This window comes from Bradyrhizobium sp. AUGA SZCCT0431, from assembly GCF_018131065.1.
In the GTDB taxonomy this organism is placed as follows: Bacteria; Pseudomonadota; Alphaproteobacteria; order Rhizobiales; family Xanthobacteraceae; genus Bradyrhizobium.
The window spans coordinates 55,874-107,931 of record NZ_JAFCLR010000026.1 but is presented as its reverse complement, the minus strand read 5'-3'; the positions used below and the strand labels follow the sequence as shown (position 1 = coordinate 107,931).

The following is a 52,058-nucleotide window of genomic DNA, read 5'->3' as shown; positions in this document are numbered from 1 at the left end:
AAGTGTCACAATATGAATCACACAAAATGCCGATTCGGGAATCCCCAATAAACTAGATGTGTGCATGCCCTAGGGCGAAGGCCGGGACCCATACGCCGCGGCCAAAATTTGCCGAAAAAGGAAGACAACGACCAGCGTGTACAACCAATGCCCGCTGGTGGTTATGGGTCCCGGCCTTCGCCGGGACGACATAAATAGCGCGCGCGAATTACCGTCCCAGCGCCAGCGCGATCAGGCCGATCGTGCCGGCGATCACGCGCCACCACGCGAAAAACGTAAAACCGTGGCGCGTGACATAGGTCAGGAAGGTCTTCACCACGATCATCGCGGTGATGAAGGAGACCACGAAGCCGATTGCGACGACGCCGAGGTGGTCAGTCGTCATCTCGCCGCGGTTCTTGTAGAAATCATAGGCGAACGCGCCGATCATGGTCGGGATCGCCAGGAAGAACGAAAATTCCGCTGCCGAGCGCTTGTCCGAGCCGAGCAGCATCGAAGCCACAATGCTGGCGCCGGAGCGCGACACGCCGGGAATCATCGCCACGCACTGCGCGATGCCGATCCACAGATACATCATCAGCGGGAACCGCGTGGCGTCGAACTCGCGCGGTTTGAGCTCGAGCTGATCGACCCAGATCAGGATTGCGCCACCGACGATCAGCGAGAAACACACCACCCACGGATTGAACAAAAGTTCCTTGATGTATTTGCCGGCAACCAGGCCGACGATCACCGCCGGCAGGAACGCCACCAGCACGCCGATGACGAAGCGCCGGTCGTCGGGATTGGAGAACATTCCGAGTGCGACCCGCCACAATTTGGCGAAATAGAGGACGACGATTGCGAGGATCGCGCCGAGCTGGATCAGCACGATGAAACTCTCCCAAAACGGCCCCTCACCGAGGTCGAAAAATTTCTGCGCCAGCAACAGATGGCCGGTCGAGGAAACCGGCAGGAATTCCGTGACACCCTCGATGATGCCGAGAATCACCGCCTTAACTGCATTTGACATCATGATTGGGTCCGTTCCGATCGAAATCAGCCGAAAAAGCCGCGCCCTTCTCGCCTATTCGAACCCGTCTCGCAATCGCAAAAAACCAGCAAACACCGGTTGCCTCGTATGCAGGCTCGGCTATAGCGTTTCGAGCGAACCGACACCGGATCGCATAGCAATCTGCCTTACGCAGATTGCGGAAAACGCGTCGAAACCAGTGATTGCGGCCTCCCTTCCGATTTCAATCGGGACCCGAATAGGGTCTAGTGGCTCCGTTCGATCGACGCGGCCTTGAACAGATTGAGGGTTTTTTAAGCGCCGCGAACTAACCCCAAGGATCTAATTCAAGGATTCCTGATCCAAGGACTTCCAATTCCAAGGACTTCCGATTCAAGGACTTCATGTACACGCTGCACCATCATCCGTTCTGCCCGCATTCGCGTTTCATTCGCCTGATCCTCGGCGAACACGGCCTCGATTTGCGCCTGGTGGAAGAGCGGGTCTGGGAACGTCGCGAGGCGTTTCTCGCGCTCAACCCCGCGGGCACCACGCCGGTCCTGATCGCCGAGGGTTATCCCGCGATACCCGGCGTCGGCATCATCGCCGAATATCTCGATGAGGTGCATGGCCCTGGTGCCGACGAGCGGCGGATGCTGCCGGTCTCGATGGGCGAGCGCATCGAGGTGCGCCGGCTGATGGCATGGTTCAACGAGAAATTCTTCGAGGAGGCCTCCAATCCGCTGGTGACCGAGCGCATCTACAAGCGCTTCATGAGCGAGGAGAATGGCGGCGGCGCCCCGGCGGCCGACGTGATCCGCGCGGCCAAGGTCAATGTGCGCTATCATCTGGCCTATATCGGCTGGCTGGCGCAGACGCGGAACTTCCTTGCCGGCGACCGGCTGACCTACGCGGACCTCGCCGCCGCGGCGCATCTTTCGGCGATCGATTATCTGGGCGACGTGCCATGGAGCGAGGACGACGCGGCAAAGGCGTGGTACGCGCGGGTGAAATCCCGCCCGTCGTTCCGCCCGTTGCTGAGCGAATGGCTGGCCGGCGTGCCGGCGTCGCAGAGCTACGTGGACCTCGACTTCTGAACAAGGCCAAACTCTCCGGCGAAGACCTCAAGGCCGCGCTGGCGCATGAAGCGCGCGCGCTCGGCTTCGATGGCATCGGCGTCACCGGTCCCGAAGCGATCGCGCAGGCCGGCATGCATTTTCGCGAATTCCTTCAGACCGGCGCCCATGGCGACATGGACTGGCTCGCCGCCAGCCCCGAGCGCCGCACCGATCCGCGCGTGCTGTGGCCCGGCGTGCGCTCGGTGATCATGCTCGGCGTCAACTACGGGCCGGATGAAAATCCGCTGCACATTCTCGAAAAGCGCACGCGCGGTGCGATCTCGGTCTATGCCCAAGGTGACGACTATCACGATCTGATCAAGAAGCGCCTCAAGGCGCTCGCGCGATGGCTGGTCGCGATGTCGGGCGACGAAGTCAAAGTGTTCGTCGATACCGCGGCCGTGATGGAAAAGCCGCTGGCGCAGGCGGCTGGATTGGGCTGGCAGGGCAAGCACACCAATCTGGTGTCGCGCGAGTTTGGATCATGGCTGTTTCTCGGCGCGATCTACACCGCCTCCGACCTGCCGCGCGACGAGGCGGACGCCGATCGTTGCGGCTCCTGCCGCGCGTGCCAGGACATCTGCCCGACCGCGGCATTCCCGGCGCCCTACAAGCTCGACGCGCGCCGCTGCATTTCCTATCTCACGATCGAAAACAAGGGCCCGATCCCGCGCGAATTCCGCAAGGCGATCGGCAACCGCATCTATGGCTGCGACGATTGCCTCGCCATATGCCCGTGGAACAAGTTCGCGCAGCAAGGGCGCGAAACAAAACTCGCCGCCCGCGCGGAATTGCGTGCGCCAGCACTTTCGGAATTGGCCCGGCTCGACGATGGCGCGTTTCGCGCGCTGTTTGCAAAATCGCCGGTCAAGCGTATCGGCCGCGACCGCTTCATTCGCAATGTGCTGATTGCGGTCGGCAACTCCGGCGATGCATCACTGGCGCATGAGGCCGAGCGCTTGCTTGACGACGAAAGCGCGCTGGTGCGGGGCGCAGCAGTCTGGGCGCTGTCGCAGCTGATGCCACCGGAGGCCTTTGCTGAACTGGCGAGCCGCGCCGCGGCCGGCGAGACCGACGCGACTGTTCGCGCGGAATGGATGGATTGCGCCCTGCCCGCTTGATTTTGTCGCGCGGTTTCCGTCATGTTCGCCGGCCATGACAAACCAGCCCTTCTTCGCCAAAAACGGCGACGCCTTCATCCCCAATCCGGTTTCGAACGGTCCGTGGGACCCGAGTTCGATGCATGGTCGCGTCGTGGTCGGCCTTCTGGCCCACGTGATCGAGGAGCGTCACGGCTCCGACGAATTCGTGCCGGCACGGCTGACGGTCGACATGTTCCGGCTGCCGGACATCCACACACCGGTGGAAGTCACCACGCGGCTGATCCGCGAGGGCCTGCGGATCAAGGTGGTGGAAGCCGAGTTTTTCTCCGGCACCACCCGCATGGCGCGCGCCTCCTGCCAGTTGTTGCGCCGGACGGAAAATGCGCCGGGCAATGTCTGGTCGCCGTCGAACTGGGACGCGCCGCTGCCCGAAACGATCCCGGCGCCGACCGACCCCAAGCTCGGCATGAACGGCAAATGGACGACCAGGCCGATCACAGGCCACATGGGCTCGCTCGGCCCCCGGCGTTTATGGATGAGCGAGGTCCGTGAGCTGGTCGAGGGCGTGCCGATGTCGCCCTTCGTCCATGTCGCAACCGGTGCGGATTTTGCGAGCCCGTTTGCCAACGCGGGCGATAAGGGCCTCGGCTACATCAACAGCGACGTCACGCTCTATCTGCACCGCCTGCCGGTGACGCGCTGGATCGGCTTCGATGTCGTCAACCATCACGCCAGCGACGGCGTCGCGATCGGCGAGTGCTGGCTCTATGACGAGAAGGGCCCGATCGGCACGTCGACGGTCGCCGCACTGGCGCAGAAGAAGCCGATGACGAACGTGCCGCCGCCGTAGCATCCTTCCGTCATTGCGAGCGAAGCGAAGCAATCCATATCTCCACTCGGGGACAGATGGATTGCTTCGTCGCTATCGCTCCTCGCAATGACGGCTGCGCCGTCACTCCGCCAAATGCCGCGCCATCTCGGGCCGCGCCTTCAGCGCGGCGCCCTGCTTGGCGACGATCTTGGCGATCCGCTCGGGCGCAAAATTCAGTTGGACAAAAGCCGGCGCGGTGTTGGCGACCTCGTGATATTCGAGAATCTTGCCGTCGCGCAGCCGCATGATGGAAACGCCCTCGAACATCGCCCGCGCGCCCTTGGCTTCCGGCAGCGTCGAGCGGTAGCTGAACGTATAGCGCGCATAGAGCGTCTGGCCGTCGCTGACGGGGCTGTGCATGTCCCAGCGAAAATCGGTGGCCGTGCGATAGAACCAGTCGTCGATCAACTCGGCGATTTTGGCGCGGCCGGCGAACGCGCCATAGAACACGTCGTGATAGACGCCGTCTTCGGTGAACAATTCGGCGAACGCCTTGCCGTTGTGCTGTTCGACGCCGTCGCAGAACGCGCGCAGCAGCTCCGATGTGTTCATGGGGTTTCCTTTCCCTTGCGTTTTTCTTCCCCTCTCCCCTTGTGGGAGAGGGTGGATCGAATGAGCGTTAGCTCATTCGAGACGGGTGAGGGGTTGTCTCCGCAAATGCAGTGCCCGCGGAGAGAACCCCTCATCCGGCGCTTCGCGCCACCTTCTCCCACAAGGGGAGAAGGGAAGAAGAACCTACCCGATCTCCGCCACAGCGGCGATGATCCGGGCGATGTCCTGCGGCCGCGACAGGCGGTGATCGCCGTCCTGGATCATGGTCAACACCACGTCCTCGCTCGGCAGCCGGTGCGCCAGCGCGAACGCGTGCTGCCACGGCACATCAGGGTCCTGCGCGCCCTGCAGGATGCGGACGGGGCAACCGACCTCGATGGCGCTGCCGAGCAGAAGGTGATTGCGGCCGTCCTCGATCAGCGCGCGCGTGATCGGATAGGGGTCGCCATCGCCATATTGCGACGGCCGCATCCAGACACCCTTGGCTTGAATCTCCTGCTGGATTTCAGGCGTGAATTGGTTCCACATCAACTGTTCGGTAAAGTCAGGCGCCGGCGCGATCAACACCAGCCCCGCCAAGCTCGCTTGCGCGCTCGCTTCCCGCTTTGCAATCTCGCGCGCCAGCAGCAGCGCCATCCAGCCCCCCATCGACGAGCCGATCACGACCTGGGGGCCGCGACAAAACCGCGCGAACACGGCAACGCTCTCCTCCAGCCAGCGCCCGATGGTGCCGTCGATGAAGGCGCCGCCGGATTCGCCATGGCCGGAATAGTCGAACCGGACGCAGGCGCGGCCCTGTTCGGCGGCCCACGCATCCAGCGCCAGCGCCTTGGTGCCCTTCATGTCGGAGTTGAAACCACCCAGCCAGATCAGGCCGGGAGTACCTCCGGCCCGGGCTCGCACCGCGATTTTGCGCTTGTCCTCGCCGCTACCCACCTCGATGAAGGCCGGTTCCTGATCGTTTACCGCTGAATTGGTCATGGATTCGCTACTCTTGCCCGCTGCTTTGTCGGCGAGCCCACCTCTTGGGTCAACCACCGGTCAACGCCGGCAAACGCACAGGCAATAGCGGGGCTGTCCTTGCGGAACGTGCCGTTGCGCTATATTTGCCGGGCGTGACCAAAATGCCTCGCATTTGACGGTTTTCGAGCGCAGATGGCGAGTTCGCTTGCTCAGCGCCGCGTATTGCTTCAAAATATAGCCTTCCTTCACAGCATTGGAGAATTACCCATTCGCCGTCCCAACAGAGCCCCGCCCGCTGCAGCCAAAGACGGGCCGCGCACCAATGATGAAATCCGCAACGCGCAGATCCAGCTGATCGATCAGAACGGCACCAACCACGGAACAGTCGAGACCGTGGTAGCCGTCAAGATGGCCCTTGAAGCGGGCATGGATCTTGTCGAGATTTCGCCGAACAATAATCCTCCCGTTTGCAAAATCATGGACTACGGGAAGTTCAAATATTCCGCGCAGAAAAAAGCCGCTGAAGCCCGCAAGAAGCAGAAGGTCGTCGAGATCAAGGAGATCAAGCTGCGGCCTATGATCGACGATCACGATTACGACGTGAAGATGCGCGCGATGCAGCGGTTCTTCGAGGAAGGCGACAAGGTCAAGATCACCCTGCGCTATCGCGGCCGCGAAATGGCCCACCAGGAGATCGGCACCAAGCTGCTGGACAAGGTCAAGGCCGACGTCGCCGAAATCGCCAAGGTCGAGCAGGACGCGCGATTCGAAGGCCGCCAGGTCGTGATGGTACTGGCGCCGCGCTAACCAGCGATCCGCGCCGTTCGTGTTTGTAGATCAATAGTGGAACACGCCCTCGGAGTTGCTCCGGGGGCGTTTTCAATTGCGAGAGGCCACGTTGGAGATGCCTCCCTGGCGTCACGCCGACACCTCGACGTCCCGGCGTTCGCGGCTCGAAATCATGGCGGCATCGATGCACGCAATGATGTGCCGGCCGTAGTCGCCGGTAACCGGCACATCCATGTCATGAACGATCGCCGCCGCCATTGCCTGCCATTCTCTGACGACGGCGTTCTGCATCCACGCTGGATCATGGGAGCTCGGAACGTCGGTCCACTTTCCATTCTGTCCGATGGCAACCCCGCGATCGAAGTCGATCCGGAGCGTGCCGCGCTCGCAGACGAGGTCGAGATCGAAGGTTCCGCCGCCGTCCCGGAAGCCGATGCTGGCCACCTGGGCGAACCGGCCGTCGGTAAAGCGCAGCAGCATCATGGCGCTGTCATCGGCTTTTTGATCGTGAAACGACGTGCTGACCGCGGCCGAAATCGACCCGACCCGGCCATTCATCAGCCAGACCAGCTGGTCCAGCGCATGGATCCCGGCGGTCAGCAGCATGCCGCCGCCGGTGGCGGGATCAAGGTGCCAGCCACGGCGGTTCTGCTCCATCCAGATTTTCTGCAGCGAACTCGACCCCGTCACGGGCTTGCCGAGTTCACCGCGATCCAGGATCTGGCGCGCGACGAGGCAGGGCCACACGAAATGCATGATCTGCCCGACCATCAATTTGCGACGGCCGGTTTCGGCGGCCGCAATGATGCGGCTGCATTCGGCGACCGACAGCGCCATCGGCTTTTCCAGCAATACGTGCTTGCCGGCTTGCAGCGCCGCCACCGCCAATTCGCAATGCAAATGATGCGGGGCCGTGATCGCGACGGCGTCGACCGACTTGTCACCCAGCATCGCGCGCCAATCGCCATATGGCTTGCCGCCATGTTCGGCGGCGAAAACTTCGGCGAGCGCCAATTCCTCCGCGCACACGGCGACGATGCTGATATCCGGAACGGTCGCAATCGCGCGTGCATGAAAGGCGCCGAAGAATCCGGCGCCCAGAATGCCAACTCCCAGCATTGAGTATCCCTTGTCCAGCGCGCGGCCCGCGCGCGTGTCCTCAAGCTACGTCAATGCGGCTTCGGCGACCAAATCAGCTGCGTGTGGCCTGCCAGGTACCGCTGCAACGGTCACCCGTGATGATGCCGCTCCATGAGCCGGCGCCGCTGGTGCGGGCAAGCCGGCCGCCGCCGCTGGCCTTGGATGCGCCAACCGACACGTTGACGGCAACCGCGCCGCCACGGCTGACCGAGCCGGAGACCCTGCCCCCGCCTGCCGATGACACCCGGGTTCCCATCACCTGGAACGGGACGCTGTAGCCGGAACTGCAATTGCCCCGGGTGGTGGCGAACACCACGTTCCAGGTGCCGTTGTAGGCGCCTGAGGCTCTGGCAGCATCGGCGGAGGAGGGCACCGCGGTCACGGCAAGCGCCGCGAACACGGGGAGCCAGCGCAGGGTCGAAAAGTGGGAAAAGGTGGGGAAGCGGGAAATGGAACGATGAAATCTGGTCATTTTGGTCCTGTTTCGGGCTGGGACTGGGATCACATCAACGACTACGTCACAGCACAGGGTTTACCGGTTCAACGTTGCAAACATGCGTCTGGTCTGCCATAAGCCCAGCCTTCATCGCCCGGCTGATTAAGGGCTGCCGTGTCGATGACCCCGTGCGGGTGGTTTCGTTTTCGAAAAAACCTGAGCACTTTCAACGCTCTAACGAGCATTTTAAGCCGCAAAAGCGCGCCTCGGGGCGCGTTTTCCTGTGGCCATAGGAGAGCCAAATGCCCAAGCTGAAGACCAAGTCAGGCGCTAAAAAGCGCTTCAAGGTGACTGCCACCGGCAAAGTGATGCACGCCCAGCGCGGCAAGCGCCACGGCATGATCAAGCGGACGAAGAAGCAGATTCGTCAGCTCCGCGGCACGCGCGTGCTGTTCAAGACCGACGGCGACAACGTCAAGAAGTACTTCTTGCCGAACGCCTGATCGCGCTCGCGTTTCCGATTTAGCCGGCCGCGTGCGCGCGGCAATCCGTCACCTGATTTCAGATTTTAAGGATAGCAGTCATGTCTCGCGTCAAACGCGGTGTGACCTCTCACGCCAAGCACAAGAAAGTCTACAAGGCCGCCAAGGGCTTTTCCGGCCGCCGCAAGAACACCATCCGCGCCGCCAAGGCCGCGGTCGAAAAGGCCGGGCAATATGCCTTCCGTGACCGCAAGCGCAAGAAGCGCACGTTCCGCGCGCTCTGGATCCAGCGCATCAATGCCGCGGTCCGTCCGTTCGGCATGACCTACAGCGTCTTTATCAACGGCCTCTCGAAGTCGGGCATCACGGTGGACCGCAAGGTGCTGTCGGATCTCGCCATCACCGAGCCGGCGGCGTTCCAGGCGATCGCTGAAAAGGCCAAGGCTGCGCTCGCAGCCTGAGGCGCTCGACTCGAGGCGTCAGCGAGCCCGTGCAGGGCTCGCGGCTTTCAGCGCTCGCTGCGAGTAGCGCTGGGCGACTTTCGCCCGGCAGAATGCCGCGAACGAAATATACATGGTGCCCTCCTCGCCGCTGTACTTGCGGTCGCAGGCATCCTTTTCGCGCTGATAGGCCTTTTTCTGCTGCGCCTTGAGGCGGGCGAGGAAGTCGCCCTCGCATTTCTCTTCAACGGCGTCGGTGAGCCCAACGTCGCCGGTGGCCCCGCCCGAGCAGGCCGAGGCGATTTGCATGGCACGGTTGCAGCTCGCCGCCTTCATCGCGGTCAAGACGTCGTCCCTCGACTTCGCCGGACAATCCTCGGCGGCGGCGGGTGCGGCAAACGACAGAACGAGGGCCAGAACGGCCACCCCAGGTCCAAAACGCATCGCGTGCTCCTTCTCGAACTCATCTTGAGTAGAGCGCACGGGATCAAGGGTTCAAAAGCCGCCTGCTTCAGTTACGGGCTTTTTGCTTGACGTTTTAGCCCGGGAGCGGCGACAACCGGCGGCCTTTTGCGAAAGAGATTTGACCGTGTCCGACCTCACCACACTCGAACAGACCATCCTCACCGATATCGCCACCGCCGCCGACGAAGCCGCGCTCGAAGCGGTGCGCGTTGCCGCACTCGGCAAGAAGGGATCGATCTCCGCGCTGCTGGCAACGCTCGGCAAAATGTCGCCGGACGAGCGCAAGACCCAGGGCGCAGCGATCAACGTCGCCAAGGACAAGGTCACGCAGGCGCTGACCGTGCGCCGCGATATCCTGAAATCGGCCGCACTCGACGCCCGCCTCGCTTCCGAGACCATCGACGTCACGCTGCCGCTGCGCGATGCCGTCGCCGAACAGGGCCGCATCCATCCGCTGAGCCAGGTGTTCGAAGAGGTCAACGTCATCTTCGCCGATATGGGATTTTCCATCGCCGAAGGTCCTGACATCGAGACCGACGATTACAACTTCACCAAGCTGAATTTCCCCGAAGGCCATCCGGCGCGGGAAATGCACGACACGTTTTTCTTCAATCCGAAGGAAGACGGCTCGCGCATGCTGCTCCGCACCCACACCTCGCCGGTTCAGGTGCGCACCATGCTGAGCCAGCAGCCGCCGATCCGCGTGGTGTGCCCGGGCCGTACCTATCGGATCGATTCCGACGCGACGCATACGCCGCAGTTCCACCAGGTCGAGGGCCTCGTCATCGACAAGGGCTCGCATCTCGGCCACCTCAAATGGATCCTGCATGAGTTCTGCAAGGCGTTCTTCGAGGTCGATCACATCAACATGCGGTTCCGGCCGTCGTTCTTCCCGTTCACGGAGCCCTCGCTCGAGGTCGACATCCAGTGCCGGCGCGACAAGGGCGAAATCCGCTTCGGCGAAGGCGAGGATTGGCTGGAGATTCTCGGCTGCGGCATGGTGCATCCGAACGTGCTGCGCGCCTGCGGCATCGATCCCGACCTCTATCAGGGCTTTGCCTGGGGCATGGGCATCGATCGCATCGCGATGCTGAAATACGGCATGTCGGATCTGCGGCAGCTGTTCGACAGCGACGTGCGCTGGCTCAACCATTACGGCTTCAAGCCCCTCGACATCCCGACGCTGGCGGGAGGATTGAGCACGTGAACCTCCGAGACCACCGTTGCGGAGAGAGCCCCCACCCTAACCCTCCCCCGCAAGAGCGGGAGAGGGAACGGACCGCGCTTGGGGTAAATAGCTTTCATTCCATCCGCACGACAGGTCAGACTCCCTCTCCCGCTTGCGGGGGAGGGTTGGGGTGGGGATCTCTCCACACCGGAGGTATCTATGGTTGATCCGGAAGCTCCTACCTGGAACGTCTCGAAGCAACTCCGCACGCACGCGCGCGAACTCAGAAAAAACTCCACCGACGCTGAACGTATCCTCTGGTCTGAACTCCGCGATAACAGGCTGAACGGCATAGGCTTCCGGCGCCAGGTGCCGATCAAGAACTACATCGCCGACTTCGCCTGCCATGCAGCAAAACTGGTGATCGAGCTCGACCGCGGCCAGCATTATTCGGATCAAGCTGAGCAAGCTGACGCGGTTCGATCGTCCGTGATTGAAACCAGAGGCTTCAAGGTTCTTCGCTTCAGCAATCTTGACGTCATGGCAAATCGCGCAGGCGTCCTTGAAACAATTGCCGCCGCCGTTGCGGAGAGAGCCCCCACCCTAACCCTCAAAGAGCGAGCTTCGCTCGTCTCGACCCGCAAGCGGGAGAGGGGACAAGAGAAGCAACCATCATGAAATTCACGCTCTCCTGGCTGAAGGAACATCTCGACACCGACGAGCCGCTGGAAAAGCTCGCCGACAAGCTCACCATGATCGGGCTTGAGGTCGAGCAGATCGACGACAAGGCCAAGGCGCTGGCGCCGTTCTCGATTGCGCGGGTGATTTCGGCCGAACAGCATCCGAATGCGGATCGCCTGCGCGTCTGCATGGTCGATACCGGCGCAAAAAACGAACAAGGCTTGGGCGCACCGGTGCAGGTGGTTTGCGGCGCGCCGAATGCGCGCGCCGGCCTGATCAGCGTGTTCTCGCCGCCGGGCACGTTCATTCCCGGCAAGAACATCACGCTCGGCGTCGGCACCATCAGAGGCGTCGAGAGCCGCGGCATGCTGTGCTCGGCGGCCGAGCTGCAGATTTCCGAAGACCATGACGGCATCATGGAGCTGCCGGCCGATGCGCCCATCGGTGCGCCCTACGCGCAATGGGCCGGGCTCGGCGATCCCGTGATCGAGATCAACCTGACGCCGAACCGGCAGGATTGCACCGGCGTGCACGGCATCGCCCGCGATCTTTCCGCCGCCGACATGGGCAAGTTCAAGGATCCCGGTATCCGCCCGATCAAGGGTGAATTCCCCTGCCCGGTGACGGTGACGGTGGAAGACGCCACGCTGTGCCCGGGCTTCGCGCTGCGGCTGGTGCGCGGCGTCAAGAACGGCCCGTCGCCGGAATGGCTGCAGAAGCGCCTGGCCTCGATCGGGCTACGGCCGATCAACGCGCTGGTCGATATCACCAACTTCATGACCTACGACCGCGCCCGGCCGCTGCATGTGTTCGACGCCCAAAAGGTAACGGGCAATCTCACCGTGCGCCGCGCGCGCGACGGCGAGAGTCTGCTGGCGCTCGACGGCCGCACCTACACGCTCGATCCCGGTATCTGCGTGATCGCGGATGAGCATGGCGTGGAGTCACTGGCCGGCATCATGGGCGGCGAAGCCTCCGGCTGCGACGAGAACACGACCGACGTGCTGATCGAATCGGCGCTGTGGAACGAGATCAACATCGCGCAGACCGGCCGCAAGCTCGGCGTCAATTCGGATGCGCGCTATCGCTTCGAGCGCGGCGTCGATCCGGCGTTCATGGTGCCCGGGCTCGAGCTCGCGACCAAAATGGTGATGGAACTGTGCGGCGGCACGCCGTCGGAGAACGTCGTCGTCGGCAACCCCTTCGGCGAAGACCGCGTGATCGACTTCCCGCTGAGCGAGGTCAAACGCCTCGCCGCCATCGAAGTGCCGCTGGTCGAGATGAAGCGCATCCTCAGCCATCTCGGCTTCATGGTGGCTGGCAACGGTCCGATCGTGAAGATCGCGGTGCCCTCCTGGCGTACGGATATCGGAGGCAAGGCCGATATCGTCGAGGAGATCGTGCGCATCGTCGGCGTCGACAAGGTGCCGATGACGCCGTTCGAGCGCGGTGATGCGCCGCGCAAGCCGGTGCTCACCACGATCCAGCTGCGCACCCGCCGCGCCAAGCGCGCGCTGGCCGCCCGCGGTATGGTTGAGGCCGTGACGTGGTCGTTCATTTCAAAGCCCGCGGCGGAATTGTTCGGCGGTGGACAGGCCGAGCTCGCGCTCGCTAACCCGATCGCATCAGACCTCTCCGACATGCGGCCGAGCCTGCTGCCCGGCCTGATCGCCGCGGCGCAGGCCAACGCCAATCGCGGCTCGTCCGATGTCGCGCTGTTCGAGGTCGGCCAGGTTTTCAAGGGTGACAAGCCGGAAGACCAGCTGGTCGCGGCTTCCGGCGTGCGCCACGGCTTTGCCTCCGCCAAGGGCATGGGACGGCACTGGTCCGGCTCGGCGGAGGCCGATGCGCTCGACGCCAAGACCGACGCGTTTGCGGTGCTCGCGGCCGCCGGCGCGCCGATGCAGGCGCTGCAGATCGTACCGGGCGGCGCGAGCTGGCTGCATCCGGGACGCTCCGGAACCATCCAGATCGGCCCGCAAAACGTGCTGGGTTATTTCGGCGAATTGCATCCGCGCACGCTGGAGGCGCTCGGCGCCGACGGGCCGCTGATCGCGTTCGAAGTGATCCTCGATCGCATTCCCGACGCCAAGCAGAAGCCGACCCGCGCCAAGCCGGTGCTTGAACTTTCCGCGTTCCAGCCGGTGTCGCGCGATTTTGCCTTCATCGTCGATCGCCCCATCAAGGCGGGCGATATCGTGCGCGCCGCGCAGGGTGTCGACAAAAAGCTGATCACGGGCGTCACCGTATTCGACGTCTACGAAGGCAAGGGCATCGACGATGCGAAGAAGTCGGTCGCGATTGCCGTGACCATCCAGCCGCGCGAGAAAACGCTCACCGACCAGGAGATCGACGCGGTGGCGGCGAAGATCGTGGCCGAGGTAACCAAGAAGACCGGCGGCACCTTGCGCGCATGATGCCGAACGGCGTGAGCGGTTCGGACATCACGCCCAAAAACACGTTCTAGAAACTGAACATGAGCCTCGAAGGCCTCATCCCCGCCAGCGTCAGCCTCACCGCCGCGATCGCGATCTGCGCGATTGCGTTCGTGTCCGGCTTGGCGCGCGGGTTTTCCGGTTTCGGCTCCGCGCTGATCTTCATGCCGCTGGCGAGCAGCATGGCGGCGCCGCAGCTGGTAGCGGCGCTGCTGCTGATCATCGATTTCATCGCGGCCGCGCCGCTGGTCCCGAACGCGTGGAAACAGGCCGACCGCAGGGCGACCGCGGTGATGGTGTTCGGCGCCCTGATCGGCGTTCCCATCGGCACCTATTTCCTGAGCCGGCTCGAACCGGTCACCACGCGCTGGATCATTTCCGCCTTCGTGTTTGCGCTGCTCTTGCTGCTGCTTTCCGGCTGGCGCTACCGCGGCAAGGACCACGCAAGCATTTCCGTCGGCATCGGCGGCGTATCCGGCTTTTGCAGCGGGCTGGCGCAGACCGGCGGGCCGCCGATCGTCGGCTATTGGCTCGGCCGGCCGATCGCCTCCAACATCGCACGGGCGAACATCCTGCTGTTCTTCGGCGCCTCGGATTTCTTCTCGGTCGTCAGCTACAGCCTGACCGGGCTGATCACGATGGATGCGATCAAGTTCTCACTGGTGGTCGGGCCCATCTACGGCATCGGCGTCTGGCTCGGCGCCTCCTTGTTCGGCCGCGCCAGCGAAGCATTGTTCCGCGCGATCTGCTACGCGCTGATTGCGATGGCCGTGATCGCCGGCCTGCCGACGCTGGATGGCGTGTTGCGCTAACGGCAACGCGATTCCAAATGCATCGTCGTCCCGGCGAAGGCCGGACCCATACGCCGCGGCTGCAGTTTGGCGGAAGGTATCTGCTACCTTTGCCTTAGCGTGAGATCACGCGGTATGGGTCCCGTCCTTCGCCGGGACGACGACATTTATTTCAGCACCAGATCGCTATAGGCATAGCCGTCGCGCTCGACGCGCTCAGCCGTACTGACTGAAAGCCGATGCGAAAACATCGGCCCCGCCACCACGCAGGTGTGAAACTCTCCGTTCTCGCCGCAGGGATCGACGCTATCAGGCAGGTCAGCCAGCAGCTGCGCATCGAATTTGCGGCCGGCGAATTCCGCTGAAAGCTTCTTCGTGTCGACGGTCGCAAGATAGGCTTCCAGGCCACATTCCATCATCGCCCGCGCCAGTTCGGGCGTCGGCCGGTCCCAGAGTGGAAAGATTGGCGTAATGCCGGTGCCGGCGAGTTTCGCTTCGCGATAGGTGCGGATATCGCGCAGGTACAAATCGCCGAAAATCATGTGCGTGACGCCGTCAGCGACCGCTTGCGCGACCGCTTCGCCCATGCGGGCCTCATAGATCTCGTTCGGGCAGGGATAGGGGATCGGCACGATCCGTTGCGGCAGGCCTGCGGCTTCGCATTGCGCCTGCAGGATCTCCTGCCGCACGCCATGGATCGAAACGCGGCCGAACGTCTCCGTCACGGTCGTCAGCGCGCCCACCACATCGAATTCGCCCGCGCGCCGCACTTCGTGCAGCGCAAAGGCGCTGTCCTTGCCGCTCGACCACGAGATCAACGCCTTCGGTCGCGACATCAGTTGAACTGCGAGGATGGCATTGCCGCCTTCGGCTGCGGCGCGCGCCGACGCTGCTTCGGTGGCGGCGCGGCCGGTTCGGGATCTTTCAACGCGCCGATCCTGCGCAACGCCGCTTCGGCGGCGCGCTCCCCGCTTTCCCAGGCACCGTCGATCGTGCCCCACAGCGTCTCATGCGTGGCTTCGCCGGCGAGATACATGCAGCCGAACGGCTCGGTCAGAACCTTTCGCGACGCCTGCGCGCCCGGCCCGGCCGCGGACATCGCGCCGAGCGCGAACGGCGCGGCGTTCCAGCGCGTCGCGCTCGATTTCTTCACCGCCGCCGCAACCTCGCTGCCGTACAGCTTGGTCAACCACTCCACCGCAAACGCGATCATGGCCTTTTCGCCCTGGGCCGAGAGATCGCGGCCGAACGAGCCCGCGACGTCGATCGAACACAGCGAAGATGACCCCATATTGGCATACAGCAAGGCGGTGCGCGTCGAATTGCTCTGCTCGATGATGATGTCGTCGCGGGCGAGCCCGAGCGGATTGCCCGGCATTTGCAGCGCGATGCGATCATAACTGCCGAGGCTCAGTTTGGCGGCGGCATCCAGCGTGCGCTTGGGAATGTCGGGCGTGAATTTGATGTTGCCCGCGGCCAGCACGTTGCTCGAGACCGTCACGACGGCGGCGCGCGCGACAATCTTGCCGGACGGCGTTTCCACCGCAACGTCGCGGCTGCCCCAGGAAATCCGGTTCGCGGGCGTCGACAGCGCTAACGGCACCTGCTCGCCGAGTTTCGTGATCAGCGTCCCCAGCCCCTGACGGCAGGCGATCGCGGTGTTGCGATCCTGCGCGCGGACCTTGTCGACAACAGAGATATCCTTCAGGTCCTTGCCGGCGAAATTGGCGCCGAGCACGAATTCGGCAGTGCCCGCCCAGTCGCCGAGGTCTTTCGGCAACGCCGAGGCGCAGGAGACGTCGAACCGGCGCGAGGCCTCGTCGATGGCGCGGTTGGCGCGCACCAAAGCTGCAAGAAACTCCTCGGTTTCGCCGGCGCGGGCGTTGCGGCGGCCGATGCGGATTTTCTGGCCCGACGGCGCGGTGATAATCTCGAGCCCGGCGGATCGCGCGAGCTTGATCATCGGGTTGGTCTCGGGATTGTGCATCCAGCGCGCGCCGCGATCGAACGGCACCTCGAAGGTGGTGGTATCGGTCTGGCAGCGGCCGCCGACCTGGCTTGCCGCCTCCACCACGATCACCTTGCGGTTCGCCGCCATGATCCGCCGCGCCGCAGCAATGCCGGCGGCGCCGGCGCCGATCACGACAATGTCAGCCTCGCGCGGCAGGGGCGCGGCGGCCGCCCGCCCACCGAAAACCGGCATCACCGCCAGGCCTGCGGACGCCGAGAGGAAATCGCGGCGGGTCATTGTCATGTCATGGTTTCCGGGGCCTTGAAGCAAAGAGAACAGCTAGCGAACTGTGCCGCATCTCACCGTGCGCAGCAACACTCATGGTAAATCAATCATGATTGACCCGCTTCACGCATGAACTAAATTGAAACGGCTTGCGACCATGCTAATGGAACATAAAAGCGGTCAAAGAACCGCGGGGGGATTTCGTGGGCGTAATGCTCGATACGATCGGCCAGTTGATTGCGGGCTACCTGCAGAAGGAAGTCCCGGGCTATGAACCGTTCACGCCCAGTGATCCCGAGCATCTGCGCGGCGTCATCGAGCCCGGCGACGTGCTGCTGGTCGAAGGCAACAACCGCATTTCCGGCATCATCAAATACCTCACGCAATCGACCTGGTCGCACGCCGCGCTCTATGTCGGCCCGATCGACGGCGCGACGGAACCGGACGGCGAACCTCACGTCCTGATCGAGGCCAATATCGGCGAAGGCGTGACCTCGGCGCCGCTGTCGAAATATTTTCCCTATCACACCCGCCTCTGCCGTCCGGTCGGACTGTCCCATGAGGACCGCATCACGGTGTGCCGCTACGCCATCAACCGGATCGGCTTCGGCTACGACACCAAGAACATCGTCGACCTGGCGCGATATCTGTTCCCGCTGCCGGTGCCGCAGCGTTGGCGGCGGCGCATGATCGCGTTCGGTTCGGGCGATCCCACCAAGATCATCTGCTCGGCGCTGATCGCGCAGGCGTTCGACGCCGTGCGTTATCCGATCCTGCCCAAGATCACGCGCGCCGCCTCGCGAAAGGCCCGGCGCGAGATTCTGCACATCCGCGATTCGTCGCTCTACATGCCGCGCGATTTCGATATCTCGCCCTATTTCGAAGTCGTCAAACCCACCATCGTGCACGGCTTCGATTATCTGGCCCTGCATTGGGCCGACAAGCAGAAGCCGCTCCAGGAGGTAGCGGGCGAATTCGGTGTGTTTCCAGAGGTCGAGTCGCCGTCGCTTGTTCCTGAAGAGATTGACGAAGCGGCGCCGCTTCCGGTTTCGTCTGAAGAAGTGACCGAGGTTGCGGTGAAAACGACCCTGGTCGAGCGCGTGACCGTGTCGGAGCATTTTCTGGCCGTCGAATATGTCGCGGTCCGCCCGCCGGAACGCCGCGCCCGTCCGCGCAGCAAGGTGGTCGAGGCGGCGTAAGTTCTAAAATCTCCCCGCCAGCGTCAGCCGCACCGCGAGCGGCTCTGCCGGATGCACATGGCGATCGGCAACACCGTCGATCGGCTCGCCCGGCAACCGCGACAGATAATAATACTCGATCTGGTTGGTCTTCGCGTTGAAAAGATTGAGCACGTCGAGCTGCAGGCGTATGCCGCTGTCGAATCTGTAGCCGGCCCGCGCATTGAAGATCAGGGATGACAGCGAACGCGCACTGTCGTCCTCGATCAGCGGACGCGGCCCGAAATAGCGTCCCTTCAGCGCGCCGAACCAACCGGTTTCATTGCCGAAGGTGATCGCACCACTCGCAATCCAGGCCGGCGCACCGGGGATGCGATCGCCCGCGACATCGAAATCGGTAAAGCGGGCGCGGGTGTACGCAACATCCAGATCGAACGTCAGCCACGGCACCGGCTTGTACTTGTTGGTCCACTCCACCCCAACCCTGCGGCTCGGCCGACTGGCCTCGGTGGTGCCAGCATCGCCGACGAACAGCAATTCGGAGTCGAAGTCGAGCACAAAGACCGCGACCGAGCTTGTGAGTCCATCGATCGCCCTGGTGCGGACGCCGAGTTCGGCGCCTTTCGACCGCACCAACAGCGGCACGCGATCCTGCGGCGTTACCTTGTCGATGGGATCGACCGTGATCGTCGCACCACGGATGTCGTTGCTGTGCAGGCCGTAGCCGGCATTTCCGTAAAACTCCGTCTTGTACCAGGGTCCAAGCACGATGCCGGCCTTCGGGCTCGCGATCGAAGCCTGCGCATTGCCGGAGTTTTCGGGCGTGTCGCTCAGAACGCTGCCGGCAAAGACGTCCTCGCGAATGCCGACAGTGGTCCGCACCCAGTCTGTCCAGCGCGTGGTGCTGTCTATCCAGACGCCGACATTGCCTTCCCTTACGCGGTCCTCGCGCACGGTCGAAAGCCAGCCTCGCTGCTGCGTCTTGAACAGGCCGACATGGAAATCGTCATAGCGGCTTTGCAGGCCGACGCGTGTTTGCGTCTCAAGTCCGCCGAGGCGCCAATCGAAGGCGTGCCGTGCATCGAAGCCGCCGAGGGTACGGCTGTCGAGCTGGTTGAACTGGTCGCCATTGACGGGGTCGTCGAGGAAATAGGTGAAATTGTTGTAGAGCTGCAAGTTGGATCGAACGACATAGGCGTTGATCTTGCTCTGCCCGTATTCGCTCGAATGCGCAAAATTGCCGGACAGGCTGAAGCGGCTGGCGACGCCTCCGTCGGTCGGATCGAGCGTACCGAAGCGGCCGATCACGCCCTGGTCGATGGCGCGCTGCGCCACCTGGTCGGTCGAATTCCAGGCGTTGGAATAGGCCATGGCGGTCAGCGTCAATCCGTCGGTCGCGGTACCCTGGCTGTAGCGCATGACGCCGTTGATCTTGCGCACATTGTCCGGCACGTGCCATGGACCGTTGTACTTCACGCCTTCGATGGCCGAGAGCAGCGTACCCGCGCCGACCGCGACTGAACCGGCGGCCACCCCGCGCCGATATCCGAAACTGCCAATGGTGAGCTCGGCAAGGTTTTTCGGCAGCCTGGTGAGGTAGTCGATTTCGACGGAACCGGCGGAGCTGAAGTCGCCCACATCAGCGAAGTACGGACCCTTGCGGACATACAGCGACTGAATCAGCTCAGGGATCAGAAAGTTGATATCGGCGTAGCCCTGTCCGTGGCCATGCGTCGGCATGTTGACGGGCATGCCGTCTACCTTGATGGAGAGATCGGTGCCATGATCGAGGTTGAAGCCGCGCAAAAAATACTGGTTGGCTTTGCCCTCTCCGGAATGCTGGGTGACAATCAGCCCGGGCACGACCTCCAGCGCCTCGCCGGGCCGCAGGAAGGGAACGGCATTCACTTCCGCGCCGCTGATGCGCACGGCGCTGGCGGCGGTGGGCTGCAAGGCAGCGGCGCCATCGGATGAAGTACCGGCCGTCACGCCGCTGGTGCCCGCAATTGCCGGCTGGTTCGTTTGAACAGCAGATGCGCCACGTGCCGCACGGCGCTGTGACGGTTTTGTTCGTTTCGGCGGAGCCGAATCTGGTTGCGTCACCGTGACAGGCGGAAGCTGGCCGATCGCAGCAACGGTCTGCGCATTCACCGGGGGCGCGAAGGGGACAAGCAATGCGGCGGCGGAAAATAACCGCCAGGAAACAACACGCAACGCCCATGCCCCCGCATGATAACTGCTACAATCGGCGCGACCGCACCAGTTCGACTAACCCGGCCCCTCACGTTAGCAAGCCCGGTATGATGATACAATAAAAATATCATACTGCCGAAAGCACGGAAATCCCAGATGCAACGGATCACCATCACGATCGAAGACGATTTGCTGGCGGAAATCGACGCCGCAGCCGAAGCGCGCGGCTACCAGAACCGCTCCGAGATCATCCGCGACCTCGCTCGCGCCGGCCTGCAGCAAAGCGCCGAGGACGCCGCACCGTCAGGGCAATGCGTCGCCGCCCTGGTCTATGTCTACGACCACGCCGCGCGCGACCTCTCGAAACGGCTGGTGCAGAATTTCCACGGCCATCACGATTTGTCGCTGGCGACGCTGCATGTCCATCTCGACGACGACAGCTGCATGGAAGTGACGGCGCTGAAGGGCGCATCCGGCGAGGTCCGGCATTTCGCCGACCACATCATCGCCGAGCGCGGCGTGCGCTACGGCCGCGTGGTGATGATCCCCACAGCCGCACCGGACAAGAAGCCGCGGAAGGGTGGGCATAAACACGGATGAAGTCCGTAGCCCGGATGGAGCGCAGCGTAATCCGGGGAAGGTGTATGACCCGCGTGAAGACCCGGATTGCGCTTCGCTCCATCCGGGCTACAACGGAGTCAGATTAGGCCGCCCGGGCCGCCGTGCCGCACGGCAATCCCGCGCGCGCCATGCCGCCATAGAGCTGCTCGTCCGGCATTTCCGATTTCAGGATTCCGCGCACCGCGACCAGTTTCTCGATGTCGATGCCGGTCGGAAAGCCCTTGCTTTCGCACAGGAACACGAGGTCCTCGAACACGACATTGCCGGTCGCGCCCGGCGCGAACGGGCAGCCGCCGAGACCGCCCAGAGATCCATCCAGCACGCGCGCACCGGCATCGAGCGCGGCGGAAGCGTTGGCGATGCCCATGCCGCGGGTGTCGTGCAGATGAATGCAGACCGGCTTTGGCCCCGCGATCTTCACCACGGCCGCCGTCAATTCTCCGACCTGCTTCGGCCCGGCATAGCCGACGGTATCGGCGACCGCGACCATGTCGACACCGGCCTCGAACAGCTTTTCCGCGATCCTGATCACTTCCTTCGGATCGACGGCACCGACGATCGAACAGCCCAGCGCCATCGAGATCGCGGCATTCACGACAGGCTTATGCGCGGTGGCGTCGCGCAATTCACATAGCCGCTTGACGTTGGCGATCGCGGAGTCCCGGCTGCGGTTGGCATTGGCCTGGCTGTGCTCTTCGGTCGCCGAAACCACCGTGGCCACTTCAGCCACCCCTGACGCCAGCGCCTCGTTGACGCCGCGCTCGTTCAGCGTCAGCGCGATGCCATAGGCGCCCGGCAGCGACGCGATGGTCGCGATGATCTCGCGCACGTCGGTGAATTGCGGGAAGGTTTTGGCGGGCAGGAACGAGCCGACCTCGAAATGCCGCACGCCGGCGGCGTACTCGTCGCGGATCCAGCGCTGCTTGGCGGCGGTGGACGGAAACTTCTTCACCAGCTGCAACCCGTCGCGCAAACCCACTTCACGCAGAATGATCTTGTTGTCGGGATAGACATCCTGAAGACGGGTCATGACAGCCTCACGCAGCGTTATCGGTTGAAGTTTGTTTGTTCAGTTCGGCTCTGACAGCCTCGGTGTCGGCGCCGAGATCAGGCACATGCAAGCCTTCGCCGATATTGCCGCCGTTCCACTCCACCGGCAATGCGGGAACGCGGAACGGCGCGCCATCGGCGTTGAAATTGTTGACGAGCCCGCCAGGGCGCAGCACATGCGGGTCTTGCAGCAAATCCTCAGGTCGGTTGATCGGCGAGAAGCAGATGTTCAGCGCGTCGAGCCTGGCCGAAAGCTCGGCCACGTTCCAGCCTTTGACTACCTCAGCGACGCGCGGAATGATCCGGTCCCGCGCCATGATCCGCTCCGTGGTGTTGCGCAAGGTCGGATCATCAAGGAATTCCGTCAGCCCAAACTCGCGGCAGAAACTCTGCCAATGGCCCTCGGTGACGACGCCGATGAAGATGCGGCCGCCACCGGCGGTGTCGAAAATATCGTAGATCGGCCACGCGTGCTCGCGCTCCGGCATCGAACGCGGCTTGCGGCCGGTCATTTCATATTCGACCATGTGCTGCGCGACGAGAAACAGGCAATTCTCGAACAGCCCGATCCTGATATCGGCGCCATCCTTGTTGCCGCCGCGCTTCTGGTAGAGCGCGGCGAGGATTGCGATCACGCCGAACATGCCGCCCATGATGTCGTTGGCGGACGAGCCAACGCGCTGCGGCTTGTCGCGCGTCCCGGTCATCGCGGCGAGCCCCGACATCATCTGCACCACCTCGTCGAGCGCCGGACGGTGCTCGTAGGGGCCGGATAGAAATCCCTTGTGGCCCGCGACGATCAGATGCGGATGCTTGCGGCGCAGCTCCTCGGTACCAAGGCCCTGCTTTTCGAGCGCACCGTCACGAAAATTCTCCACGAACACGTCGGCGCTGGCGAGCAGCCGCTCCATGGTCTCGCGATCCTCGAGCTTGGCGAGATCGAGCACGACGCTGCGCTTGCCGCGGTTGAACAGCGGGAAAAACGAGACGCCCATGCCGCCGAGGCTGCGGGTCTTGTCGCCGACGGGTGGTTCGACCTTGATCACCTCGGCGCCGAGCTGCGCCAGGATCATGCCGCAGGTCGGACCCATCACCATATGGGTCATCTCGACGACCCTCACGCCCTCAAGCGGCAGCCCCGTTCCGGTCATGGTTTCTCCCTTGCTCTTTTGGGGACCAGACTAAGCCTTCAGGACTTGCCGGGAAAACATAATCTGCCTGATGGCGCCGTCACGGCTGCATGGCGCAAATGCACGGGCGGGATCGCTGCCGGCGTTCCCTGCCGGGTCTTGCCGAAGCCCGATTGCATCTCTACCTCTCGCGAGGGTTTTTTAGTGAAATAGAGGCCATCATGCTGGACGCCGCCGTCAAGGCGCTTTCCCAAATCCTGTCGCCGCCGATGCGCTCCATCCTGTGGCGCTCGATCGGGCTGGCGCTGGTGCTGATTACGGTGCTGGCGGTCGGGCTGCAGCGGCTCATGAGCTGGTTCGCCGAATATGGCGAGGTCTGGGCGGAAGGGCTGCTGGGCCCAGGCTTTCATACGTCGCTGAACATCCTGGCCTGGATCATTTCGATCACGGCCGGGCTGGGCGTCGTGCTCGGCGGCATCTTCCTGATGCCTGCGATCACCTCGCTGGTCGCGAGTGTGTTCGTCGACGACGTCGCCGACCATGTCGAGCGCGAACATTATCCGGCAGAAAAGCCCGGCTCCGCGCTGCCGCTCGGTGTCGCGATCCCCGAAGGCGTCAAGACGGCGCTGCTGACGCTCCTGGTCTATCTGATCGCACTGCCCTTCGTGCTGTTCGCCGGTGCCGGTTTTCTGATTTTCTTCTTCGCCACCGCCTGGCTATTGGGCCGGGAATATTTCGAGCTCGCGGCCATGCGTTTCCGCTCGCCCGCGGACGCCAAGGCGATGCGCAAGGATAATGCCGCGACCGTGTTCACGGCGGGGCTGATCATCGCCGCCTTCGTCTCGATCCCCATCGTCAATCTGGCGACGCCGCTGTTCGGCATGGCCTTCATGGTCCACATGCACAAGCGACTGAGCGGCCCGCGGCCCGAGCTGATCGAGCCTTCGCGGCGAACGGGAATGCCGGTGGTGTGAGTAGCCCGTCATTCCGGGATGGTCCGCAGGACCAGACCCGGAATGACGGACAGTGACCTCACACCGTCTTCTCCGGCCAGCGGCAGAGATCGTTGATCAAACACACCTCGCAGCGCGGCTTTCGCGCGAGGCAGGTGTAGCGGCCGTGCAGGATCAGCCAGTGGTGGGCGTGCAGCATGAACTCGGACGGGATTATCTTTTCCAGCCCGAGCTCGACCTCGAGCACGTTATTGCCGGGCGCCAATCCCGTGCGATTGCCGACGCGGAACACGTGGGTATCGACAGCCATCGTGTGCTCCCCAAAGGCCATGTTGAGCACGACATTGGCGGTCTTGCGGCCGGCGCCGGGCAGCGTTTCGATCTCGGCGCGGGTGCGCGGCACCTCGCCGCCGAATTCCGCAATCAGCTTCTCGGATAGCGCGATGACGTTCCTGGCCTTGTTGCGATAAAGCCCGATGGTCTTGATGTAGTCGCGCACGGTGTCTTCGCCGAGCGCCAGCATCTTCTCGGGCGTATCGGCCACCGCAAACAGGGCCCGCGTCGCACGGTTGACGCCGGCGTCGGTCGCCTGCGCCGACAGCACCACGGCGACCAGCAGCGTGTAGGGATTGAGATGTTCGAGCTCGCCTTTCGGCTCCGGATTGGCCTTGCGAAAGCGGCTGAAGACCTCGTGCACCTCGGCTGAGGTCCACGGTTTTGCCTTTGGTGATCGCTTCGCCACGGGCTTGGCCGTGGCCTTTTTGGCTGTTTTCCTTGCGGTTTTACCGGGCACGGACGGAACGCTTGGTTTTTTGGCAGCTTTAGCGCGGATGATTTTGGCCATGATCCGGGTATACTGATCCGCGATGACCGCAAGCAACGACTTTGATCGGGATGTTGACCAGCCGAAGCTGTTTTCGGCGCGGCTGACGCCGCATCGCTCGCTCAACCGCACCGGCTTCCTGGTGCTGATGGCATTCCTATGTGCGGTGAGCTTTGTCGCCGGCGTCGCGTTTCTGTTGATGGGCGCCTGGCCGGTGTTCGGATTCTTCGGGCTCGACGTGCTCGTGATCTACTGGGCGTTCCGGGTCAATTTCCGCAGCGCCAATGCGTCGGAGGAAATCACGGTGACGCCGTCGGAGCTGCGGGTGCGCCGGATCAGCCATCGCGGCCATGTGGTGGAATGGGTGCTCAATCCGCTCTGGGTGCGGCTTGACCAGACGGGCGACCCCGAATTCGGCATCGAGCGGCTTTATCTGGTCTCGCGCGGCCGCCGCGTCTCGGTCGGGTATTTTTTGGGACCCGACGAAAAAGCAAGCTTTGCCAAGGCCTTACTGGCAGCGCTACAGACCGCCAAACGTGGCATCACCTACAATCCCATAACGCAGCCTTGACGCGTTTTCTTCACGCGAACCGGTGCCCACTTCGCTTGAAAACGCTATGTAATCCCTATCGGAAATCGGGTGGTTTGGACGTCGGATGAGCCCTAAATCTGATCCCATGATGACACTCGCCATACATGACCAGCGCCTGGCCAAGCCGGGCCCCCAGAACGCCGCGCTGCGCGACTATGATTCCGTGCGCCGCGCGATCGCCTTCATTTCGGAACACTGGCGCGCGCAGCCGACCATCGAAGCGATGGCGGATGCCGCCTCGGTGACGCCAGATGAATTACACCTTCTGTTCCGCCGCTGGGCCGGGCTAACGCCAAAGGACTTCATGCAGGCGCTGACGCTCGATCACGCCAAGGGGTTGTTGCGGGGTTCGGCCAGTGTGCTCGACGCCGCGCTCGACTCGGGCCTGTCGGGTCCGGGCCGGCTGCACGACCTGTTCGTGACGCATGAAGCGATGTCGCCGGGCGAATGGAAGAACGGCGGCGCCGGCATGACGCTGCGTTACGGATTCCATCCCTCGCCGTTCGGCACTGCCATCGTGATCGCCAGCGGCCGCGGCCTTGCCGGGCTTGCGTTCGCCGATCCCGGCGAGGAGCCGGCATCTTTCGCCGACATGAAGCGGCGCTGGCCGAACGCGACCTATGTCGAGGATCGCGACGGCACGGCCGGTCTCGCGCAGCGCATCTTCGACACCAGGATGTGGCGGCCGGACCAGCCGCTGCGCGTGGTCCTGATCGGTACTGACTTCGAGGTCCGCGTCTGGGAAACCTTGCTGAAGATCCCGATGGGCCGCGCGGTCAGCTATTCCGACATCGCCAACAAGATCAAGAATCCAAAGGCCTCTCGTGCCGTTGGTGCTGCGGTCGGCCGCAACCCGGTGTCGTTCGTGGTGCCCTGCCATCGCGCACTCGGCAAGGGCGGCGCGCTCACCGGCTATCACTGGGGCATCACCCGCAAGCAGGCGATGCTGGGCTGGGAAGCCGGCCAGGTGGGATTGCATTAGACAGAATGTGATGTGACACGCCGCGACGCGAACTTTAGGATCGCCTGGTCAGGACGGTGACCGGTCGGGTTTTCATAAAAATGCAATTGCTGCGGCTCTCCTGTCTTGCACTTTCTGTTCTTGCTGCTGCGCTGGTCGCCGGATTCTTCTACGCCTATCATTGCTCTGTCATGCCGGGTCTCGCGGCGACCGATGCCGTATCGGCGATCAAGGCGATGCAGGGCATCAATGCGGTCGTTCGCAACGCCGTTTTCGCGTTCAGCTTTTTCGGCACGTTGGGGTTCGGAGCTTTCGCGACCCTTTTGCTGATCGGCGCAGGCGGCTGGCCGCTGGCGCTCGCCCTTCTCGGCACGGCCATTTATGGCCTCGGCGCATTCATGGTGACGCTGCTTTACAGCGTGCCGCTGAACGAAAGTCTCGCAACCGTCGTACCGACCACGGAGAACGCCGCCGCTATCTGGCGGGCCTATCTCGAACCCTGGATGTTCTGGAATGCGCTGCGCATGGTCATGTCCGTGCTGACGCTGGCGGCGTTCACGGCAACCCTCGTCATGTTGATCTCACGCGCACCGGTGGCGATCAGTTCCGGCGTCAGATCGTAGGGTGGGCAAAGCGAAGCTTGCCCACCCTACAAATCACCTCGCCAAATCGACCTTCGGCCCGATTACCTATTGCCCATGGCTGATATGTCGAGGTCGCAGAGCGCTTGGCGGGAACAGTGAATGCGCACCTCGATTGACGATCGCGTATCGATCGCTCACAACCGCCCGGGGTAAACAGCGAAAGGCCCGTCGATGCAGAAACGCCGCCCGGTGATGCTAGCGATATTGGATGGTTGGGGTTGGCGGGAGGATCCGGCCGACAATGCTGTTCGTCAGGCCAATACACCGAATTTCGACCGCCTGTGGAACGCGGGTCCGCGCGCCTTCCTGAGGACGTCTGGACGGGATGTCGGGCTGCCCGATGGGCAGATGGGCAATTCCGAAGTGGGGCACCTGAACATCGGTGCGGGCCGCGTCGTGATGCAGGACCTGCCGCGGATCAACGACGCCATTGCGTCTGGCGAAATCAAGTCCGCAACGGCGCTCAGCGCGCTGGTCCAGGCGCTGAAGCAGAGCGGCGGCACCTGTCATCTGATCGGCCTGGTGTCGCCGGGCGGCGTCCATTCGCATCAGGATCACGTCGCCGCACTGGCCGCCATCCTCGCTGAGCACGGCGTGCCGGCGGTCGTACACGCACTCACGGACGGACGCGATACACCGCCGAGATCAGGGGCCGATGATTTGAAGCGGCTGAGCGCTGCGCTGCCGCCACAGGTTCCGATCGCAACCGTGGTCGGTCGATATTATGCGATGGACCGCGACAAACGCTGGGAACGCGTTGGCAAAGCCTATGACGCCATCGTCGAGGGTGAAGGTCCGCGCTTCGCCGACGCACAATCGGCAATATCTGACGCCTATGCGCATGATGTCACCGACGAGTTCGTCGTACCGTCGGTGATCGGCGATTACGCCGGCATCAGGGATGGCGACGGCGTGCTGAGCTTCAACTTTCGCGCCGATCGCGTCCGCGAGATTCTTGGTGCGATGCTCGATCCGTCGTTTGACGGCTTCAAACGCAGACACAGCGTCCGGTACGCCGCCGCCGTTGGAATGACGCAATACAGCTCTGATCTGGACCGGCTGATGCAGACGATATTTCCGCCGCAGGCGTTTCCAAACATCCTCGGCGAAGTCACATCAGCGGCCAACCGGACCCAATTGCGGATGGCCGAAACGGAGAAATATCCCCACGTCACCTATTTTCTCAACGGTGGACGGGAAGAACCTTTTCCCGGCGAAGACCGCATCATGGTGCCCTCGCCCAAGGTCGCGACCTATGACCTGCAACCGGAAATGTCGGCTGCCGAGCTGACGGCGAAGGCGGTGGAGGCGATCGACTCCGGCAAGTACGATTTGATCGTCCTGAACTACGCCAATCCGGACATGGTGGGCCACTCGGGAAACCTGGCGGCTGCGATCAAGGCGGTGGAAACCGTGGATACCGCGCTTGGGAAAATATCGGAGGCGATTCAACGATCCGGCGGAGCGCTGCTGGTGACCGCCGATCACGGCAATTGCGAAATGATGCGCGACCCCGTCACCGGCGGTCCGCATACAGCTCACACGACGAACCCGGTGCCCCTGCTGCTGCAGGGCGGCGGCGACGTGACCTTGGCGGAAGGCCGGCTGGCGGACATTGCGCCGACACTGCTCGACCTGATGCAGTTGCCCAAACCGGCTGACATGACCGGCATGTCGTTGCTGCGCCCGAGCAAGCAAGGCTAATTCAAGCTACGCATTCGGCACGTCGTCGAATTTCAGAAGTCCCCGAGGCCCAGCACATCGGCCATCGAATACAGGCCGGGCGTCTTGCCCTGCGCCCACAACGCCGCCTTGACCGCACCTTGCGCAAACATGGTGCGGTCCTCGGCCCGGTGGGTCAGCTCGATGCGCTCCATCGCACCGGCGAAGATTACGCTGTGTTCGCCGGTGACGGTGCCGCCGCGCAGCGCCGCAAAGCCGATATCGCCGGCCTTGCGTGCACCGGTGATGCCGTCGCGTCCGCGCGCCGAATGAAGGGCAAGATCGACGCCGCGGCCCGCGGCGGCGGCCTCACCCAGCATCAGCGCGGTGCCCGACGGCGCATCGACCTTGGCCTTGTGATGCATCTCCAGGATCTCGATATCGAAATCGGTATCGAGCGATTGTGCGACGCGCTTCACCAGCGCCGCCAGCAGATTGACGCCGAGGCTCATATTGCCGGATTGCACGACGATGGCCCGGGAGGTCACGCTCTTGATCACGGCCATGTCGGAGCTCGACAACCCCGTGGTTCCGACCACATGCACCAGCTTCCGTTCGGCGGCGATCGCCACATTGGCGATGGTGGCGGCGGGAACCGTGAAATCGAGAATGCCGTCGGCGTTCGCCGAGAGCGCCCAGAGGTCGGCCGAGAGTTTGACGCCATTTTCGGGCAGGCCGGCGAGGATGCCGGAATCCTTGCCCAGCAGTTCCGAACCCGGCGCCTCCAGCGCGCCGGCAAGAACCGCACCTGACGTCTCCGAAATGACCCGCACCAGCGCGCGGCCCATCCGGCCGCCGGCTCCAGCTACGATCAAACGCATGTCGGCCATGGCTTCACCTCTTCACGCCCTATAGCGGTATGGGGCCATTCCGGCAACCGATCAGGCCCGGGTCCCTCGTCATGCCCGGGCTTGTCCCGGGCATGACGGAAAAGTTGAATGACTCCCGGCTATGGCTGCGGGCCGTCATAGCCTTCGATCACGATCAGCTCGGCAATCGAGTGCGGCTGCCGAACCTTGATGTTGGCCTGGTATTCCGGTGAATTGTAGCAGGCCATCGCCGCGTCGTAGCTGTCGAACTCGATCACCACGTTGCGCGAGCGGCTTTGACCCTCGACGCCGGTGAACTTGCCGCCGCGCACGACATAGCGCCCGCCGAACTTCTTGAAGATCGCGAGATTGGCCGCCGCATAGGGCTTGTAGCCCTCGTCATCGTGAACGTCGACGCGACCGATCCAGTATCCCTTGGCCATCTTGCTCTCCCGTTTCTTGTCGCGCTGATTGACTACGCCAGCGCCTGCGCGATTTCGGTTTGAATGGCATCCGCGGCGGCTTTGGGGTCGGCGGCCTCGGTGACCGGCCGTCCCACCACCAGATAATCCGCGCCGGCGGCAATCGCGCGCGCCGGTGTCATGATGCGCTTCTGGTCGCCGGTCGCAGAGCCCGCCGGCCGGATGCCCGGCGTCACCAGGTTCATCTGGTGGCCGACGATCTTGCGCAAGCTCGCCGCCTCTTCCGGCGAGCTCACCAGCCCGTCGACGCCGAGCACCTGCGCCTGCTGGGCGCGCGCCTCGACCAGATCGGAGACGTTGAGGCGATAGCCGGCGGCATGCAGATCGCCGTCGTCATAGGAGGTCAGCACGGTGACGGCGAGAATCTTCAGGCTTGAGCCCGCGCGCGCCTCGACGGCGGCTTTCATGGTCTGCGGATAGGCGTGCACGGTGAGAAAGGTCGCGCCGAGTTTTGCGATGCTCTCGACACCGCGTGCAACGGTGTTGCCGATATCGTGCAGCTTGAGATCGACGAACACCTTCTTGCCCGCGCCGGATAATTGACGGACCAGCGGCAAGCCGCCGGCATAGGCCAGCTGATAGCCGATCTTGTAGAACGTCACGCTGTCGCCGAGCCGCGCCACCATCGCTTCCGCCTCGGCGACGCCGGGCAGATCGAGCGCCACAATCAACCGGTCTTTCGGAGCGATACTGGCAGGCTGCATGTCACCTCACATCATGCGTTGGGAATGGTCGATCAGCTGCCGCACCAGCGCCTGCAGCGCCTCGACATCGGCAGGATGTTTCAGACGGTCCATCTCGTCATAGGCCTGGTCCGCGAACGACAATGCGAGCTGGTTCGGAACCACGCTGGCGTGACAGGCCGACAGAATGAGGCGCAGCGCCGCCAGCGCGCGCGCGCCGCCGAACCGCCCGCCGGAGGCCGATGCGATCGCAAACACGGCGCCGCGAAATACCTGGCCGCGGGTTTCATGCGGGTCCTGCACCCGGCTGATCCAGTCGATGGTGTTTTTGACCAGCGCCGGCACCGACGAATTATATTCCGGCGTCACGATCAGGACGCCATGATGGGCGCCGATCATGCGCTTCAGATTGACCGCGTGCTTGGGCACGCCGGATTTCGCCTGCAGGTCGCCGTCATAGATTGGCAGCGGAAAATCCGACAGCGAGATGCGGGTGACTTCGGCGCCGGATAGCGCGAGCTCTTGGCTGGCGGCGGCCGCCAGCCTCGCATTGAGCGAGCCTGATCGAAGCGATCCCGGGATCACGAGGATTTTGAGCGCGGACATATTTTATAAATCGCGGTTCGGGCCAGACCCGCCGCGCAGACGCGCCGGGAGGTATCAGCCCTTGCGATACACCCAGACCCGGGCGGGCGGAAGGTTCATCCAGATCCGCTCGGAAGCTTCTGTGGACACGCCGGGCAGCGATTTCGGGATCGGCGGCGCAACCGAATAGGTGAACTGCACGAAGGGCGCACCAGGTGCCAGCGCCGTAAAGGCGTCGCGGATCAGTTTGAGGCGCGTCAGCATCGGCTTTGTAACCAGCGGCAGGCCGGAGACCACGGCGGAGGCCGGCACGTCGAGAACCTTCAAAAGCGAGTCGCGAAGTTTGTAGGCGTCGCCCTGCACCACTTTGGCGTGCGGATAACGGTCGCGCAGCAGCGCGCAGAAGCCCGGATTATATTCAACCAGCACGAGACGCTTCTGATCGACGCCATGTTCGATCAGCGCATTGGTGATCGCGCCGGTGCCGGGGCCAAGTTCGACGACCGGTCCTTTCGAATCGACGTCGACATATTGCGCCATGGTGCGCGCGAGCAGCTTGCTGGACGGCATCACCGCGCCCATGTGCAGCGGCTTTTCGATCCATGAACGGAGAAAACGCACCTCGTCGTCAAGACGGAGAGGTTTCTTCAACGCACGCACGGACGATTGCAGAGGCATGTCGCTACCAGGCGGGGGACCCGCGAACGGCGGTTATGTCAGAAAACAGTCATAAAGAGGTATAGGTCGCGGCTCTTATGGTCAAGCAAAAGGCTTACTGCGGGGCAGCGCGGCTACCGAAGAAGTCCTTGACCTTAGTAAAGAAACCCGCCGCCTCCGGCTGGGTTGCACCCGACGACAGCTTTTCGAACTCGACCAGCAATTCCTGCTGCTTCTTGGTCAGATTTTGCGGCGTTTCGACCATCACCTGCACATACATGTCGCCGGTCTGGCGCGAACGGAGCACCGGCATGCCTTTTGATGCGATGCGGAATCGCCGGCCGGACTGTGTTCCCGACGGCACCTTCACCTTGGTCTTGCCCTTGTCGATGGTCGGCACCTCGAATTCGCCGCCAAGGGCGGCCGCCACCATCGAGATCGGGACCCGGCAATGCAGGTCGGCGCCGTCGCGCTGGAAGAATTCGTGGGTCGCCAGCGACAGGAAAATATAGAGATCGCCGGGCGGTCCACCGCGGACGCCGGCTTCGCCCTCGCCGGCGAGGCGAATGCGGGTGCCGTCCTCGACGCCTTGCGGAATGTTGACCGACAGGGTCCGGTCGCGCGTCACCCGGCCCGAGCCCGCGCAGGAGGGACAGGGGTCTTCGATCATCTGGCCGCGGCCCTGACAGCCCGGACAGGTCCGTTCCAGCGTGAAGAAGCCCTGCGCCTGCCGCACCCTTCCCTGCCCGCCGCACAGCGAACAGGTCTTCGGCTTGGTGCCGGCCTTGGCACCGGTGCCGGAACAGGATTCGCAGGTGACCGAAACCGGAATCTCGATCTGGGCGGTCTTGCCGAGGAAGGCTTCCTCGAGCGTGATTTCCATATTGTAGCGCAGGTCGGCGCCGCGCTCGCGGCCACCGCCACCGCGGCCGCGTTGTCCGGCCATGCCGAACAGATCCTCGAAAATATCCGAGAATGACGAGGCGAAGCCGGCGCCGAATCCGGGCCCGCCGCCACCCATGCCCTGCTCGAACGCCGCGTGGCCGTAGCGGTCATAGGCGGCGCGCTTGTCGCCGTCCTTCAGGACCTCATAGGCTTCGTTGATTTCCTTGAACTTCACTTCGCTGGAGGCATCGCCCGGATTCTTGTCCGGATGCCATTTCATCGCGAGCTTGCGGAAGGCCGCCTTGAGCTTGGAATCGTCCGCGCTCCGTTCGACTTCAAGGGTTTCGTAATAGCAGCGCTTGGTGGACATCCGTCAGATCCGTCCGAATTTCGTCTTCATGCCGCAAGGGTGCATTTTTCAGGATGCCGCCTCGCGCTTAACGAAAAATGACCCCCACCCATCGAGACGCAGCAGGCGCTCTTTGGTGTGAGGGTCATGATCGAAAGCTCGCTTACGCCGACTTCTTGTTGTTCTTGTCGTCGTCGACCTCGGTGAACTCCGCGTCGACGACGTCATCCTTGGCCGCATCCTTCTTGGCGTCGGCTTCGGCCTGCTGCTTGTACATGGCCTCGCCGAGCTTCATCGAAGCCTGCGCCAGCGTGTTGGTCTTGGCCTTGATCGCCTCGGCGTCGTCGCCCTTCAGCGCTTCCTTGAGGTCGCTGACGGCGTCCTCGATGGAACGGCGCTCGCTCTCCTCGACCTTCGAACCGTGTTCGGCCAGCGCCTTCTCGGTGGAATGCACCAGGCTGTCGGCATGGTTCTTGGCGTCGACCGCCTCGCGGCGCTTCTTGTCCTCGGCCGCATTGGCCTCGGCGTCCTTGACCATCTTTTGGATGTCGGCGTCCGACAGGCCGCCGGAGGCCTGAATCCGGATCTGCTGTTCCTTGCCGGTCGCCTTGTCCTTGGCCGAGACGTTGACGATGCCGTTGGCGTCGATGTCGAAGGTCACCTCGATCTGCGGCATGCCGCGCGGCGACGGCGGAATGCCCATCAGGTCGAACTGGCCGAGCACCTTGTTGTCGGCCGCCATTTCACGCTCGCCCTGGAAGACGCGGATGGTGACGGCGTTCTGGTTGTCCTCGGCGGTCGAGAACACCTGGCTCTTCTTGGTCGGGATCGTGGTGTTGCGGTCGATGATGCGGGTGAACACGCCACCCAGCGTCTCGATGCCGAGCGACAGCGGGGTCACGTCGAGCAGCAGCACGTCCTTGACGTCGCCCTGCAGCACGCCGGCCTGGATCGCCGCGCCGATGGCGACGACTTCGTCCGGGTTGACGCCCTTGTGCGGCTCCTTGCCGAACAGCTGCTTCACCACTTCCTGAACCTTCGGCATGCGCGTCATGCCGCCGACCAGCACCACTTCGCCGATCTCGGCGGCGGTGAGGCCCGCATCCTTCAGCGCCTTGCGGCACGGCTCGATGGTCTTCTGCACGAGATCGTCGACCAGCGCCTCGAACTTGGAGCGGGTCAGCTTCATCGTCAGATGCTTCGGACCGGTCTGATCGGCCGTGATGAACGGCAAATTGATTTCGGTCTGCGTGGTCGAGGACAATTCGATCTTGGCCTTTTCGGCGGCCTCTTTCAGGCGCTGCAAGGCAAGCTTGTCGTTGCGCAGGTTGATGCCCTGCTCCTTCTGGAACTCATCGGCCAGATAGCTGACGAGCCGCATGTCGAAGTCTTCACCGCCCAAAAATGTGTCGCCGTTGGTGGACTTCACCTCGAACACGCCGTCGCCGATCTCGAGAATCGAGACGTCGAAGGTGCCGCCGCCGAGGTCGTACACCGCAATGGTGCCGGCCTTGGTCTTGTCGAGGCCATAGGCGAGCGCGGCCGCGGTCGGCTCGTTGATGATGCGCAGCACTTCAAGGCCGGCGATCTTGCCGGCGTCCTTGGTGGCCTGACGTTGCGCGTCGTTGAAATAGGCGGGAACCGTGATGACGGCCTGCTCGACCTTCTGGCCGAGATGGGCTTCCGCGGTCTCTTTCATCTTCTGCAGGATGAAGGCGGAGACCTGCGAGGGCGAGTAGGTCTTGCTGTCGGCTTCGACCCAGGCGTCGCCGTTCGATGCCTTGACGATTTTATAGGGGACGAGCTTCTTGTCCTTCTCGACCATCGGGTCGTCATAGCGGCGGCCGACGAGGCGCTTGACCGCAAAGAAGGTGCGCTCGGGATTGGTCACCGCCTGACGCTTGGCAGGCTGGCCGACGAGGCGCTCGCCATCATCGCTGAAAGCGACGATCGACGGGGTCGTGCGCATGCCCTCTGCGTTCTCGATGACTTTAGCTGTCTTGCCATCCATTACGGCGACGCACGAATTGGTGGTGCCGAGATCGATCCCAATGACCTTTCCCATGGTCCTCATATCCTTCTTTTTGCGGCAGGTTGGCTGGGCCCTGGACGGCGCACCTAACCGAACCCCCAACGATCAATTACTCGCGATATTGCGACGGTGAGCCTCATATAGGAGGGGGGGTCCTGCCCGCAAGGACCGAACGCAACCTTAGGGCCTGAAAATGCTGACGTTTGAAAGATTGTGTCAGCTCAGGGCAGGTCAAGGTTCAGGGCCCTCAGCCGTGTTAACAAATGGGCAAGAAGGTGAGGACGCACTCATCACCACGTCCCCAAAACCCGGCCAACGCGGATCGCCACCAGCGCGGTATTTGGCCGCTGCGCGGACCTGGCCGACTGTCCGGCACGCCGCCAAAACTGCCCGAAAACGTTTGGCTAGCCCGCCATATCGCGCGAAAATTCCGGTGTTTCGGAACGTGATGAGGGAACGGACGCCCGCCCTGCCCTGTTGCTGGGACATCAAAACCGCTAAAAGCGGGCTGACTAAACCAAGCCCTCGAACCCTTGAGGGCTGCGCTGGCCGACCATTGAACGGCCTCAATGTAAACCCGGTAGACCCTTCATGAAGCCTGTTCGATACCTCGCTGCGGTTGCCCTTACCATCGCCGCGACCTGCGCCGCGTTCGCCGCCGACCCGGTTTTTCCGCCGGGCGCGCGGGTCGGCATGACGCCGCTGGTCGGCCTGGTCAAAGCCAGATCATTCGTCGGCTTCGAGACCGAGGATCAGGGCGTCAAGGTGCTGGTGGCGGACCTGCCCGCCGAGGCCTATGGCGAGGTCGCCAATGCTTTCAAGGCAAATCCCGGCGGCACCGGCGGCATCAAGCCGGAGAGCATCGAGACGGCGGCGGGGCTCGCCTATTACACCGCTGAGAACGCCAAGGACGGCGCCACCAATGTCCGGCGCTACTCGATGATCGTGCCGGGTCCAACCTTCTCCGGCTACGTCGCCGTGCAGGTGCCGGAGAATGCTTCCCGGATCTACACCGACGACGCCGTACGCCAGATGTTCGCTTCCGCCGTGATCCGAAACGAAGTTCCGGTCGATGAGCAGCTCGGGCTGATGCCGTTCAGGATGGCCGAGCTCAGCAATTTCAAGACGGTCCGCACGCTGGCGCCGGGCGCCGCGCTGATCATTGCCGATGGCGACGAAAAAAGCGGTTTTGAAACCGCGCCCTTCATGATCGTCGGCCTGGTCGGATCCGCGCCCGCACAGCCCGACGACCGCGGACGTTTTGCCCAGCAGATGGCTACGACGATTCCCGGCGTACGCGATGGGCGGATCACGATGTCGGAGGCGGTCCGCATCGACGGCCAGCCCGGGTACGAAACCCGCATCGATGCCATCAGCGGCAAGGACAATACGCCGGTGACGATCGTGCAATGGTTGCGGTTCGGCGGCCAGAATTCGCTGCGCATCATCGGCAGCTCGCCGCGCGAGGGTTGGGCCGGCGCATTCACGCGTTTCCGCGCCGTGCGAGACGGAATTCGCCCGCGCTAAACATGACCCGTTCGGTGCCGAAGATTCAGCCGAAGGCCGCCGCCTAAAGCCGCTTTACGCTCTGCCTGCGACCTGATTTGCTGGTGTTGACCTCTTTGACAGGGAGATGCACCATGTTCGAGCGCAGGCAAATTCTCACGGGCTTCGGCACAATTCTCGGCACGGCGGCAATGGCGACCATTCTTCCGAAGGCAGCTTTGGCCGCGTCGATCAAACCCGACAATGCGTCGGCATTGCTGGTGATCGACGTTCAGAACTGCTTCCTGCCGGGCGGCAGCCTCGCGGTGAAAGATGGCGACCAGGTCGTTCCCGTCATCAACCGCATCGCCAAGAGCTTTGCCAACGTCGTGCTGACGCAGGACTGGCACACATCAGGCCATGTCTCGTTCGCCACAACGCATTCCGGCAAGAAGCCGTTCGAGACGATCGACCTGCCCTACGGCAAGCAGGTGCTGTGGCCCGATCACTGCGTGCAGGGCACCGAAGGCGCTGCGCTGTCAAAGGACCTCTCGATCGCCCATGCCGGACTTGTCATCCGCAAGGGCTCCAACAAGGACGTCGACAGCTATTCGGCCTTCACCGAAGCCGATGGCAAGACCACGACCGGGCTTGCCGCCTATTTGAAGGCGCGCAAGGTGGAACGCGTGTTCCTCGCCGGTCTCGCCACCGATTTTTGCGTGGCATGGAGCGCGCTCGACGCCCGCAAGGCCGGTTTTGAAACCTATGTAATCGAAGACGCCTGCCGCGGCATCGACACCCAGGGCTCGCTCGCGAAAGCCTGGGCCGATATGGGCGAAGCCGGCGTCAAGCGCATCCAGTCCAGCGATATCGCGGTTTAGGACGTTCTCTCGCGCAGAGAGTGGCAATGCCGGATTTAGGCGCACCCCTTGCGTTCGAGATGATCCGCCGTGCGCCCTCACAGCGTACGGCCGGCCTGATCACGGGAATGACTGGCTATCGCGAGACCTCGCGTGGCCGGTTTTCGCAGCGTGAAGCCGCGCACCTGATCGTGCCGCTGATCATCAGCCTCGGCAGCCCGTTCCTGATCGCGCTGGGCCGGGAGCCTGATGCGGCCGACCGCCAGCCAAGCTTCGCCGCGGGCCTCTACGCCGGCCCTGTTCATATCGAGTCCGATGGCGGTGCCGAATGCGTGCAGGTGGATTTCACGCCGCTCGGCGCCTATCGCTTCTTTGGCGGTGACGTCGCAGGCCTTGCCGCGCGCATGGTCGATATCGGCGACGTGCTCGGCCGCGGCGGCCGGCAATTGCGCGAGAGAATGGGCGCGACAGCTTGCTGGCAACACCGCTTCGACCTGCTCGAGGACTTCATCGCCGGCCGCGCCAATCATCTACCGTCGCCGGAGATCGCGTTCGCCTACCGACGGCTGGCGCTGACCGCCGGCGGCGCGCGGATCACGGCGCTGGCCGGTGAAATCGGCTGGAGCCGCAAACATCTGGTCGAGCGTTTTCGATCCGAGCTTGGCCTCGCGCCCAAATCAATCGCGCGCATGATGCGCTTTCACCGGGCCTGCCGGCTGGCACGCAGCGGGACAGCTCCGGGCTGGGCCGGGATTGCCGCCGAGAGCGGCTTTGCCGACCAGGCCCATCTGGTCCGCGAATTCACCGACCTGGCGGGCGAGACGCCGACGGCCTGGGCGCGGCGTCTGGCGCTGATCGACAGCCGGCTGACACGCCCGAACCAAGCACTTTCGGACTGGTAACAAATCTTCAAGCCGCCGCCGCACCGTATCAGCATAGTGGCGCGGTGAAGCCGAAAGCCAAGGAGTTTGCCGTGACCAATAGCAACGACGCGCAGCGCATTTATCCGACGATGCGTTGCAGGGATGCCGAGGCGATGATCCGCTGGCTCAAGGACGCGCTTGGTTTCACCGAGCATGTCGTTTACCGCAGCGACGGCGTGGTACAGCACGCGCAACTTGCCTGCGGCGCTTCGCTGCTGATGCTCGGCCAGGCCCGCGACGATGAATACGGCAGACTGGTTGGCGACATCTCTGGCCGCCGCACCGACGCGCTGTATGTCGCCGTTGAGGATCCCGACGCGTTGTGCGCCAGGGTGAAAGCATCAGGCGCCAAAATCGAAATGCAACTACACAACACCGACTACGGCAGCCGCGATTTCGCCTGCCGGGATCCGGAAGGCAACCTCTGGAGTTTTGGCACCTACTGGCCCAAGGCGCACGAGAAGCCGATGGATGCGCCGGCCTGATCGCAGCCTTGTGATTAGATTGCGTTCGGCTTAGGTCGTGACGTCGGCGGCAGGCGCCGCCTTGGCGCCGCCCTTGGACACGCCGACCAGCGCCGGACGCAGCACGCGCTCGCCGATCATGAAGCCGGCCTGCACCACCTGCACCACGGTGCCCGCCGGCACCGACGCGTCAGGGACTTCGTACATCGCCTGCTGGAAGTTCGGATTGAACTTCTCGCCTGACGGATCGAATTTCTTGACGCCGTTTTTCTCCAGCGTGTTGAGCAGCGACCGCTCGGTCAGCTCGACGCCTTCGATGAACGCCTTCAGCGCCGGGTCGGCCGAGGCCTTCATTTCCTCCGGAACCGCATCCAGCGCGCGTTGCAGATTGTCGGCGATATCGAGAATGTCGCGCGCGAAGCCGGTGATGCCGTAAGCACGCGCATCGGCAACTTCCTTGGCGGTGCGTTTGCGCAGATTTTCCATCTCCGCCAGCGTGCGCAGCATCTTGTCGCGCGCTTCAGCCGCTTCCTTCGTCAACGCCTCGACCGACCCTTCTTCGGGATCATCAGGCATGATGTAGGGCTTTGAGACCACGGGCTCGCCGCTCTGGGCCGCCGCGTCATCATTCGGCCGGTTGGGATCGGTCATAGGTCTGCCTTCTCAAAAGAACGGTTCGGTCAAATGGGGATTTGCTGCCCGGGATATCGTGCTTTAGCGGGTGAAAATCAAGCGTTCCATGGCGTTTTCGAGCGATGCCTGCACCGGACCTGATCCGGGGTGGGCCCCGGTTCGCGCCAGGAAAGGCGTCAAAACAACAAAGCGAAGCTTTTTCGGGCCGGATTAACCACCGAGCATGCGGCTGACGATGCGCGCGGCATAGTCCACCGTCGGAATCACCCTTGCATAGTTGAGCCGTGTCGGACCGATCACGCCGAGCACCCCGACGATGCGGCCGGCGGCGTCGCTATAGGGCGCGATGATGGTGGAGGAACCGGACAGCGAGAACAGCTTGTTCTCCGATCCGATGAAGATCCGCACGCCCTCGGCACGCTCGGCGCGACCGAGCAGATCGATGACGCCGCGCTTGGTCTCGAGATCGTCGAACAGCGACTTCACGCGCTCCAGATCTTCCAGCGCATGCAGATCCTCGAGCAGATTGGCGTGGCCGCGCACGATCAACTGGCGGTCCTCGCTTTCGCCGCCGGACCAGCTCGCAATGCCGGCCGCGATGATCTTCTGCGTCAGCTGATCGAGTTCGGCGCGGCTTTGCGTCAGCGCGGTTTCGAGTTCGAGGCGCGATTCGGCAAGCGTACGGCCGCGAATGCGGGAATTGAGGAAATTGCTGGCTTCCGTCAGCGCCGATGAGGGAACGCCGGGCGGCAGGGTCAGCACGCGGTTTTCGACCTGGCCGTCTTCGCTGACCAGCACCACCAGCGCGCGTTCCGGCTCCAGCCGCACGAATTCGATGTGTTTCAGCCGCGAATTGGATTTCGCTGTCAGCACCACCGCAGCGGCGCGGGTCAGGCCCGACAACCGCGTCAGGGCTTCGCCGAGCGCCGCCTCGACCGATTGCGCGCGGCCGACGGACGCAAGCTGGGTCTGGATCGACTGCCGCTCGTCTTCGGTAAGGTCGCCGACCTGCATCAGCGCGTCGACGAAGAAACGCAGGCCGAGTTCCGTGGGCAGGCGGCCGGCCGAGGTATGCGGCGCGTAGATCAGGCCGAGCTGTTCGAGGTCCGACATCACATTGCGCACCGAGGCCGGCGACAGCGGCATCGCGATCAGGCGCGAGATGTTGCGCGAGCCGACCGGCTCGCCGGTGGCGAGGTAACTCTCGACGATTTGACGAAAAATGTCGCGCGAGCGCTCATTGAGCTGGGCCAGCCCGGCATTCGGCGCAATCAGGCCAATCGGATCGTGGTGGGCCACAATTACTCCCTCACAGCTGCCCCTAATCTGTCTATCCGGAGGCCCGGTGACAAGCACGCATTACACCCCAAAGAGGTGGCAAAGGCCTTGCCGCTGCCCGCTCCCCCTCCTACAAGCACCGCGAACCGCTTTTACTTGATTTTCTGGAGGATTCCCCATGCGGCCAAGCCGCCGTGCGCCCGATGAGCTGCGCCCCGTGTCGCTGGAACGCGGCGTCGTCAAATACGCCGAAGGTTCCTGCATGGTGAAATTCGGCGATACCCATGTGCTGGTCACGGCCACGCTGGAAGAACGCCTGCCGCCCTGGCTGAAGGGTCAGGGCCGCGGCTGGGTCACCGCCGAATACGGCATGCTGCCCCGTGCCACGCTGGAACGCACCCGCCGCGAGGCCGCGGCCGGCAAGCAGGGCGGCCGCACCGTCGAAATCCAGCGCCTGATCGGGCGCTCCTTGCGTGCGGCTGTCGACCTCGAGGCGCTCGGCGAGCGGCAGATCACGGTCGATTGCGACGTGATCCAGGCCGATGGCGGCACCCGCACCGCCTCGATAACAGGCGCCTGGGTGGCGCTGGCCGACTGCATCTCCTGGATGAAGAATCGCAACATGCTGAAAGCCAATGTGCTCCGCGACAATGTCGCGGCGATCTCCTGCGGCATTTACAACGGCACGCCGGTGCTCGACCTCGATTACGCCGAGGATTCCGAGGCCGATACCGACGCCAATTTCGTCATGACCGGCGACGGCCGCATCATCGAGGTGCAGGGCACCGCGGAGAAGACGCCGTTCTCGCAGGACGAGTTCCTGGCGCTGATGGCGCTGGCGCGCAAGGGCGTCGCGCGTCTGGTGGACTTGCAAAAGATGGCCGTCGCGTAGTCTGATTGATCATGCACCGTCGAATCACAGGCCGCCTCGTGATCGCGACCCACAATCCCGGCAAGCTTGCCGAGATGCGCGAATTGCTGGCGCCGCATGGCGTCGAGGCGATCTCCGCGGGCGATCTCGGCCTCGATGAGCCCGAGGAGACCGGCGAGACGTTTCGGGCCAATGCGGCGATCAAGGCGATCGCGGCCGCGAAAGCCGCGCAACTCCCGGCCTTCGCCGATGATTCCGGCCTCGTGATCGATGCGCTGGACGGCGCGCCCGGGATCTATTCGGCGCGCTGGGCCGGTCCGAACAAGGATTTCATGGCGGCGATGACGCGGGTCGAACGCCTGTTGCAAGAGCGCGGCGCCAAAACGCCAGACAAGCGCAAGGCGCATTTCGTATCTGCATTGTGCGTCGCCTGGCCCGACGGCCACATCGACGAGGTCGAGGCGCGGGTCGATGGAACTTTGGTGTGGCCACCGCGCGGCACCGAGGGTTTCGGTTACGATCCGTCGTTCCTGCCCGATGGACACGGCCGCACCTTCGGCGAGATGGCCAGCATCGAGAAGCACGGCCTGCCGCCGCTGGGGCTCGGCCTGTCGCACCGCGCCCGCGCCTTCGTCAAACTGGCGGAGATCTGCCTTGGCTAGCTTCGACCGCCCTCAGGGCAAAGCGGCTTTCGGCGTTTATGTGCACTGGCCATTCTGCCTGTCGAAATGCCCGTATTGCGATTTCAACAGCCATGTCCGCCACGCCCCGATCGACGAGGCGCGGTTCGTCAGTGCCTTTGCGCGCGAGATCGAAACCTCCGCCGAGCGCGCGCCGGGACGGGAAGTGACCTCGATCTTCCTCGGCGGCGGCACGCCGTCGCTGATGGCGCCGCAGACCGTAGGCGCCATCCTGGATGCGATCGGCAAACACTGGCGTGTCGCAGGTGATGTCGAAGTGACGCTGGAAGCCAACCCCACCAGCGTCGAGGCGACGCGGTTTCGCGGCTATCGCGCGGCCGGCGTCAACCGGGTCTCGCTCGGTGTGCAGGCGCTGGATGATGCTTCATTGAAAGCATTGGGCCGCCTGCACAGCGCGCGCGAGGCGCTGGATGCGGTGGCGATCGCGCGGCAATCGTTCGACCGTTACTCGTTCGACCTGATCTACGCCCGCCCCGACCAGACGCCGCAGATGTGGGCCGATGAACTGAAGCTGGCGATTTCGGAAGCCGCCGAACATCTGTCGCTCTATCAGCTCACGATCGAGGAAGGCACGCCGTTCTTCGGATTGCACGCGGCAGGCAAGTTGAAGATGCCGGATGAGGCCGTCGCCCGCGCGCTCTATGACGTGACGCAGGATGTTTGCGCCGCGCAGGGTCTTCCTTCCTACGAGATTTCCAACCACGCGCGGCCGGGCGCGGAGTGCAAACATAATCTCGTCTATTGGCGCGGCGAGGAATATGCCGGCATCGGTCCGGGCGCGCATGGCCGCCTCGACATCGATGGCGAAAGACACGCGATCGCGACCGAGAAACGTCCCGAAGCCTGGCTGATGCGGGTCGAGGCCAACGGTCATGGCTTCATCACCGACGACGTCCTCAACTCGGAAGAACGCGCCGACGAATTTTTGCTGATGGGATTGCGGCTTGCGGAAGGCATCGATCCCAAACGCTACGCCGCGCTGTCGGGCCGCACCCTCGATCCCGGCCGGATCGCCGTGCTGCGCGAAGAAGGCGCGATCATCGTCGACGCCGATGGCCGGCTGCGGGTGACGCAAGCCGGCTTTCCGGTGCTCGATGCGGTCGTGGCGGATCTCGCCGCGTAAATTTTATCCGTCGTCCCGGACAAGCGAAGCGCGATCTCAGATGCGCAATTGCGCATCGGGGGACCCATACGCCGCGGCCTATCGGTGAGAGCGCTGGTGTCAGACGCCTTTTTCTTGCAACAACGGCTGCGGATTATGGGTCCCCCGATGTGCAATTGCACATCTGAGCTCAAGGCCGGGACGACGTGTTGAGAGAGCCGGGACGTCGTTGCGATCTCGCCGCGTAAGGGTTTGATAAGGCAAAGCATAGGGTTTTGGGCGGCGCGCGCCCGGCTGTGGTAGGTTGCACCGAGAGATTTGTCCCCACCGCCATTTGCATGACGATCGTGAACGACCGGACCATCACCCCGCCGATCCATGATCCCGAGCTCGACCGCCGCGTCAAAAGCGCCGGCGCGAGCAAGACGGTTTATGCGCTGGTCACCCCCGAGACGGAAGCCGCCAAGAATCTTGTTCTCGGCAATGCCGTCACGGGCCCCGACGCCGCGCGGCGTCATCATCTCGAACAATTCCGCGACGCCTGGACCGGAAAACAATTTGCCACCCATGAAGCCTTCATCGATCGCTGGATGAGTTGGGCGGCGCCCGTGGTCGCGATCGATGCGGCCTGTTTTCCCTGGCGCTATCCTACTGCCGGCGGCAGCGAGGCGCTGTTTCATGTCATCACCGCCTACGGCAATCGCGCCCGCGTCGAAAAATTCAGTCCCGAGGTGCACGTCTTCGCCGGCGAGTATGAGGGCTACAAGGCCTATGCCGAAGCCTGCGGTATCGCCGTGATCGAGCATCCACGCGCCGAATGGCAGGCGGTCGGCCGCACGCTTCCGAAAGACGCGCTGTTCTGCCTGAGCCAGCCATCGGCGATCGATGGCAATGTCTGGCCGCACGCCAATGCTTTTCTGGCGCTGCTCGCCGCCGCCGAAAAGTCGCGCGTGCTGCTCGACGTCACCTATGTCGGCTCGATTGCCGAAGCGCCTGCCGCAAGAATTGCCGCCGACAGTCCGGCGGTACAGGCGCTGGCGTTCAGCCTGTCAAAACCGTTCGGGGTCTATTACGACCGCATCGGCGGCGTGCTCTGCCGTCACGCAATGCCGAGCCTGTTCGGCAATCAATGGTTCAAAAACCTCACCTCGCTGCAGCTCGGCATGGCGCTGCTGCAGCGTCACGACGTGTTCGAGCTGCCGCGGCGCTACAAAACCGTTCAGCGCGACGCGGCTATTCACATCGGCCGGCGCCTCGGGCTGACGCTGTCGCCCTGCGACGTCAGCGTGCTGGCCCAAGCCGACGCCAACGCCACCGACCCTGCGCTGGCGGATTTCCTGCGTCGCCCGGCCGGCGATCCCGACGCACGCTTGCGGCTGTGTCTGACGCCTGTCATGGCCGAAATGATCGGCACCGCCGGGCCGATCGCCGCTCCCGGAGGCGCATCGTGAAAAACCTGGTCGTCCTGACGGATGCGAAGGAAATTCATCGCCACGTGCACGGTCTGTGGCGCAGCGCGCCGATCCGTGCCTCCCACACCGATGGCGGCTTCATCCACGACATCGTCGAGCAGTTCGCAAGCCTGCCGCGGCTGTTTTGCGATTCAACCGACGACCGATTGGAGCGTGCGCATTTCTGTTCATGGTGGGGCGTCACCATGAATCGCGCTTACGACAATCCCGCGATCGAGGACCTCTACCGCCTGCACGAGATGTTCCACGCGGCGTTCATGCCTTACTTTCCCGGCATCGGATTCGATGCCTTCCACCGCAAGATGGAAGACAATGAACTGAAGGCCAGCGTCTGTTCGGAAATCCGCGTCTATTTCGAACTGCCGCATTTGCGCGAACAGGCCTTTGCGCATCCGATCTATGCCGACCGCTATTTGTCCGATCCGTCGATGCAGACGCTGTGGGCCAGGAACAAGCCCGTTGCGATCGAAACGCTGCAGGAAGCGCGGCGCGACGTTATGTTCTCAAAGCCCGAACACGAGATGGATCTGACGGAGCGTTGGATCCGCCGCTTCGCGCTGCAAAACCGTCAATGGTCGACCTGCTGGTACGATCGGTACCTCGAGATCGAGAGCCACATGTTCGAATTCCAGATCAAGGCGTTGCGCGGTGATCGCTCGGGCGCGATCGCACAGCATGCGGCATGGATCGAGGCGCAGGCCGGTCAGGATGCCGACGACCACATCCCCTACCGCCAGGAAGCCGCGCTGTTCGCCAACATCTATTGGAGCAACCGGCGGCGTTACGAGGCGGAATTCGCGAACGCGAAAGCGGGCTAATACTTACGCGCCAAAACTCTTCGGCGAGCCCGCAACCGGCGTGCTGCCGCCCTGGCCCACCTTCATGACAGCAAGCCCGCGCTCGTTGGTGCCGTCGGAGCGGAACCTGAACAGCCCGTCGATGCCGGCAAAGCCGGACGGATTGGTCAGCGTTTCCGGCGCGAAACGTTGCGGACCTTGCGTGCGCGACAATGCGGCGACGAGCGCTACCGCGTCATAGGCGAGCGTCGCGGTGCGCACCGGCTCGCCGCCATATTTGGTGCGGTAGCGGCCGGCGAAACTTCGGAAACCCGACGGGTCCGGTGCCGCATAGAGACCGCCCTGCAGCGCCGGGCTCGCGAACACCCGCGGATTGTCCCACAGGCCGGTGCCGAGCAACTGGATGTTGCGCAAATTCACACCTGCCGCGGTGAGCGCGTCCGCCGTGGCCACCACCGAATCGCCGTCATCGGCCATGAACAGCGCGTCTGCCTGGCCAAGCGACTGCGAAACGGTGCGCACGGCGGCCGAGCGATCGGCGCCATATTTTTCGAACGCGACGATGCGGCCCTTACGCGCCGCCGCCTGCTTGAAGGCGGCTTCCACGACATTGCCATAGGCGTTGTCGGGCAGCAGCGCCGCAAATGATTTCTTTCCGATGCCGGCCGAATAATCGACGATGCGGTTGACGTCGGACTCCGGCAGGAAACTGAGCAGATAGACGCCGCGGCCGGCCACGCTGGAATCGGTCGAGAACGCGATCACGGACACGCCCTTCGCGCGCGTCTGCTGCGCGACCGCGGGAACCGACTGCGCAAACAGCGGCCCGAGGATGATCTCCGCGCCTTCACCGAGCGCCTGCTGGGTTGCCTGGCTGGCGCCTTGCGGGCTGCCGCCGTCATCCTTGATCAGAAGCTGGATGTTGGGATTCTGGAACTCGGCCAGCGCCATTTCGGCGGCGTTTTTCATCGATTGCGCGGCGACGCCGGCGTTGCCGGCGGCCGAGAGCGGCAGGATCAGGCCGACCTTGACCTGCCCGGTGCCGACCGCGAGCGGTTGCTGCTGCGGCCCTGCGGGCCCGGCCTCGGGTTGCGGCGAGGAGAACGGGTTGGAAAACTGGCCAAAGCTCTGCTGCACGCTGGAACAGGCGCCAAGCAGCGGCGCGCCAAGAATAAGGCCGACCGCCGTCCGCCGGGTTGCCCCTGACGGCTGAGGTTTGCGAATGACCGGGCCCACCATCTTATCTCTTCTCGTGACCGACCTTGATCGGCCAGGACTTGAACCTCAGGACCTGAATCCTAAGGCTCCAACCTCCGGAATAAAGGCGGGCGGATTCAGGCATATTGTCGGCGAATAGTTAACCAAAACAAAAGGATTATGGTCCCGCGGGCTCAACACCGGTTGCGGATACCTGCCCCCTTCCCGTGATGCTAGCACCAACGTTGCCACCGCGCTGTGGCGCTGGCGCTACTACCACTGTGTTCCGGTTCTGATTTATCAGAACCGGAACACTCGGTCTTTGTAGTGACGCGTTTTCTTCACGCGAACCGGTATCCACTTCGCTTGAAAACGCTTTAGATTGGCATGATGCGCGCAAAAACCAGCTCCAACTACGGGCCTGAAGCCGAACCAGGTTCTGCGATCAGGACATTTTCGATTGGCGGCCATGTCCTGACCGCCCCAAAGCCGGTTCCCGGGCTCTATCTGGTGGCCACCCCGATCGGCCACCTCGGCGACATCACGTTGCGTGCGCTTGAAACCCTGGCCGGCGTCGACATCATCGCCTGCGAGGACACCCGCATCACCCGCCGGCTGACCGAACGCTACGTGATCTCGGCGCAGCTCAAGCAATATCACGAGCACAACGCCGCGCTGGCGCGGCCAAAGATCCTGGAAAAGCTGGCGCAGGGCGCCTCGATCGCGCTGGTCTCGGACGCCGGCACGCCCCTGATCTCCGATCCCGGCTTCAAGCTGGTGCGCGAGGTCTGCGCCGCCGGCCATGCCGTGATCGCGATACCGGGCGCCTCCTCGGTGCTGACGGCGCTCTCGGTCGCAGCATTGCCCACCGACCGGTTTTTCTTCGAGGGATTTTTGCCCGCCAAGCAGCAGGCGCGGCGCACGCGGCTGGCAGAGCTTTCCCGGATCGACGCCACGCTTGTCATGTTCGAATCCGGCAACCGCATCGCCGACACGCTGGGCGATCTCGCCGGGATCATGGCCGAGCGCGACGCCGCGATCTGCCGCGAACTGACAAAACTGCATGAGGAGATTTCGCGCGCGCCGGTCGCCGAACTGGCGAAGCTCGCCGATACGCTGGAGACTCGCGGCGAATTCGTGCTGATCGTCGGCCCGCCCCGGGCGGATGCGCTTGTCATGACCGAGGCTGATCTCGACGACCTGCTGCGGTCATCGCTTGGGCGCGACAGCGTCAAGGATGCGGTCGCCCATGCCGTCGAACTGTCCGGCCGGCCGCGCCGTGAGGTCTATGCCCGCGCGCTCGAACTCGCGAAAGATATCAAGACGGGAGAGGACGATGGCGAAGACTGACGGCGCCACGCCGCCCGACACGTCCACAAAACTCGCCGCGCCCGAGCGGGTCGCCGCCTTCCAGACCGGGCTTTCGGCCGAGACCCGCGCCGCCGCGTTCCTGATGGCCAAGGGCTACCGCATCCTCGCCAAGCGTTTCAAAACCCCCTATGGCGAGATCGATATCGTCGCCAAAAAGCGCAATCTGATCGCCTTCATCGAGGTCAAGGCGCGCGCCCGGCTCGATGATGCCGCCTATGCGGTGACGCCGCGGCAGCAGGCCCGCATCATCGATGCCGCGCAGGCCTGGCTGATGGCGCATCCCGAGCATGCCGAATTCGAGCTGCGATTCGACGCCATCCTGATTGCGCCGCGGCGCTTGCCACGCCATCTGTTAGCGGCATTCGACGCCAGCGTATAAGTATAAATAGACCCCTCCAGAGACCCGGACCCGCCCCATGAAATTGAATGTCGCCGTCCAGATGGACCCCATCGCGCGTATCAACATCCGCGGCGATTCGACCTTTGCCCTGATGCTGGAAGCGCAAAAGCGCGGCCATGGACTGTTCTATTTCACGCCGGACCAGCTCTCGCTGCGCGGTGAGGAACTGGTGGCGCCGGTGCAGGTGGTGACCGTGCGCGACGAGCCCGGCAACCATTTCACCCTCGGAGAGCCCAAGCGCACGGCGCTGAACGGCTTCGACGTCATCCTGCTCCGGCAGGAGCCGCCGTTCGATATCGCCTACATCACCTCGACGCATCTCTTGGAACGAATCCATCCCAAGACGCTGGTCGTCAACGATCCCGCCAGCGTGCGCAACGCGCCGGAAAAGATGTTCGTGCTGAACTTTCCGCAGCTGATGCCGCCGACGCTGATCTCGCGCGACCTCGACGAAATCAATTCGTTCCGCGACGAGCATGGCGCGGTTGTCATGAAGCCGCTGCACGGCCATGGCGGCGCGGCGGTGTTTCGCGTGATGCCGCAGGACATGAATTTCGGCTCGCTGTTCGACATGTTTTCCGTCACCTTCCGCGAGCCCTGGGTGATCCAGCGCTTCCTCCCCGAGGTCAAGCACGGCGACAAGCGCATCATCCTGGTCGACGGCGAATTCTCCGGCGCCGTCAACCGCGTGCCGGCCGCCGACGATCTGCGCTCCAACATGGTGCGCGGCGGCGCCGCTGAGGCCACCGACCTTACCCCGCGTGAGCGCGAAATCTGCGCCACGCTCGGCCCGGCGCTCCGCGAGCGCGGTCTGCTGTTCGTCGGCATCGACGTGATCGATGGCAACCTGACCGAGATCAACGTGACCTGCCCGACCGGCATTCGCGCCATTGCACGGCTCAACGGGCCTGACGTCGCTGCAAAGGTTTGGGACACCATTGAGGCCAAGCGGGGCGCGAAATAATTTTCTTCGCGCGGTTGTGCGCCTGCACATTTCGCCTGCACGCCTGTTAGGCGTCTAATCCTACTTGCCAATTTCGAGGCGCGGGAGCAGCCTGTAGCCGCGGATGAATCTGTCCGGGCGACAAATCCAAATTCTATAAAAACAATGGAGGAAGACCCATGACGATGGACGTATCGCGACGGTCCCTGCTTGCTCTCGGCGCAGGACTTGGTGTTGGCCTAGGCTCCTCGACCATGCTCGGCGGCAGCGCGCTGGCCAAGGCACCCAAGCTCGGCACGCAGACGCCCTACTGGCACCGCTTCGTTCTCGGTGACGCCGAGGTAACCGTGGTTTCCGACGGCCCGCTGCCGCTCGGCCCGCCAAAGGGCACTTTCGTCGGCGTGTCCGACGACGAAGTGAAGAAGATGCTGACCGACAACTTCCTCGACCCCGAAAATGTCGTGCTCGAGCAGAACTCGCCGATCGTGAACACCGGCGACAAGCTGATCCTGTTCGACACCGGCATGGGCACTTCGAAAGCGTTCGGGCCGACCACCGGCCGGCAGCAGAAGAGCATGGCGGAAGCCGGCATCAAGCCCGGCGATATCGACGCTGTGGTGTGCTCGCATGCGCATATCGACCATATCGGCGGCCTGGTCGGCGCCGACGACAAGCCGCTATTCCCGAACGCGCAGGTCTACATCACCCAGAGCGATTTCGAGTTCTGGACCGATGAAGGCAAGCTCGGCAGTCCGCTGAAGGATTTTGTGATTCACGCCCGCAAAAATCTGATGCCCGTGCGCGACCGCATCGTCTTCATCAAGGACAACCAGGAATTCCTGCCCGGCGTGACCGCGATCGCGGCGCCCGGCCACACCGTGGGCCACACCATCTTCATGGTGACGTCGAAAGGCAAATCCTTCGCCTTCCTCGGCGACCTCACCCACCACCCGATACTGCTCCTGGAGAAGCCGCGGATGCAATTCTCCTACGACTCGGATCCGAAGCAGGCGGCGGACACGCGGGTGAAACTGCTCGACACGATCGCGGCCAACAAGACCCCGGTCATGTCCTATCACTTCGCCTGGCCCGGCTTTGGCCACATCGGCAAGACCAGCGAAGGTTTCCATTACTATCCGTCGGCGATGGTGATGAACCTCTGAGCGATTTGAATCGGCGCGTCGGCAGACTTGGTTCACCTCTCCCGCTTGCGGGAGAGGTCGGTACGCGTGCCGGGTGGGGGCTCTCTCCCCACGAACGGCGCGAATCGCGGCGGCACCCCACCCCAATCCTCCCCCGCAAAAAGCGGGAGAGGGAGCGCAGTTCCGCCGTCGATGCAGTTGAACCCGGCACTAGGGATCGACCCCGGACTGGCGTAAGCAAGGTTCAGCCAATCCTGCCCCTCACGCGACCTGGGAGAGCCCCTTGACCGACCAACCGAACCCCAAGCCGGGCGACCTCGTCTATGAAGACACCGGAGCCGCCGCCCCGCTGGTCTATTTCGACATCGTCGGCGCCTACGGCACCATGAACGGCTCGGTCGAGATCGAACTCGCCACCCGAATTCTCATTCCCAAGACTGACGGTTCGACCGAGGTAAAATTCATCTGCTCAGGCCGCCTGCGCTGCAGCCAGAACGCCGCCGTCAATTTGCGCAACGGCCTCGATGCCGCGCTGAAGATGCTGGAGCAGCCGGCGGCGAATATGGCCGTGGTGGCGGCGAGTAAGCTGAATTGAGGGGGCGTCTTTCATTCCGAGCCATGCGGGCCTGTCACGTGTGCCGCCTCGCCTGGCAATTATGCAGCCATCACTTTCTTGGCGGCCTGGGCTAGAAATCCCGATCGTGTGAATCCTTCTCGTTCCGCGTACTGGTCAATTTGGTCAAGCACGTCCGCTGGCAGCGTAATGTTGATGCGCACGCTCTTCACGTTCGCGGCTGGCGCTTGGATGAGAACAGCTACGCCGTCCTTGTTTTCTCGGTTGGCCATTATCTCTTCCAGCGAAGAGGGCTCAGGTACAGCTTCGCCATCCGCTGCCAGGCCCTCTAGATGAAAGGCGAGCGCTTCAGCCGCCATAGTTCGTGCTTCGTCTAGAGTGCTCCCAGCGCTGATGACGCCTGGAAGATCGGGGACCGATACGCCGTAATCGCTATCGGCATCCTTATGGATCAGAGCGATGAACTGCCGCATTGGTCTGCTCCTGCAGGGTGAGCCACACTGGCTCTCAAGGTTTGGGGCCGGCCGCGCCCTTACAATACGTGGATAACTGCTAGTTTGTAGGTGGATAGCCCCTTCTCCGGACATCGTGATTTCTTCAGTTCCCGTATGAGTCATTAGGGTTGTTACAACCTGATTCTCAACCGGGGATTCCCATGAACGAGTCGCGTTCGATAGTGATCCGTGGCAGCCGCATTTTCGAGGATGCGCACGGCCATATCTGCCTTGATGACCTGTGGCGTGCGGCGAAGGCAAAGCCGTCGAAAGAGCCATCGCGCTGGCGGACCACCAGACCGGCAATTGCGCTCATCGATGAGATGCAGAAAAAGACCGTA

The 52,058-nt window shown here is 63.3% G+C and carries 55 protein-coding genes (1 of these 55 cut by a window edge); 32 read left to right on the top strand and 23 right to left on the bottom strand.

All coding sequences use genetic code 11. The features are described 5' to 3' along the window. Positions 1–208: 208 nt before the first annotated feature. Entirely contained in the window at positions 209–1,015 is an 807-nt protein-coding gene (locus tag JQ567_RS24310) for an undecaprenyl-diphosphate phosphatase (RefSeq protein WP_212441138.1), read from the bottom strand. A 380-nt stretch (positions 1,016–1,395) separates the two neighbouring features. Between JQ567_RS24310 and JQ567_RS24305 the strand changes: the two genes are divergently transcribed. From JQ567_RS24305 to JQ567_RS24295, 3 genes are read left to right on the top strand one after another with little or no spacing between them, the layout of a single operon-like run. Then, positions 1,396–2,088 carry a glutathione S-transferase family protein gene (locus JQ567_RS24305; protein WP_212441137.1) on the top strand — a complete coding sequence of 231 codons (693 nt, stop codon included), beginning with the start codon at positions 1,396–1,398 and terminating at the stop codon, positions 2,086–2,088. Further along, positions 2,037–3,230 (top strand): tRNA epoxyqueuosine(34) reductase QueG, encoded by a 1,194-nt coding sequence (gene queG, locus JQ567_RS24300; protein WP_212441136.1) that lies wholly within the window; start codon positions 2,037–2,039, stop codon positions 3,228–3,230. Before JQ567_RS24305 ends, queG begins: the two co-directional genes overlap by 52 nt. Before the next feature lie 34 nt (positions 3,231–3,264). Continuing rightward, the gene (locus JQ567_RS24295) at positions 3,265–4,062 is read left to right on the top strand and encodes an acyl-CoA thioesterase domain-containing protein (RefSeq protein WP_212441135.1); all 798 of its coding nucleotides are present in this window, start codon (positions 3,265–3,267) and stop codon (positions 4,060–4,062) included. A 102-nt stretch (positions 4,063–4,164) separates the two neighbouring features. Here the strand turns inward: JQ567_RS24295 and JQ567_RS24290 are convergent, their stop codons facing one another. Together JQ567_RS24290 and JQ567_RS24285 are read right to left on the bottom strand one after the other, a co-directional pair. Then, positions 4,165–4,635 (bottom strand): nuclear transport factor 2 family protein, encoded by a 471-nt coding sequence (locus tag JQ567_RS24290; RefSeq protein WP_212441134.1) that lies wholly within the window; start codon positions 4,633–4,635, stop codon positions 4,165–4,167. Positions 4,636–4,818: 183 nt separating this feature from the next. Continuing rightward, positions 4,819–5,616 (bottom strand): carboxylesterase, encoded by a 798-nt coding sequence (locus JQ567_RS24285; RefSeq protein ID WP_212441133.1) that lies wholly within the window; start codon positions 5,614–5,616, stop codon positions 4,819–4,821. 249 nt (positions 5,617–5,865) lie between these two features. Between JQ567_RS24285 and infC the strand changes: the two genes are divergently transcribed. Continuing rightward, positions 5,866–6,405, top strand: coding sequence for a translation initiation factor IF-3 (infC, locus tag JQ567_RS24280; protein WP_212441147.1), 540 nt, complete (start codon positions 5,866–5,868; stop codon positions 6,403–6,405). Between the two features lie 111 nt (positions 6,406–6,516). On the opposite strand, the gene JQ567_RS24275 is transcribed toward infC, so the two are convergent. Then, positions 6,517–7,506 carry a Gfo/Idh/MocA family protein gene (locus JQ567_RS24275; RefSeq protein WP_212441132.1) on the bottom strand — a complete coding sequence of 330 codons (990 nt, stop codon included), beginning with the start codon at positions 7,504–7,506 and terminating at the stop codon, positions 6,517–6,519. Positions 7,507–7,579: 73 nt separating this feature from the next. Continuing rightward, complete coding sequence (locus tag JQ567_RS24270) at positions 7,580–7,999, bottom strand: hypothetical protein (RefSeq protein WP_212441131.1); 420 nt, start codon at positions 7,997–7,999, stop codon at positions 7,580–7,582. 266 nt (positions 8,000–8,265) lie between these two features. Here JQ567_RS24270 and rpmI point away from each other — a divergent pair, with 266 nt between their 5' ends. Further along, complete coding sequence (gene rpmI / locus JQ567_RS24265; protein WP_008539890.1) at positions 8,266–8,466, top strand: 50S ribosomal protein L35; 201 nt, start codon at positions 8,266–8,268, stop codon at positions 8,464–8,466. Positions 8,467–8,546: 80 nt separating this feature from the next. Beyond that, positions 8,547–8,906, top strand: coding sequence for a 50S ribosomal protein L20 (gene rplT, locus JQ567_RS24260; protein ID WP_192736192.1), 360 nt, complete (start codon positions 8,547–8,549; stop codon positions 8,904–8,906). 18 nt (positions 8,907–8,924) lie between these two features. On the opposite strand, the gene JQ567_RS24255 is transcribed toward rplT, so the two are convergent. Beyond that, complete coding sequence (locus JQ567_RS24255) at positions 8,925–9,329, bottom strand: hypothetical protein (RefSeq protein WP_212441130.1); 405 nt, start codon at positions 9,327–9,329, stop codon at positions 8,925–8,927. Positions 9,330–9,474: 145 nt separating this feature from the next. On the opposite strand from JQ567_RS24255, the gene pheS reads away from it, so the two are divergent. The 4 genes from pheS to JQ567_RS24235 all read left to right on the top strand — a co-directional run bounded on the left by pheS (position 9,475) and on the right by JQ567_RS24235 (position 14,446). Next, a complete protein-coding gene (pheS, locus tag JQ567_RS24250) occupies positions 9,475–10,557 on the top strand; it encodes a phenylalanine--tRNA ligase subunit alpha (RefSeq protein ID WP_212441129.1) in 1,083 nt (360 codons plus the stop codon). A 180-nt stretch (positions 10,558–10,737) separates the two neighbouring features. Beyond that, positions 10,738–11,196: an endonuclease domain-containing protein gene (locus JQ567_RS24245; protein ID WP_212441128.1), complete on the top strand. Its 459-nt coding sequence runs from the start codon at positions 10,738–10,740 to the stop codon at positions 11,194–11,196. After that, positions 11,193–13,616 (top strand): phenylalanine--tRNA ligase subunit beta, encoded by a 2,424-nt coding sequence (pheT, locus tag JQ567_RS24240; protein ID WP_212441127.1) that lies wholly within the window; start codon positions 11,193–11,195, stop codon positions 13,614–13,616. Before JQ567_RS24245 ends, pheT begins: the two co-directional genes overlap by 4 nt. 59 nt (positions 13,617–13,675) lie before the next feature. Then, entirely contained in the window at positions 13,676–14,446 is a 771-nt protein-coding gene (locus JQ567_RS24235) for a sulfite exporter TauE/SafE family protein (protein ID WP_212441126.1), read from the top strand. A 146-nt stretch (positions 14,447–14,592) separates the two neighbouring features. Here the strand turns inward: JQ567_RS24235 and JQ567_RS24230 are convergent, their stop codons facing one another. Together JQ567_RS24230 and JQ567_RS24225 are read right to left on the bottom strand one after the other, a co-directional pair. Beyond that, positions 14,593–15,261 (bottom strand): adenine nucleotide alpha hydrolase, encoded by a 669-nt coding sequence (locus JQ567_RS24230; RefSeq protein WP_212441125.1) that lies wholly within the window; start codon positions 15,259–15,261, stop codon positions 14,593–14,595. Next, positions 15,261–16,679 (bottom strand): NAD(P)/FAD-dependent oxidoreductase, encoded by a 1,419-nt coding sequence (locus JQ567_RS24225; protein WP_212441124.1) that lies wholly within the window; start codon positions 16,677–16,679, stop codon positions 15,261–15,263. The genes JQ567_RS24230 and JQ567_RS24225 overlap by 1 nt, the downstream gene beginning before the upstream one ends. Before the next feature lie 185 nt (positions 16,680–16,864). Between JQ567_RS24225 and JQ567_RS24220 the strand changes: the two genes are divergently transcribed. Further along, a complete protein-coding gene (locus tag JQ567_RS24220; protein ID WP_212441123.1) occupies positions 16,865–17,860 on the top strand; it encodes a YiiX/YebB-like N1pC/P60 family cysteine hydrolase in 996 nt (331 codons plus the stop codon). A gap of 3 nt (positions 17,861–17,863) precedes the next feature. Here JQ567_RS24220 and JQ567_RS24215 read toward each other — a convergent pair whose 3' ends face one another. After that, the gene (locus JQ567_RS24215) at positions 17,864–19,990 is read right to left on the bottom strand and encodes a TonB-dependent receptor (protein WP_409363631.1); all 2,127 of its coding nucleotides are present in this window, start codon (positions 19,988–19,990) and stop codon (positions 17,864–17,866) included. 198 nt (positions 19,991–20,188) lie between these two features. On the opposite strand from JQ567_RS24215, the gene nikR reads away from it, so the two are divergent. Further along, the gene (gene nikR, locus JQ567_RS24210) at positions 20,189–20,632 is read left to right on the top strand and encodes a nickel-responsive transcriptional regulator NikR (RefSeq protein WP_212441122.1); all 444 of its coding nucleotides are present in this window, start codon (positions 20,189–20,191) and stop codon (positions 20,630–20,632) included. Positions 20,633–20,735: 103 nt separating this feature from the next. Here the strand turns inward: nikR and JQ567_RS24205 are convergent, their stop codons facing one another. Further along, complete coding sequence (locus JQ567_RS24205) at positions 20,736–21,683, bottom strand: hydroxymethylglutaryl-CoA lyase (RefSeq protein WP_212441121.1); 948 nt, start codon at positions 21,681–21,683, stop codon at positions 20,736–20,738. Positions 21,684–21,690: 7 nt separating this feature from the next. Further along, entirely contained in the window at positions 21,691–22,854 is a 1,164-nt protein-coding gene (locus tag JQ567_RS24200) for a CaiB/BaiF CoA-transferase family protein (RefSeq protein WP_212441120.1), read from the bottom strand. A gap of 200 nt (positions 22,855–23,054) precedes the next feature. Here JQ567_RS24200 and JQ567_RS24195 point away from each other — a divergent pair, with 200 nt between their 5' ends. Continuing rightward, on the top strand, positions 23,055–23,807 hold the full coding sequence (locus JQ567_RS24195; RefSeq protein WP_212441119.1) for a sulfate transporter family protein: 753 nt from the start codon (positions 23,055–23,057) through the stop codon (positions 23,805–23,807). A gap of 58 nt (positions 23,808–23,865) precedes the next feature. Here the strand turns inward: JQ567_RS24195 and nth are convergent, their stop codons facing one another. Further along, entirely contained in the window at positions 23,866–24,630 is a 765-nt protein-coding gene (gene nth, locus JQ567_RS24190) for an endonuclease III (RefSeq protein WP_212441118.1), read from the bottom strand. A gap of 22 nt (positions 24,631–24,652) precedes the next feature. On the opposite strand from nth, the gene JQ567_RS24185 reads away from it, so the two are divergent. From JQ567_RS24185 to gpmI, 4 genes are all read left to right on the top strand, one after another. Next, complete coding sequence (locus JQ567_RS24185) at positions 24,653–25,180, top strand: DUF2244 domain-containing protein (protein ID WP_212441117.1); 528 nt, start codon at positions 24,653–24,655, stop codon at positions 25,178–25,180. Positions 25,181–25,286: 106 nt separating this feature from the next. Then, positions 25,287–26,183: a bifunctional helix-turn-helix domain-containing protein/methylated-DNA--[protein]-cysteine S-methyltransferase gene (locus JQ567_RS24180; RefSeq protein WP_212441145.1), complete on the top strand. Its 897-nt coding sequence runs from the start codon at positions 25,287–25,289 to the stop codon at positions 26,181–26,183. A gap of 80 nt (positions 26,184–26,263) precedes the next feature. Continuing rightward, the gene (locus tag JQ567_RS24175) at positions 26,264–26,785 is read left to right on the top strand and encodes a DUF1772 domain-containing protein (protein WP_212441116.1); all 522 of its coding nucleotides are present in this window, start codon (positions 26,264–26,266) and stop codon (positions 26,783–26,785) included. 192 nt (positions 26,786–26,977) lie between these two features. Beyond that, entirely contained in the window at positions 26,978–28,510 is a 1,533-nt protein-coding gene (gpmI, locus tag JQ567_RS24170; protein ID WP_212441115.1) for a 2,3-bisphosphoglycerate-independent phosphoglycerate mutase, read from the top strand. Between the two features lie 32 nt (positions 28,511–28,542). Here gpmI and dapB read toward each other — a convergent pair whose 3' ends face one another. The 7 genes from dapB to dnaK all read right to left on the bottom strand — a co-directional run bounded on the left by dapB (position 28,543) and on the right by dnaK (position 35,043). Next, the gene (gene dapB, locus JQ567_RS24165) at positions 28,543–29,358 is read right to left on the bottom strand and encodes a 4-hydroxy-tetrahydrodipicolinate reductase (protein ID WP_212441114.1); all 816 of its coding nucleotides are present in this window, start codon (positions 29,356–29,358) and stop codon (positions 28,543–28,545) included. A 119-nt stretch (positions 29,359–29,477) separates the two neighbouring features. Then, the gene (locus JQ567_RS24160) at positions 29,478–29,780 is read right to left on the bottom strand and encodes a DUF1330 domain-containing protein (RefSeq protein WP_212441113.1); all 303 of its coding nucleotides are present in this window, start codon (positions 29,778–29,780) and stop codon (positions 29,478–29,480) included. A gap of 32 nt (positions 29,781–29,812) precedes the next feature. Continuing rightward, a complete protein-coding gene (gene pyrF, locus JQ567_RS24155) occupies positions 29,813–30,523 on the bottom strand; it encodes an orotidine-5'-phosphate decarboxylase (RefSeq protein WP_212441112.1) in 711 nt (236 codons plus the stop codon). A gap of 6 nt (positions 30,524–30,529) precedes the next feature. Then, a complete protein-coding gene (locus JQ567_RS24150; protein ID WP_212441111.1) occupies positions 30,530–31,108 on the bottom strand; it encodes an NADPH-dependent FMN reductase in 579 nt (192 codons plus the stop codon). A gap of 54 nt (positions 31,109–31,162) precedes the next feature. After that, positions 31,163–31,765 carry a class I SAM-dependent methyltransferase gene (locus JQ567_RS24145; RefSeq protein WP_192736168.1) on the bottom strand — a complete coding sequence of 201 codons (603 nt, stop codon included), beginning with the start codon at positions 31,763–31,765 and terminating at the stop codon, positions 31,163–31,165. Positions 31,766–31,859: 94 nt separating this feature from the next. Continuing rightward, positions 31,860–32,999 carry a molecular chaperone DnaJ gene (gene dnaJ / locus JQ567_RS24140; protein WP_212441110.1) on the bottom strand — a complete coding sequence of 380 codons (1,140 nt, stop codon included), beginning with the start codon at positions 32,997–32,999 and terminating at the stop codon, positions 31,860–31,862. A gap of 142 nt (positions 33,000–33,141) precedes the next feature. After that, positions 33,142–35,043, bottom strand: a complete 1,902-nt coding sequence (gene dnaK, locus JQ567_RS24135; RefSeq protein ID WP_212441109.1) for a molecular chaperone DnaK — start codon at positions 35,041–35,043, stop codon at positions 33,142–33,144. 558 nt (positions 35,044–35,601) lie between these two features. Between dnaK and JQ567_RS24130 the strand changes: the two genes are divergently transcribed. The 4 genes from JQ567_RS24130 to JQ567_RS24115 all read left to right on the top strand — a co-directional run bounded on the left by JQ567_RS24130 (position 35,602) and on the right by JQ567_RS24115 (position 38,763). After that, the gene (locus tag JQ567_RS24130; protein WP_212441108.1) at positions 35,602–36,537 is read left to right on the top strand and encodes a hypothetical protein; all 936 of its coding nucleotides are present in this window, start codon (positions 35,602–35,604) and stop codon (positions 36,535–36,537) included. Positions 36,538–36,650: 113 nt separating this feature from the next. After that, a complete protein-coding gene (gene pncA / locus JQ567_RS24125) occupies positions 36,651–37,376 on the top strand; it encodes a bifunctional nicotinamidase/pyrazinamidase (RefSeq protein ID WP_212441107.1) in 726 nt (241 codons plus the stop codon). A 26-nt stretch (positions 37,377–37,402) separates the two neighbouring features. Beyond that, a complete protein-coding gene (locus tag JQ567_RS24120) occupies positions 37,403–38,257 on the top strand; it encodes an AraC family transcriptional regulator (protein ID WP_212441106.1) in 855 nt (284 codons plus the stop codon). Positions 38,258–38,328: 71 nt separating this feature from the next. Continuing rightward, positions 38,329–38,763, top strand: coding sequence for a VOC family protein (locus JQ567_RS24115; protein ID WP_312017457.1), 435 nt, complete (start codon positions 38,329–38,331; stop codon positions 38,761–38,763). A 30-nt stretch (positions 38,764–38,793) separates the two neighbouring features. On the opposite strand, the gene grpE is transcribed toward JQ567_RS24115, so the two are convergent. Both grpE and hrcA read right to left on the bottom strand, forming a co-directional pair. Beyond that, a complete protein-coding gene (grpE, locus tag JQ567_RS24110; protein ID WP_212386255.1) occupies positions 38,794–39,393 on the bottom strand; it encodes a nucleotide exchange factor GrpE in 600 nt (199 codons plus the stop codon). Between the two features lie 192 nt (positions 39,394–39,585). Further along, on the bottom strand, positions 39,586–40,674 hold the full coding sequence (hrcA, locus tag JQ567_RS24105; RefSeq protein WP_192736160.1) for a heat-inducible transcriptional repressor HrcA: 1,089 nt from the start codon (positions 40,672–40,674) through the stop codon (positions 39,586–39,588). Positions 40,675–40,831: 157 nt separating this feature from the next. Here hrcA and rph point away from each other — a divergent pair, with 157 nt between their 5' ends. The 5 genes from rph to JQ567_RS24080 all read left to right on the top strand — a co-directional run bounded on the left by rph (position 40,832) and on the right by JQ567_RS24080 (position 45,617). Continuing rightward, complete coding sequence (gene rph / locus JQ567_RS24100; RefSeq protein ID WP_212441105.1) at positions 40,832–41,545, top strand: ribonuclease PH; 714 nt, start codon at positions 40,832–40,834, stop codon at positions 41,543–41,545. An 11-nt stretch (positions 41,546–41,556) separates the two neighbouring features. Beyond that, on the top strand, positions 41,557–42,186 hold the full coding sequence (gene rdgB / locus JQ567_RS24095; protein ID WP_212441104.1) for an RdgB/HAM1 family non-canonical purine NTP pyrophosphatase: 630 nt from the start codon (positions 41,557–41,559) through the stop codon (positions 42,184–42,186). Then, positions 42,179–43,348, top strand: coding sequence for a radical SAM family heme chaperone HemW (gene hemW / locus JQ567_RS24090; RefSeq protein ID WP_212441148.1), 1,170 nt, complete (start codon positions 42,179–42,181; stop codon positions 43,346–43,348). Before rdgB ends, hemW begins: the two co-directional genes overlap by 8 nt. A gap of 317 nt (positions 43,349–43,665) precedes the next feature. Continuing rightward, entirely contained in the window at positions 43,666–44,778 is a 1,113-nt protein-coding gene (locus JQ567_RS24085) for an aminotransferase class I/II-fold pyridoxal phosphate-dependent enzyme (RefSeq protein ID WP_212441103.1), read from the top strand. Beyond that, positions 44,775–45,617 carry a hypothetical protein gene (locus JQ567_RS24080; RefSeq protein WP_212441102.1) on the top strand — a complete coding sequence of 281 codons (843 nt, stop codon included), beginning with the start codon at positions 44,775–44,777 and terminating at the stop codon, positions 45,615–45,617. Before JQ567_RS24085 ends, JQ567_RS24080 begins: the two co-directional genes overlap by 4 nt. 3 nt (positions 45,618–45,620) lie before the next feature. On the opposite strand, the gene JQ567_RS24075 is transcribed toward JQ567_RS24080, so the two are convergent. Beyond that, positions 45,621–46,835, bottom strand: coding sequence for a penicillin-binding protein activator (locus tag JQ567_RS24075; protein WP_212441101.1), 1,215 nt, complete (start codon positions 46,833–46,835; stop codon positions 45,621–45,623). Between the two features lie 348 nt (positions 46,836–47,183). On the opposite strand from JQ567_RS24075, the gene rsmI reads away from it, so the two are divergent. The 5 genes from rsmI (at position 47,184) to JQ567_RS24050 (ending at position 51,244) form a co-directional block, all read left to right on the top strand. Continuing rightward, complete coding sequence (rsmI, locus tag JQ567_RS24070; RefSeq protein ID WP_212441100.1) at positions 47,184–48,143, top strand: 16S rRNA (cytidine(1402)-2'-O)-methyltransferase; 960 nt, start codon at positions 47,184–47,186, stop codon at positions 48,141–48,143. Continuing rightward, entirely contained in the window at positions 48,130–48,543 is a 414-nt protein-coding gene (locus JQ567_RS24065; protein ID WP_212441099.1) for a YraN family protein, read from the top strand. Before rsmI ends, JQ567_RS24065 begins: the two co-directional genes overlap by 14 nt. A gap of 37 nt (positions 48,544–48,580) precedes the next feature. Then, positions 48,581–49,528, top strand: a complete 948-nt coding sequence (gene gshB, locus JQ567_RS24060) for a glutathione synthase (protein WP_212441098.1) — start codon at positions 48,581–48,583, stop codon at positions 49,526–49,528. Between the two features lie 158 nt (positions 49,529–49,686). Continuing rightward, the gene (locus JQ567_RS24055) at positions 49,687–50,670 is read left to right on the top strand and encodes an MBL fold metallo-hydrolase (RefSeq protein WP_212441097.1); all 984 of its coding nucleotides are present in this window, start codon (positions 49,687–49,689) and stop codon (positions 50,668–50,670) included. Between the two features lie 262 nt (positions 50,671–50,932). Continuing rightward, positions 50,933–51,244, top strand: a complete 312-nt coding sequence (locus JQ567_RS24050) for a hypothetical protein (RefSeq protein WP_212441096.1) — start codon at positions 50,933–50,935, stop codon at positions 51,242–51,244. 59 nt (positions 51,245–51,303) lie between these two features. On the opposite strand, the gene JQ567_RS24045 is transcribed toward JQ567_RS24050, so the two are convergent. Beyond that, a complete protein-coding gene (locus JQ567_RS24045) occupies positions 51,304–51,696 on the bottom strand; it encodes a type II toxin-antitoxin system HicB family antitoxin (protein ID WP_212441095.1) in 393 nt (130 codons plus the stop codon). 182 nt (positions 51,697–51,878) lie between these two features. Between JQ567_RS24045 and JQ567_RS24040 the strand changes: the two genes are divergently transcribed. Beyond that, positions 51,879–52,058, top strand: partial view of a KilA-N domain-containing protein gene (locus JQ567_RS24040; protein WP_212441094.1) — the 5' portion only. The gene runs 597 nt beyond the window's last position; only the first 180 of its 777 coding nucleotides appear in the window; the start codon lies at positions 51,879–51,881; its stop codon lies beyond the right edge, outside the window.

Bases quoted from the DNA above. Each gene is read 5' to 3' on its own strand.
- dnaJ (WP_212441110.1), bottom strand. From the start codon at position 32,999: ATGTCCACCAAGCGCTGCTATTACGAAACCCTTGAAGTCGAACGGAGC.
- pyrF (WP_212441112.1), bottom strand. From the start codon at position 30,523: ATGCAGCCTGCCAGTATCGCTCCGAAAGACCGGTTGATTGTGGCGCTC.
- queG (WP_212441136.1), top strand. From the start codon at position 2,037: ATGGCTGGCCGGCGTGCCGGCGTCGCAGAGCTACGTGGACCTCGACTT.
- JQ567_RS24275 (WP_212441132.1), bottom strand. From the start codon at position 7,506: ATGCTGGGAGTTGGCATTCTGGGCGCCGGATTCTTCGGCGCCTTTCAT.
- JQ567_RS24200 (WP_212441120.1), bottom strand. From the start codon at position 22,854: ATGACCGGAACGGGGCTGCCGCTTGAGGGCGTGAGGGTCGTCGAGATG.
- JQ567_RS24255 (WP_212441130.1), bottom strand. From the start codon at position 9,329: ATGCGTTTTGGACCTGGGGTGGCCGTTCTGGCCCTCGTTCTGTCGTTT.
- JQ567_RS24185 (WP_212441117.1), top strand. From the start codon at position 24,653: ATGACCGCAAGCAACGACTTTGATCGGGATGTTGACCAGCCGAAGCTG.
- JQ567_RS24055 (WP_212441097.1), top strand. From the start codon at position 49,687: ATGACGATGGACGTATCGCGACGGTCCCTGCTTGCTCTCGGCGCAGGA.
- JQ567_RS24130 (WP_212441108.1), top strand. From the start codon at position 35,602: ATGAAGCCTGTTCGATACCTCGCTGCGGTTGCCCTTACCATCGCCGCG.
- rpmI (WP_008539890.1), top strand. From the start codon at position 8,266: ATGCCCAAGCTGAAGACCAAGTCAGGCGCTAAAAAGCGCTTCAAGGTG.
- grpE (WP_212386255.1), bottom strand. From the start codon at position 39,393: ATGACCGATCCCAACCGGCCGAATGATGACGCGGCGGCCCAGAGCGGC.
- dapB (WP_212441114.1), bottom strand. From the start codon at position 29,358: ATGGCCGACATGCGTTTGATCGTAGCTGGAGCCGGCGGCCGGATGGGC.
- gpmI (WP_212441115.1), top strand. From the start codon at position 26,978: ATGCAGAAACGCCGCCCGGTGATGCTAGCGATATTGGATGGTTGGGGT.
- JQ567_RS24205 (WP_212441121.1), bottom strand. From the start codon at position 21,683: ATGACCCGTCTTCAGGATGTCTATCCCGACAACAAGATCATTCTGCGT.
- dnaK (WP_212441109.1), bottom strand. From the start codon at position 35,043: ATGGGAAAGGTCATTGGGATCGATCTCGGCACCACCAATTCGTGCGTC.
- pncA (WP_212441107.1), top strand. From the start codon at position 36,651: ATGTTCGAGCGCAGGCAAATTCTCACGGGCTTCGGCACAATTCTCGGC.
- nikR (WP_212441122.1), top strand. From the start codon at position 20,189: ATGCAACGGATCACCATCACGATCGAAGACGATTTGCTGGCGGAAATC.
- JQ567_RS24085 (WP_212441103.1), top strand. From the start codon at position 43,666: ATGACGATCGTGAACGACCGGACCATCACCCCGCCGATCCATGATCCC.
- JQ567_RS24290 (WP_212441134.1), bottom strand. From the start codon at position 4,635: ATGAACACATCGGAGCTGCTGCGCGCGTTCTGCGACGGCGTCGAACAG.
- JQ567_RS24150 (WP_212441111.1), bottom strand. From the start codon at position 31,108: ATGTCCGCGCTCAAAATCCTCGTGATCCCGGGATCGCTTCGATCAGGC.
- JQ567_RS24310 (WP_212441138.1), bottom strand. From the start codon at position 1,015: ATGATGTCAAATGCAGTTAAGGCGGTGATTCTCGGCATCATCGAGGGT.
- JQ567_RS24065 (WP_212441099.1), top strand. From the start codon at position 48,130: ATGGCGAAGACTGACGGCGCCACGCCGCCCGACACGTCCACAAAACTC.
- nth (WP_212441118.1), bottom strand. From the start codon at position 24,630: ATGGCCAAAATCATCCGCGCTAAAGCTGCCAAAAAACCAAGCGTTCCG.
- rplT (WP_192736192.1), top strand. From the start codon at position 8,547: ATGTCTCGCGTCAAACGCGGTGTGACCTCTCACGCCAAGCACAAGAAA.
- JQ567_RS24305 (WP_212441137.1), top strand. From the start codon at position 1,396: ATGTACACGCTGCACCATCATCCGTTCTGCCCGCATTCGCGTTTCATT.
- pheT (WP_212441127.1), top strand. From the start codon at position 11,193: ATGAAATTCACGCTCTCCTGGCTGAAGGAACATCTCGACACCGACGAG.
- JQ567_RS24175 (WP_212441116.1), top strand. From the start codon at position 26,264: ATGCAATTGCTGCGGCTCTCCTGTCTTGCACTTTCTGTTCTTGCTGCT.
- JQ567_RS24045 (WP_212441095.1), bottom strand. From the start codon at position 51,696: ATGCGGCAGTTCATCGCTCTGATCCATAAGGATGCCGATAGCGATTAC.
- rsmI (WP_212441100.1), top strand. From the start codon at position 47,184: ATGCGCGCAAAAACCAGCTCCAACTACGGGCCTGAAGCCGAACCAGGT.
- JQ567_RS24295 (WP_212441135.1), top strand. From the start codon at position 3,265: ATGACAAACCAGCCCTTCTTCGCCAAAAACGGCGACGCCTTCATCCCC.
- JQ567_RS24075 (WP_212441101.1), bottom strand. From the start codon at position 46,835: ATGGTGGGCCCGGTCATTCGCAAACCTCAGCCGTCAGGGGCAACCCGG.
- JQ567_RS24195 (WP_212441119.1), top strand. From the start codon at position 23,055: ATGCTGGACGCCGCCGTCAAGGCGCTTTCCCAAATCCTGTCGCCGCCG.
- gshB (WP_212441098.1), top strand. From the start codon at position 48,581: ATGAAATTGAATGTCGCCGTCCAGATGGACCCCATCGCGCGTATCAAC.
- JQ567_RS24180 (WP_212441145.1), top strand. From the start codon at position 25,287: ATGATGACACTCGCCATACATGACCAGCGCCTGGCCAAGCCGGGCCCC.
- JQ567_RS24230 (WP_212441125.1), bottom strand. From the start codon at position 15,261: ATGTCGCGACCGAAGGCGTTGATCTCGTGGTCGAGCGGCAAGGACAGC.
- rdgB (WP_212441104.1), top strand. From the start codon at position 41,557: ATGCACCGTCGAATCACAGGCCGCCTCGTGATCGCGACCCACAATCCC.
- rph (WP_212441105.1), top strand. From the start codon at position 40,832: ATGCGGCCAAGCCGCCGTGCGCCCGATGAGCTGCGCCCCGTGTCGCTG.
- JQ567_RS24145 (WP_192736168.1), bottom strand. From the start codon at position 31,765: ATGCCTCTGCAATCGTCCGTGCGTGCGTTGAAGAAACCTCTCCGTCTT.
- JQ567_RS24270 (WP_212441131.1), bottom strand. From the start codon at position 7,999: ATGACCAGATTTCATCGTTCCATTTCCCGCTTCCCCACCTTTTCCCAC.
- JQ567_RS24225 (WP_212441124.1), bottom strand. From the start codon at position 16,679: ATGACAATGACCCGCCGCGATTTCCTCTCGGCGTCCGCAGGCCTGGCG.
- JQ567_RS24120 (WP_212441106.1), top strand. From the start codon at position 37,403: ATGCCGGATTTAGGCGCACCCCTTGCGTTCGAGATGATCCGCCGTGCG.
- JQ567_RS24235 (WP_212441126.1), top strand. From the start codon at position 13,676: ATGAGCCTCGAAGGCCTCATCCCCGCCAGCGTCAGCCTCACCGCCGCG.
- JQ567_RS24285 (WP_212441133.1), bottom strand. From the start codon at position 5,616: ATGACCAATTCAGCGGTAAACGATCAGGAACCGGCCTTCATCGAGGTG.
- JQ567_RS24245 (WP_212441128.1), top strand. From the start codon at position 10,738: ATGGTTGATCCGGAAGCTCCTACCTGGAACGTCTCGAAGCAACTCCGC.
- JQ567_RS24160 (WP_212441113.1), bottom strand. From the start codon at position 29,780: ATGGCCAAGGGATACTGGATCGGTCGCGTCGACGTTCACGATGACGAG.